34 protein-coding genes are annotated in these 42,547 nt (G+C 74.6%); 12 read left to right on the top strand and 22 right to left on the bottom strand.

Annotated features, from left to right (window positions below; translation table 11 throughout):
* The 3 genes from AB0D10_RS41210 to AB0D10_RS41200 form a co-directional block, all read left to right on the top strand.
* Positions 1-1,005, top strand: a 1,005-nt coding sequence (locus AB0D10_RS41210) for an HAD-IC family P-type ATPase (protein WP_360266563.1), incomplete at its 5' end; no start/stop codon positions are given.
* Positions 1,006-1,168: 163 nt separating this feature from the next.
* A complete protein-coding gene (locus AB0D10_RS41205; protein WP_360266560.1) occupies positions 1,169-1,654 on the top strand; it encodes a universal stress protein in 486 nt (161 codons plus the stop codon).
* A gap of 533 nt (positions 1,655-2,187) precedes the next feature.
* Positions 2,188-2,652, top strand: a complete 465-nt coding sequence (locus AB0D10_RS41200) for a hypothetical protein (protein ID WP_360266557.1) — start codon at positions 2,188-2,190, stop codon at positions 2,650-2,652.
* Here AB0D10_RS41200 and AB0D10_RS41195 read toward each other — a convergent pair.
* From AB0D10_RS41195 to AB0D10_RS41165, 7 genes are all read right to left on the bottom strand, one after another.
* A complete protein-coding gene (locus AB0D10_RS41195) occupies positions 2,640-3,263 on the bottom strand; it encodes a hypothetical protein (protein WP_360266554.1) in 624 nt (207 codons plus the stop codon). The genes AB0D10_RS41200 and AB0D10_RS41195 overlap by 13 nt on opposite strands.
* Positions 3,264-3,477: 214 nt before the next feature.
* Positions 3,478-3,954, bottom strand: a complete 477-nt coding sequence (locus AB0D10_RS41190; RefSeq protein WP_360266552.1) for a hypothetical protein — start codon at positions 3,952-3,954, stop codon at positions 3,478-3,480.
* Positions 3,955-4,110: 156 nt separating this feature from the next.
* A complete protein-coding gene (locus tag AB0D10_RS41185) occupies positions 4,111-5,451 on the bottom strand; it encodes a nitrate/nitrite transporter (RefSeq protein ID WP_360266549.1) in 1,341 nt (446 codons plus the stop codon).
* On the bottom strand, positions 5,448-5,807 hold the full coding sequence (gene nirD, locus AB0D10_RS41180; RefSeq protein ID WP_360266546.1) for a nitrite reductase small subunit NirD: 360 nt from the start codon (positions 5,805-5,807) through the stop codon (positions 5,448-5,450). The genes AB0D10_RS41185 and nirD overlap by 4 nt, the downstream gene beginning before the upstream one ends.
* Positions 5,804-8,413, bottom strand: a complete 2,610-nt coding sequence (gene nirB / locus AB0D10_RS41175; protein WP_360266543.1) for a nitrite reductase large subunit NirB — start codon at positions 8,411-8,413, stop codon at positions 5,804-5,806. The genes nirD and nirB overlap by 4 nt, the downstream gene beginning before the upstream one ends.
* Positions 8,410-9,660, bottom strand: coding sequence for an FAD-dependent oxidoreductase (locus tag AB0D10_RS41170; RefSeq protein ID WP_360266540.1), 1,251 nt, complete (start codon positions 9,658-9,660; stop codon positions 8,410-8,412). The genes nirB and AB0D10_RS41170 overlap by 4 nt, the downstream gene beginning before the upstream one ends.
* Entirely contained in the window at positions 9,657-11,858 is a 2,202-nt protein-coding gene (locus AB0D10_RS41165) for a molybdopterin oxidoreductase family protein (RefSeq protein WP_360266571.1), read from the bottom strand. Before AB0D10_RS41165 ends, AB0D10_RS41170 begins: the two co-directional genes overlap by 4 nt.
* A 192-nt stretch (positions 11,859-12,050) precedes the next feature.
* Here AB0D10_RS41165 and AB0D10_RS41160 point away from each other — a divergent pair, with 192 nt between their 5' ends.
* Complete coding sequence (locus AB0D10_RS41160; protein WP_360266537.1) at positions 12,051-13,172, top strand: uroporphyrinogen-III synthase; 1,122 nt, start codon at positions 12,051-12,053, stop codon at positions 13,170-13,172.
* Positions 13,172-13,876 (top strand): sirohydrochlorin chelatase, encoded by a 705-nt coding sequence (locus AB0D10_RS41155; protein ID WP_360266535.1) that lies wholly within the window; start codon positions 13,172-13,174, stop codon positions 13,874-13,876. The genes AB0D10_RS41160 and AB0D10_RS41155 overlap by 1 nt, the downstream gene beginning before the upstream one ends.
* Here AB0D10_RS41155 and AB0D10_RS41150 read toward each other — a convergent pair.
* The gene (locus tag AB0D10_RS41150; protein WP_360266532.1) at positions 13,853-14,755 is read right to left on the bottom strand and encodes an alpha/beta fold hydrolase; all 903 of its coding nucleotides are present in this window, start codon (positions 14,753-14,755) and stop codon (positions 13,853-13,855) included. The two genes, AB0D10_RS41155 and AB0D10_RS41150, sit on opposite strands and share 24 nt — an antisense overlap.
* A gap of 57 nt (positions 14,756-14,812) precedes the next feature.
* Between AB0D10_RS41150 and AB0D10_RS41145 the strand changes: the two genes are divergently transcribed.
* The 3 genes from AB0D10_RS41145 (at position 14,813) to AB0D10_RS41135 (ending at position 16,671) form a co-directional block, all read left to right on the top strand.
* Positions 14,813-15,421, top strand: coding sequence for a TetR/AcrR family transcriptional regulator (locus AB0D10_RS41145; protein ID WP_360266529.1), 609 nt, complete (start codon positions 14,813-14,815; stop codon positions 15,419-15,421).
* Between the two features lie 12 nt (positions 15,422-15,433).
* A complete protein-coding gene (locus AB0D10_RS41140; RefSeq protein WP_360266526.1) occupies positions 15,434-15,595 on the top strand; it encodes a hypothetical protein in 162 nt (53 codons plus the stop codon).
* A gap of 410 nt (positions 15,596-16,005) precedes the next feature.
* On the top strand, positions 16,006-16,671 hold the full coding sequence (locus AB0D10_RS41135; protein WP_360266523.1) for a transglycosylase family protein: 666 nt from the start codon (positions 16,006-16,008) through the stop codon (positions 16,669-16,671).
* A 201-nt stretch (positions 16,672-16,872) separates the two neighbouring features.
* Here the strand turns inward: AB0D10_RS41135 and AB0D10_RS41130 are convergent, their stop codons facing one another.
* From AB0D10_RS41130 to AB0D10_RS41120, 3 genes are all read right to left on the bottom strand, one after another.
* Positions 16,873-18,684, bottom strand: a complete 1,812-nt coding sequence (locus AB0D10_RS41130; RefSeq protein ID WP_360266568.1) for an amino acid transporter — start codon at positions 18,682-18,684, stop codon at positions 16,873-16,875.
* A 474-nt stretch (positions 18,685-19,158) separates the two neighbouring features.
* On the bottom strand, positions 19,159-20,799 hold the full coding sequence (locus tag AB0D10_RS41125; RefSeq protein WP_360266520.1) for a multicopper oxidase family protein: 1,641 nt from the start codon (positions 20,797-20,799) through the stop codon (positions 19,159-19,161).
* A 107-nt stretch (positions 20,800-20,906) separates the two neighbouring features.
* Positions 20,907-21,461, bottom strand: a complete 555-nt coding sequence (locus tag AB0D10_RS41120; RefSeq protein ID WP_360266517.1) for a hypothetical protein — start codon at positions 21,459-21,461, stop codon at positions 20,907-20,909.
* A 248-nt stretch (positions 21,462-21,709) separates the two neighbouring features.
* On the opposite strand from AB0D10_RS41120, the gene AB0D10_RS41115 reads away from it, so the two are divergent.
* Positions 21,710-24,106: a collagenase gene (locus AB0D10_RS41115; protein WP_360266514.1), complete on the top strand. Its 2,397-nt coding sequence runs from the start codon at positions 21,710-21,712 to the stop codon at positions 24,104-24,106.
* Between the two features lie 73 nt (positions 24,107-24,179).
* Here the strand turns inward: AB0D10_RS41115 and AB0D10_RS41110 are convergent, their stop codons facing one another.
* Complete coding sequence (locus AB0D10_RS41110; protein ID WP_360266566.1) at positions 24,180-25,079, bottom strand: LysR family transcriptional regulator; 900 nt, start codon at positions 25,077-25,079, stop codon at positions 24,180-24,182.
* Positions 25,080-25,206: 127 nt separating this feature from the next.
* Between AB0D10_RS41110 and AB0D10_RS41105 the strand changes: the two genes are divergently transcribed.
* Positions 25,207-26,265: a YncE family protein gene (locus AB0D10_RS41105; protein WP_360266512.1), complete on the top strand. Its 1,059-nt coding sequence runs from the start codon at positions 25,207-25,209 to the stop codon at positions 26,263-26,265.
* A 156-nt stretch (positions 26,266-26,421) separates the two neighbouring features.
* Entirely contained in the window at positions 26,422-26,823 is a 402-nt protein-coding gene (locus AB0D10_RS41100; protein ID WP_360266510.1) for a YccF domain-containing protein, read from the top strand.
* Between the two features lie 132 nt (positions 26,824-26,955).
* Here AB0D10_RS41100 and AB0D10_RS41095 read toward each other — a convergent pair whose 3' ends face one another.
* The 9 genes from AB0D10_RS41095 to AB0D10_RS41055 all read right to left on the bottom strand — a co-directional run bounded on the left by AB0D10_RS41095 (position 26,956) and on the right by AB0D10_RS41055 (position 40,071).
* Positions 26,956-28,221, bottom strand: coding sequence for an APC family permease (locus AB0D10_RS41095; RefSeq protein WP_360266507.1), 1,266 nt, complete (start codon positions 28,219-28,221; stop codon positions 26,956-26,958).
* A gap of 140 nt (positions 28,222-28,361) precedes the next feature.
* Complete coding sequence (locus AB0D10_RS41090) at positions 28,362-28,802, bottom strand: SRPBCC family protein (RefSeq protein ID WP_360266504.1); 441 nt, start codon at positions 28,800-28,802, stop codon at positions 28,362-28,364.
* A 540-nt stretch (positions 28,803-29,342) separates the two neighbouring features.
* The gene (locus AB0D10_RS41085; protein WP_360266501.1) at positions 29,343-31,028 is read right to left on the bottom strand and encodes an AMP-binding protein; all 1,686 of its coding nucleotides are present in this window, start codon (positions 31,026-31,028) and stop codon (positions 29,343-29,345) included.
* Between the two features lie 119 nt (positions 31,029-31,147).
* Positions 31,148-31,387, bottom strand: coding sequence for a chaplin (locus tag AB0D10_RS41080; RefSeq protein WP_360266498.1), 240 nt, complete (start codon positions 31,385-31,387; stop codon positions 31,148-31,150).
* A gap of 95 nt (positions 31,388-31,482) precedes the next feature.
* The gene (locus tag AB0D10_RS41075) at positions 31,483-31,803 is read right to left on the bottom strand and encodes a hypothetical protein (protein WP_360266495.1); all 321 of its coding nucleotides are present in this window, start codon (positions 31,801-31,803) and stop codon (positions 31,483-31,485) included.
* Positions 31,800-34,370, bottom strand: coding sequence for an Hsp70 family protein (locus AB0D10_RS41070; protein ID WP_360266492.1), 2,571 nt, complete (start codon positions 34,368-34,370; stop codon positions 31,800-31,802). The genes AB0D10_RS41075 and AB0D10_RS41070 overlap by 4 nt, the downstream gene beginning before the upstream one ends.
* Positions 34,371-34,401: 31 nt before the next feature.
* The gene (gene grpE, locus AB0D10_RS41065; RefSeq protein ID WP_360266490.1) at positions 34,402-35,247 is read right to left on the bottom strand and encodes a nucleotide exchange factor GrpE; all 846 of its coding nucleotides are present in this window, start codon (positions 35,245-35,247) and stop codon (positions 34,402-34,404) included.
* Positions 35,244-35,669 carry a hypothetical protein gene (locus AB0D10_RS41060; RefSeq protein WP_360266488.1) on the bottom strand — a complete coding sequence of 142 codons (426 nt, stop codon included), beginning with the start codon at positions 35,667-35,669 and terminating at the stop codon, positions 35,244-35,246. The genes grpE and AB0D10_RS41060 overlap by 4 nt, the downstream gene beginning before the upstream one ends.
* A 223-nt stretch (positions 35,670-35,892) precedes the next feature.
* Positions 35,893-40,071 (bottom strand): hypothetical protein, encoded by a 4,179-nt coding sequence (locus AB0D10_RS41055; protein ID WP_360266486.1) that lies wholly within the window; start codon positions 40,069-40,071, stop codon positions 35,893-35,895.
* 226 nt (positions 40,072-40,297) lie between these two features.
* On the opposite strand from AB0D10_RS41055, the gene AB0D10_RS41050 reads away from it, so the two are divergent.
* Positions 40,298-42,088, top strand: a complete 1,791-nt coding sequence (locus tag AB0D10_RS41050) for a hypothetical protein (RefSeq protein ID WP_360266484.1) — start codon at positions 40,298-40,300, stop codon at positions 42,086-42,088.
* Between the two features lie 258 nt (positions 42,089-42,346).
* Here AB0D10_RS41050 and AB0D10_RS41045 read toward each other — a convergent pair.
* On the bottom strand, positions 42,347-42,547 hold a 201-nt coding region (locus AB0D10_RS41045; protein ID WP_360266481.1), incomplete at its 5' end, for a hypothetical protein.

Below are 42,547 nucleotides of genomic sequence, written 5' to 3'. Positions count from 1 at the left end.
TACTGGGTGCCACCGCGCTCCCCCGGCGAACTCGGCGAACAGCAGCCCGTCCCGTTCACCGCCCACAGCCGGATGAGCGGCGTCGACCTCACCTGGCCCGACGGCACCACCTGCCTGATCCGCAAGGGCGCCGCGAGCGCCGTCGCCCGCTGGGTGACCGACTCCGGCGGGCATCTGCCCGTGGAGGCCGAGCCGCTGGTCGACCGGATCGCCGAAGCCGGCGGCACCCCCCTCCTCGTCGCCGTCCACGACCGGCACGGCGCCCGCGCCCTCGGCGTCGTCGAACTCAAGGACGTGGTCAAGGAGGGCATCGCCGAACGCTTCGCCGAACTGCGCCGGATGGGCATCCGCACCGTCATGGTCACCGGCGACAACCCGCTCACCGCCAAGGCCATCGCCACCGAAGCCGGCGTCGACGACTTCCTCGCCGAAGCCACCCCCGAGGACAAACTCGCCCACCTGCGCCGCGAACAGGCCGCCGGGAACATGGTCGCGATGACCGGCGACGGCACCAACGACGCCCCCGCACTCGCCCAGGCCGACGTCGGCGTCGCGATGAACTCCGGCACCCCCGCCGCCAAGGAAGCCGGCAACATGGTCGACCTCGACTCCAACCCCGCCAAACTCATCGACATCGTCCGGGTCGGCAAACAACTCCTCATCACCCGGGGCGCGTTGACCACTTTCTCGATCACCAACGACGTGGCCAAGTTCTTCGCGATCATCCCCGCCATGTTCGCGAACGCCTACCCAGGACTGCACCACCTCAACATCATGGAACTGCACAGCCCCACCTCCGCCATCGCCTCCGCGATCATCTTCAACGCCCTGATCATCGTCGCCCTGATCCCGCTCGCCCTGCGCGGCGTCCGCTACCAACCCGCCTCCGCCACCGACCTGCTCCGCCGCAACCTACGCATCTACGGACTCGGCGGACTGATCCTGCCCTTCCTCGGCATCAAGGCCATCGACCTGCTCATCCAGTTCGTCCCCGGCCTCGGATAGCAGACCGGCCCGTCCGTCAGGAGCCCGTCAAGATGGACGTGACCCGCGTCATGGTGGTGTCAGCGCCGGTACAGAGGAGGCCGTTCCGGGGTTCACTGGAGTCATCCGAAGCGAGGAGCACCCGACCGGAGAACCCCCACCGGAGAGACGGAGGCGAACGGCCATGACCGGGACCACCCGAGTGATCGTCGGCCTGAGCGGATCACTGAGCAGCCTGGCCGCCCTGTACCACGCCGTCGGCGAGGCGGCCCGGAACGAAGCGGTTCTGGTGCCCGTCGCCGCGTGGACCGCCGGCGAGCGGGAGGGGCTGCGCCCGAACTCCGAACCGGAACACGCCGCCCGGCGCCGCCTCGACATCGCCTTCGAACAGGCCTACGGCGGCTATCCGTCCGGCCTGGTCATCCACCCGGTGGTGATCAACACCGAGCCCGGGGCCGCCCTGGTCGGCGCCGTCACCGGCCCGGACGACCTGCTCGTCCTCGGTGCCGCCACGCGCCGCCGCTTCAACCGGCTGCGCCACGGCTCGGTCGCCCGCCACTGCCGCCACCGGGCCGGTTGCCGCGTGGTCGAGGTCTCGCCCTCCGCCCTGCTCACCCGCCTCGAACTCCCCGCCCGCACCGGCGCACCGCTGCCACTGCTGGCCCGCTGACCCGGGTACCGGCGGGCGGCCGAACGGTCCGCTCCTCCTTCTGCCCCGATCCCGCCGCCCCTGCCGGGCCGGGCCGCCCGGACGGGCGCCCGACCAGGACGGAGCCGGCGGGATCGGCCGTTCCCGGGTGGTGACGCCGCCCGATGGCCGCGGAACCGGTGACCCGCACTCGCGGCCACCGGGACGACACCGGGCGGCACCTTGCCGTACGGCCGGATTCCACAACTTCGACACCGCTGTCGAATTTGGCATGGCCAGGCTATCCTGACCCGAGGTCCGAAGAAGAGCTCCCTGCCCCGTCGATGAACGCGCCCCGCGGCGCGCCCGACCGGAAGGAGGCGTGACCCATGAGTCCGGGATGACATCCAACCCGCTTCACGCACAAGCATTCTGACGGAACGTCAACACCGATACCGCGCTTCACCGCCGAGCCCGTCAGGGCGTGCCCCGGGCCGCCCGCCGCCGTTGTACGGAAGGTGAATCGCCGCGCCCGCCCGAAAGCCCCGGTCACCCTGCCGAGGAAGAGGTTCCGCATGTCGACGTCCCGGCTCCACCCGCGCCCCGGCGAGGCCGCGGCCCTGCTCACCGTGCTCGGCCTGCTCGTCCTGGAGGAGATCGCCCTCGGCATGGCCGAGGAGGAGGACCGCCCCGTCATCGGCGGCATCCTGATCGGCGCCTCCGGCGCCGGCCTCCTCGTCGTCGGCGCCGTTCTCCTCACCCGCTGGCTCGACGCCCGCCGCCCGCTCCCCCTGCCGCCGCTCGGCCCCAACGGCCGCGAGTACAGCGCCCGCGCCCTCGAAGGCTTCCCGATGGAAGCCGTCCGCCCCCTGCTGCTCGGCGAGGACGCGCCCCAGCTCGGCCAGCTCTACTCCGCCTGGATGCTCGCCCGCACCGGCCGCCCCGCCGCCTGGATCGCCCGCCGCCTCGACATCCCCCTCGACGCCGCCCACCTCCTGGTCGACGCCGCCCGCTCCTCGCAGCTCCGTCAACGCCGCTGACCGGCCGCGGCGTTCGCCTGCGCCACCAGGTACGGGACCAGCCCGCGCTCCGCCAACGCCGCCCGCCAGGCGTCCCGCGCCAGGACCAACTCCCCCGGCCCGTCCGCCTCCTCGCCCGGCGCCTGCGCCGACCGGGCCGCCGTACCCAGCAGCCCCAGCCCGCCGATCAGCAGGCTCACCGCCGCCACCCCGACCGCCACCCACCCGGCACTCACCAGGGCGTGCGCCAGCACGTCCAAGTCCTCCACCAGGCCCAACAGCCAGCCCAGCAGCAGGAAGACCGCCGCCGCCACCCCGGCGACGATCGGCACGATCACCCCCAGCACCCCCCACCAGCCCGACCCGCGCCCCCGTGGCGGCGCCTCCACCGGTAGCCGCGCCACCGCGTCCGCGTCCGCCCGCAGCGTCGCGTACCGCTCGTACTCCGGCGCCGCCGCGGCGAGCACGAACTCCGCGTTCTCCCGCGCCACCCGCCGCAACCACTCCACCCCGCGCGCCTCGGCCCCGCCCTCGCGCAACGCCTCCCGCACCTGCGGAGCTGCGAGCGCCCGCCCGAGCTCCGTCTCGAAGTCCGCCCGATCCTGCTGCGGCAGCCGTAGCGGCCTGTCCATGCGCGTCCCCGTCCTCCGGTCATGTAGTTCTACAGCACTGTAGAACAAGGGGGCGCATCGTAGCAGCCCTGCTCACCGGCGGACTCACCCCTACGTGGGGCCGGGGAGGAACTCCCCCGCCCCACGCGACGGGACGCCCTCCGGCTGATCGCCGCAGGGCGTCCCGGTCCCGAACTCCCCGGGCGCGGCACGGGCGCGGGGCGATCAGGCTCCCTCAGCTCGCGGGCACGGGGGCCGGCGCGGATTCCGGCTCAGGGGCGGCGGCGAGGGGGACGCGTTTGGCGTCGGCCACCGCGGGCGGGGTGGCGCCGATGTCGGAGACGGTGGCGGTGAGGACGGCGTCGACGTCGGGGATCCAGTTGAAGGTCTTGGACTGGACGACGATCTGGCGCTGCTGCTGCGTCCCGTCGCAGATGACGTCCGCCTCGGCCGTCCGGCTGGAGCCGAAGGCGATCGAGGAGGAGTCCTGCGGGTCCTTCTGCTCGACGGAGACGGTGAGCGACCGGGCCTCGGCGCCGACGGAGCAGAGGTATCCGACGTCGACCCGGACCCTCCCGGGCAGTTTCGCGTCGATGGTGGCGTCACCGAGGGTGACGGTGGTGGTGGCGGGTGCCGGGTCGGCGGCCTGGGCGGGGGCGGCGAGGCCGCTGAGGGCCGCGGTCACGGCCGTCAGGATGATCCAGCGTTGCACTGCAACCTCCCTGTGCTGAGGACGGGTTGCGGCCGACGCTAACCGCCCGGCCGGACCACCGCGCGCCGAGACCGTCCGGTCGTCATACCAACAGCCCAGCGCCTCTGCCGCAGGCACCGCACCGCACCGCCGCGCCGCCACACCGCCGCAGCCACCTCACCGCCGCCGGAGCCACACCGCCCAGGTCAGCACCGAGCAGAGCACGTACGCCCCGAGGAACCCGAAGTACGCCGCGTCCCCGTTGTGGCTGGCGAGGAAGGACTGCCGGAACGCCAGGTTCACCAGCACCCCGCCGAAGGCCCCGATCGCCCCGGCGAGCCCGATCAGGGCGGCGGATCGGCGCCGGGCCTCGGTCTCGGCGGCCGTCGGGTCGGCGCCGGCCGCGACCGCCGTGCGGGCGACGGCCCGGTAGTGCGCCGGGATCATCTTGTACGTCGAACCGTTGCCGATCCCGCTGAGCATGAACAGCGCGATGAACCCGGCCAGGAACAGCGGCAGCGAGCCAGCCCGCGACGCGGCCAGCACCACCCCCGTCCCGGCCCCCATGGCGAGGAAGGTGCACAGCGTGACGACCGCCCCGCCGTACCGGTCCGCGAGCCGCCCGCCGACGGGCCGCAGCAGCGAGCCGAGCAGCGGCCCGAGGAAGGTGAGCGCGGCCGCCTTGACCGGGGTGTCGAAGCGCTCGTGGAACTGCACCTGCAGCACCTGCCCGAAGGCGAAGCCGAAGCCGATGAACGAGCCGAAGGTCCCGATGTACAGCGTGGAGACGGCCCAGCCGTACGGGTCGCGGGCGACCTCGCGCAGCGCCCGGCCCTCACCGGACGAACCGGCCTGCGCCGGCGCCAGGTTGTCCATCCGCCACCACGCCCCGGCCGCCGCGAGCACGATCAGCGGGAGGTAGATCAGCGGCAGCAGCCGGGGGTGGGCCGCGCCGGCGGTGGCCAGGACGAGCAGCCCGAGCAGTTGCACGGCCGGCACCCCGAGGTTGCCGCCGCCCGCGTTGACGCCGAGTGCCCAGCCCTTCAGCCGGTGCGGGTAGAAGGCGTTGATGTTGGCCATCGAGGAGGCGAAGTTGCCGCCGCCGACCCCGGCGACGCAGGCGACGGCGAGCAGTGTGCCGTACCGGACGCCCGGTTCCAGCACCAGGGCGGCGAGCGTGGTGGGAATGAGCAGCAGCAGGGCGCTGATCACCGTCCAGGTGCGTCCGCCGAAGCGTGCGACGGCAAAGGTGTACGGCAGCCGCAGCAGCGCGCCGAGCGCGGTGGGGAGGGCGGTGAGGGTGAACTTCCCAGCAGTGTCGATGTGGTACTCGGGTCCGAGGAAGAGGACGAGGACCGACCAGAGGCTCCACACCGAGAAGCCGATGTGTTCGGAGAGCACCGAGAACACCAGGTTGCGGCGGGCGATCCGGGCGCCGGCGCGCTCCCAGAACTCCTCGTCCTCCGGGTCCCAGTCGGCCGGCGGGGCGGGCTTTCTCGCGTCCAGGACGGTGGTCATCGCGCACCCCCGGTCGCGGCCACCCGCACCGGCCAGCGCCGCAGGACGGCGGGCGTGCCGTCGGGGGCGGTGTCCTCGTCCAGGCAGCGCCCGTCGATGAGGTCGTACACCTGCTTGTACATCGGCGAGATGAGCGTGGGCCGGTCGCCGCGGCTGCCGAGCAGGCCCCGGGAGAGGACCGGGGCGCCGCTGAACGGGTCGAGGTTGTCGACGGCGTAGAGCGTTCCGGCGCGGTCACGGAAGAGGGCGAGCTGACCGGCCTCCGGGAGCAGTACGGCGACGCCGCGGCCGGGTTGCAGGTCGGCGAGGGCGCAGACGGTCCGCCAGCCGGTCCCGTCGTGGATCTGTACGGTCACGGGGTGAGCACCTCCAGTCGGGCCCCGGCGACGAGCACCGGGGAGTCGAGGGTGTGGCCGGCCTCGCCGGGGCGGGCGGGCCGGATCTGGCCGCGTTCGGGGACGAAGGTCACGGCGGGGTCGGGGGTGCCGGGGGCGTTGACGAAGGAGGCGAAGCGCCGCATCCGCTCGGGGTCGGCCAGGGTCTCGGCCCATTCGTCCCGGTAGCCGCCGATGTGACGGCTCATCAGTTCGTCCAGCTCGGCGGCGATGCCGAGCGCGTCGTCGAGCACGACGGCCCGCAGGTGGTCCAGGCCGCCTTCCAGCCGTTCCAGCCAGGCCGAGGTGCGTTCCAGCCGGTCAGCGGTACGGATGTAGAACATCAGGTAGCGGTCGATGGTGCGGATGAGCGTGTCGCGGTCGAGGTCGGCGGCGAGGAGGTCGGCGTGGCGCGGGGTCATGCCGCCGTTGCCGCCGACGTAGAGGTTCCAGCCGGCCGAGGTGGCGATGACGCCGAAGTCCTTGCTCTGCGCCTCCGCACATTCGCGGGCGCAGCCGGAGACCGCGGCCTTGAGCTTGTGCGGGGAGCGCAGGCCCCGGTAGCGCAGTTCGAGTTCGATGGCGAGGGTGGTGGAGTCCTGGACGCCGAAGCGGCACCAGGTCTCGCCGACGCAGGACTTCACGGTGCGCAGCGACTTGCCGTAGGCGTGTCCGGACTCGAAGCCGGCGTCGACCAGCCTGCGCCAGATGACCGGGAGCTGGTCGACGGTGGCGCCGAACATGTCGATCCGCTGACCACCGGTGATCTTGGTGTAGAGGCCGTGGTCGCGGGCGATCTCGCCGATCGTGATCAGGCCCTCGGGGGTGATCTCGCCGCCGGGCACCCGGGGGACGACCGAGTACGAGCCGTTGCGCTGCAGGTTGGCGAGGAAGTGGTCGTTGGAGTCCTGGAGGGTGCCCTGCTCGCCGTCCAGGATGTGGCCGTTGCCGAGGCTGGCGAGGATGGAGGCGACGGTGGGCTTGCAGATCTCGCAGCCTTCGCCGCCGCTGCCGTGCCCGGCGAGCAGTTCGGAGAAGCCGGCCACCCCGGTGACCCGGACGATCTCGTACAACTCTGCCCGGGTGTGGGCGAAGTGCTCGCACAGGCCCTTGACGGTGCTGACCCCGGCGGCCTCCAGCTCCTCGGTGACGACGGTGCCGAGCTGCTTGAGGCAGCTGCCGCAGCCGGTGCCGGCCCGGGTGCACTTCTTGACGGCGGCGACGCTGTCGGCGCCCTGCTCGCGGACGGCGGCGCGCACTGCGCCCTGGGTGACGTTGTGGCAGGAGCAGAGCACCGCGTCGTCGGGCAGCGCGACCGCTGCGGCGGAGGCGAACCCGGCGGGCAGGACGAGCTGTTCGGGGGCGACGGTGAGCGGTTTGCCGGCGACGGCGAGCGGGCGCAGGGCGCCGTAGCCCTCGGTGTCGCCGACCAGGACGCCGCCGAGCAGTGCGCCGTCGGTGCCGATGACGAGCTTGCGGTAGACGCCGCTGCGGCTGTCGCTGTAGAGCACGTCGAGGGCGCCCTCGGCGGTGCCGTGCGGGTCCCCGAAGCTGGCGACGTCCACGCCGAGCAGCTTGAGCTTGGTGGAGGTGTCGGCGCCGACGAAGCCCTCGCCCGCGGGGCCGCCACCCTCGCGGTCGAACGCGGCGAGGGTGCGCGCCGCCGTCTCGGCCATCTGGTAGCCGGGCGCGACCAGACCGTAGACCCGGCCGTCGACGGCCTGGGCGCACTCGCCGACGGCGAGGATCGCCGGGTCCTCGGTGCGGCAGTGCGCGTCGACCACGACGCCGCCGCGCGGGCCGACCGGCAGTCCGCAGTCCCGGGCGAGCTGGTCGCGGGCGCGCACGCCGGCCGAGAACACCACCAGTTCGGCGGGCAGTTCGCGGCCGTCGGAGAGGGCGAGGCCGCGGACCCGGCCGTCCGGGCCGGTGAGGACTCCGGCGGCGCCGGCGCCGGTGTGGACGGTGACGCCGAGGTCCTCGATCTTTCGGCGCAGTGCGGCGCCGCCGCCGTCGTCCACCTGGACGGCCATCAGCCGGGGCGCGAACTCGACGACGTGGGTGTCCAGTCCGCCGGCCCGCAGCGCGCCGGCCGCCTCCAGCCCGAGCAGGCCGCCGCCGACGACGACGCCCGTACCGGCGGCCACGGCCCCGGCGCGGATCGCGTCGACGTCCTCGATGGTGCGGTAGACGTGGCAGCCGGGGGCGTCGGTGCCGGGCACCGGCGGCACGAAGGGCACCGAGCCGGTGGCCAGCACCAGGGCGTCGTAGCGGACGTCGGCGCCGGAGCGGGTGCGCACCAGCCGCCGTTCGCGGTCGACCGCGGTGGCCGGGTCGCCCAGCCGCAGGTCGATGCCGTGCTCGGTGAGGAAGCCGGCCGGGCAGAGCCCGAGGTCGTCGGCGGTGCTGCCGGTGAACAGCGCGCTGAGGTGGACGCGGTCGTAGGCGGGCCGGGGCTCCTCGGCGAGCACGGTGACCCGCCAGCCGCGCGCGGCCGGCTGCTCGGTCCAGGCCTCCAGGAAACGCTGGCCGACCATGCCGTGGCCGACCAGGACGAGGTCCCGGACAGGGCGGTCGTCAAGGGTCATCGCGCTACTCCAGTCATGGCGGTTCCTCGGGTGAGCAGGTGCAGAGGGTGGCCGGCGAGTGCGCCGTCGTCGGCGAAGGCGCCGGCCAGCGCGTCCACGGTGGCCAGGTCGCCGAGCAGGATGGCGCCGACCAGGCGGTCGCCGCGCAGGACGAGCTTCTTGTAGCTGCCGCGGGTCGCGTCGGTGAGCCGTAGGACGTCGAGGCCCGGGTCGAGGGTCTCGTCCACGGTGCCGAACGCCGCGTACTCCAGGCCGCCGGTACTGAGCCGGGCGCGCGGGCGGGTGCCGGGGTAGCGGGCGTCCGGTTCGGCGCCGGAGAGCCGGCGGGCGAGCACGTCGGCCTGTTCCCAGGCGGGGCCGGCCAGGCCGTGGACGGTGCCGCGGTGCTCGGCGCAGTCCCCGATCGCGGACACTCCGGGGGCGACCGCCAGGCCGTCGTCGACCAGGACGCCGGTGGCGACGGGCAGTCCGGCGGCGTGGGCGAGCGCGGTGCGCGGCCGGGTGCCGCAGGCCAGGACGACCAGGTCGCAGCCGAGCCGGTAGCCGTTGGCGAGTTCGACGGCGCCGACCCTCCCCGGGCCTTCGGCCGGGGGGACCTGCGTGCCGCCGTGCACGGCGCGGGCACGGTTGCCGGTGTAGCACTCGACCCCGAGCGTCCGCAGCCGCTCGCGCAGCACGTCGGCCGCCTCCGGATCCAGCTGACGTTCGATCAGATGCGGTCCCTGGTGGACGATTTCGGTCCGGACGCCGAGCGCGGCCAGCGCCCGGGCGGCGCTCACCCCGAGGACGCCGCCGCCGATCACCACGGCCCGCCCGGCGCCGACGGCCTCCTCGGCGAGCCGGGTGCAGTCCTCCAGGGTGCGCAGCGTGTGCACGCCCTCGACCAGCCCGTGCCCGTCGGCGCGGCGCAGTCCGCGGACGGGCGGCAGTACGGGGTTGGCGCCGGTGGCGAGGACCAGTTCGTCCCAGCCCTCGACACCCCCGCCGGCGAGCCGCAGCGTCCGGGCCGGCAGGTCGAGCGCGACGACCTCGCAGCCGGGCCTGGCCGTCGCCCCGCCCAGCGGCAGCGCGATCGACTCCGCGTCGTAGCGACCGCTCAGCACCTCGGCGAGCAGCACCCGGTTGTACGGGCCGCGCGGCTCGGCGCCGTACACGGTGACCGTGCCGGGCCCGCCGAGCGCCCCGTACCGCTCGGCGAAGCGGGCGGCCGCCATGCCGCCGCCGACCACGGCGATCCTGGGGGTCATGACGTCACCTCCGGGTGCGCGCGCTCCACCCGGACGGCGCAGATCTTGAACTCCGGCATCCTCGACACCGGGTCGAGCGCCGGGTTGGTGAGGCTGTTGGCCCGGCCGGCGCCCGCCCAGTGGAAGGGCATGAAGACGGTGTCAGGCCGGATCGTGTCGGTGACCCGCGCCGGGGCGACGGCCCGGCCGCGCCGGCTGGTGACCGCGACCGGCTCGCCGTCCGCGATCCCGAGCCCTTCGGCGAGCCGCGGGTGCAGTTCGACGTACGGGCCGGGCGCGGCCGCATTGAGCTCGGCGACCCGCCGGGTCTGCGCGCCGCTCTGGTACTGGGAGAGCACCCGGCCGGTGGTCAGGTACAGCGGGTACGCCTCGTCCGGTTCCTCGGCGGCGGGGCGGTGGGTGACGGCGGCGAAGCGGGCCCGGCCGTCCGGGGTGGCGAAGCGGTCCAGGAAGAGCCGGGGCGTGCCGGGGTGGTCCTCGGACGGGCAGGGCCAGAACACCCCGTCCTCGGCGGCGATCCGGGCGTAGCTGACACCCGCGTAGTCGGCGTCGCCGCCGGCCGAGGCCCGGCGCAGCTCGTCGAAGGCCCGCTCGGCCTCGGCCGGGAAGCCGTCCGGCACGCCGAGCCGGGCGGCCAGTTCGCGCAGCACCCACAGTTCGCTGCGCACACCCTCCGGCGGGTCGACGGCGCGCCGGCGCAGGATCACCCGGCCCTCCAGGTTGGTGGTGGTGCCGTCCTCCTCGGCCCACTGGGTGACCGGCAGCACGACGTCCGCGAGCCGGGCGGTCTCGGAGAGCACCAGGTCGGCGACGACCAGCAGGTCCAGCGCGCGCAGCCGCTCGGTGACGTGCCCGGCGTCGGGCGCGGAGACCGCCGGGTTGGAGCCGGCCAGCAGCAGGGCCCGCACGCCGTCGGGGCGGCCGAGGCCGTCCAGCAGCTCGTAGGCGGACTTGCCGGGGCCGGGCAGCGCGGCCGCTTCGACGCCCCAGACCGTCGCGACGTGCGCCCGCGCCGCCGGGTCCTCGATCGAGCGGTAGCCGGGCAGCTGGTCGGCCTTCTGGCCGTGCTCGCGCCCGCCCTGGCCGTTGCCCTGGCCGGTCAGGCAGCCGTAGCCGCTGTACGGGCGGCCGGCCTTGCCGGTGGCCAGGCAGAGGTCGATCCAGGCGCCGACGGTGTCGGTGCCCTTGCTCTGCTGCTCCGGGCCGCGGGCGGTGAGCACCATGCCGGTCCGCGCCTCGCCGAACAGCCGGGCGGCCTCGCGCAGCCGGTGGGCGGGGACGCCGGTGATCCGTTCCACCCGGTCCGGCCAGTGGGCCATCGCCGACTCGCGGGCCCGGTCGAAGCCGGTGGTGCGCCGCGCCACGAAGTCGTGGTCCACCCGGCCGTCCGCGATCACCAGGTGGAGCAGGCCGAGGGCGAGCGCCAGGTCCCCGCCGGGGCGCGGCTGCAGGTGCAGGTCGGCGAGTTCGGCGGTGCGGGTGCGGCGCGGGTCGACCACGATCAACGTGCCGCCGTTCTCCCGCAGTTCGCGGAAGTAGCGGACGGCGGGCGGCATCGTCTCGGCCGGGTTGGCGCCGACCAGGATCAGGCAGTCGGTGTGCGGGATGTCGGCGAGCGGGAACGGCAGTCCGCGGTCCAGGCCGAAGGCCCGCCGGTGCGCGGCCGCCGCCGAGGACATGCAGAACCGGCCGTTGTAGTCGATGTTGGCGGTGCCCAGCACCACCCGGGCGAACTTGCCCAGCAGGTAGGCCTTCTCGTTGGTCAGGCCACCGCCGCCGAAGACGCCCACCGCGTCCGGCCCGTGCTCGGCCCGGGTCCGGGCCAGCCCGGCCGCGACCCGGTCCAGCGCCTCCGGCCAGCCCGCCGAACGCAGCGGCCCGCCCGGCCGGTCCCGCAGCAGCGGGCCGGTCAGCCGGACGCCCCGGGCCAGCAGCGCGGGCGCCGAACGGCCCTTGCCGCAGAGCGCACCGCGGTTCACCGGGAAGTCCGGGCGCTCCAGCACCTCGACCGGAAGCGCCTGGGCCGGAAGCACGTCCGCCGGACGCGCCCCGGCCGGGAGCGCCGCCCCCGGAGCGGCTCCGCCGGGTGCGCCGACGCCCGGCGACAGCCGCATGCCGCACTGCAGCGAGCAGTACGGGCAGTGCGTGTCGATGGCGGCAGGCGGGGCCGCGGCGGCGTTCGGGCTGGTCAACGTCATGCCGAGAAAGCTCGCCGCCCGCTGTTTCGCGACCGGGTCGCGGATGTTGCGGGCGCGGTACACCTCGCTCACGGCCCCCGGGCGCCAGGGTGCACGGCCCGACATCTGCCGTAACCGCAGCGGCACTTTCGCTTACCGGCAGGTGACGGCCGGGCAATCCCGCCGTAACACGTGAAGCGGAGGCTGGCCGGCATGGCCCCCCTCACCCCGTCAGGACCGCTCACCGGCTTCACCGTCGGCGTCACCGCCGCACGCCGCCGCGAGGAGCTCACGGCCCTGCTCACCCGGCGCGGCGCCCAGGTGGTCGAGGCGCCGGTGCTGCGCATCCTCCCGCTCGCCGACGACCTCGCCCTGCGCGAGGCCACCGACCGCTGCCTCGCCGGCCCGCTCGACTACGTGGTGGCCACCACCGGGGTCGGCTGGCGCGGCTGGATGAGCGCGGCCGAGGGCTGGGGCCGGGGCGCGGCGCTCGCCGAGGCCTGCCGGGGCGCCGTGGTGCTCAGCCGCGGCCCCAAGGCCACCGGCGCGGTCCGGGCCAGCGGGCTGGACGAGGAGTACTCCCCCGGGACCGAGGCCACCGGCGAACTGCTCACCTGGCTGCTCGCCCGCCCGCTGACCGGGCGCCGGATCGCCGTCCAGGAACACGGGGTGCGGCTGGACGCCTTCGCGGCGGCGCTGCGCGAACGCGGCGCCGAGGTGATCTCCGTCCCGGTCTACCGCTGGGCGCCCCCGGAGGACCCGGGCGCGGTCCGACGCCTCCTCGACCAGACCATCCGGCGCCAACTGCACGCGCTCACCTTCACCAGCGCCCCCGCGATCACCGCCCTGCTCGCCGCCGCCGAAGCCGAGGGACTGCACGGCGCACTGGTCGACGCCCTGCGCGAGGACGTGCTGCCGGTCTGCGTCGGCACCCTGTGCGCCCGGCCGCTCACCGACCTCGGCCTGCCCGCCGTGCACCCCGAACGCGGCCGGCTCGGCTCGCTGGTCCGACTGCTCGCGGACGTCCTGCCGGGCCGCGGCAAGCGCGAAGTCGCGCTCGCGGGGCAGCTGTTGACCCTCCAGGGGAACGCCGCCATGGTCGACGGGGAGAGCCACTGGCTCAGCCCGCGCGGCGCCGCCGTCCTGCGCGCCCTCGCCGAACGCCCCGGCCGGGTGCTCAGCCGCGCCGAACTCCTGCGCGCCGCCTGGCCGGACGCCGGCGCCGACGAGCACGCCGTCGAAGCCGCCGTCGGCCGGCTCCGCGCTGCCCTCGGCCCGCACGCGACCCTGATCCGCACCGTTCCCAAGCGCGGCTACCGGCTGGCGGCAGGCTGATGGCACCGGCCCTGCTCGCCGTCGCGCATGGCAGCCGCGACCCGGCGGCGGTCACCGCGACCCGCGCCCTGCTGCGCCGAGTCCGCTCCCTACGGCCCGAACTGGCCGTCCACTGCTGCTTCCTGGACCTCGCCCGCCCCACCCTCCCGGAAGCGCTCGACCGACTCGCGGGCAGTCGGCCGATCCTGGTCCCGCTCCTGCTCGGCACCGGCTACCACGTCCGCGTCGACATCCCCGCCGCCCTCACCGCCGCCGGACTCCCCCACCCCCACCTCGCCCCCGCCCTCGGCCCGCACCCGCTGCTCGCCGAGGCCCTCGCCGACCGCCTCACCGAGGCCGGCGCCCCCGCAGACGCCCCGGTGGTCCTGGCCGGAGCCGGATCCTCCGACCCCGCCGCGCTCGCCGACACCGCCGGGACCGCCCGGCTGCTGGCCGCCCGCCTCGGCCGCCCGGTCACCCCCGCCCACCTGTCCGCCGCCGCACCCACCCCGCACCGGGCCGTCGCCGACCTGCGGGCCGCCGGCCACCCCCGGGTCGCCCTCGCCACCTACCTCCTCTCCCCCGGCTTCTTCGCCCGCCGCGCCGCCACCACCCCCGCCGGCTGGACCAGCGCCCCGCTGGGCGCCCACCCGGCCGTCGCCCGGCTGGTGCTGCGGCGCTACGACGAGGCGCGGGCCGCCTCAGTCCTGCCCGCCGCCGCCTGACACTCCCCCGACGAACGCCAGCAGCCGCTCGTTGACGAGCTCCGGCCGCTCCAGGTTCAGCCCGTGCCCGGCCCGGTCGACGATCTCGGCCCGCACCCCGGGGACCAGCCTCGTGACCCGCTCCACCACCTGCCGCGGCCGCAACAGGGCACTGCGCCTGCCCACCAGGACCAGCGCGGGCACCCCGACCGAAGCCAGTTCCTCGTCCGTGAACGGCCGGGCCGGCGGACGGGAGCCCGGCTTGTAGCTGCGCATGGCGAGCATCAGCGGCGCGATCATCTCGCGCGGCGCGCCGAGCGCCGGGTTCGCCAGCAGCCGCCCCAACGCGGGGCGCAAGCGCCGCGGGGCGAGCATCCCGAACAGGCCGGCGACCATGTGGACGTAGAACCGCGCCGGCACCTTCTCGATCCCGCCCGGATCCAGGGACGCGACCGAGGCCAGCCGCCCGGGCGCGTGGATCGCCTGGTTGAGCGCCAGCCACCCGCCGTACGAGACCCCGACCAGGTGCACCCGCTCCAGCCCGAGGCCCGCGAACACCTCACCGAGCCATGCGGCGTTCTCCTCCGATCCGGCCGCGACGACGCGCTGCACGCTGCGCCCGGGGTCGTCGAGGGTGTCGACCGCGTAGACGGGGTGCCGCTCGCCGAGGGCGGCGATCTGCGGGTACCAGTTGGACGGGTGTCCGGCGTGGCCGTGCAGCAGCACGATCGGCTCGCCGGTCGTCGCGCCGTAGCGGTGGACGTGGACGCTGCCGTACCCGGTGTCGACGTCGAACTCCTGGCGCGGGCCCGGCCACAGGGTCATCGCGCGGTCGTACGCCTCAAGGAACGTCGCGCGGGCCTGCTCGCTGACGAAGTGTCCGACGCTGGTCCTGGTCATGATCCCTCCCGATTTTGATGGTATGTTTGTACCATAAAAATATTCGAAGGGAACCCGATGCCGAAGCTGGTGGACCACGAGGAACGGCGCGCCCACATCATCGACGCCCTGCTCCGCTCCGCGGCGAGCAACGGCCTCCACTCCGTCACCATGCGCTCCGTGGCAGTCGAGGCCGACGTCTCGGTCCGGCTGGTCCAGTACTACTTCGACACCAAGGAGAAGCTGCTCCTCGCCGCCATGACCCGCCTCGCCACCCGCATGGGCGAACGGGTCCGACACCGGGTACGCGCCACCGGCGCCGGCACCGACCCCCGCACCATCGTCGAAGCGGTCCTCCTGGAAGCCGTCCCCACCGACGAGGAGAGCCGCGCCTTCCACCTCATCTACACCGAGTACGCGGTGCTCTCCGTCACTGACCCCGCCCTCGCCGGGCAGCCCTTCCTCGCCGCCCCCGACGAGATGGAGGCCTTCCTGGTCGCCCAGCTGACCGCCGCCCGCCGGACCGGCGACGCCGACCCGCACCTCGACCCCCACCAGGAGGCCGTCGTCCTCCTCGCCGTCTCCGCCGGCCTCGGCCTCAGCGTCCTCCTCGGCCAGCGCACCGCCCACCAGGCGACCACCGTCCTCCGCTACCACCTCGGCCGCGTCTTCCCCACCAGGACCTGAGAAGGCTCTGACGTGACAGAGGACCTGCGGGCCGCACTGCCGGGCGACGAGCCCGCCGAGGGCGCGCTGTTGCCGGAGGGGCGGGCCGGGCGACAGGTCTTCGTGGTGGAGCGGGCCTCCGACAGGCTCTCGCCGGGCGCGGCCGACGTCTACGTCCGGGCCACCGACACGTGAGGTGCCGGTCTCGCCGCTCGGCGCGACGGGCCCTGTCAGGGATCGGGCTACCGGCCGTCGGCGGCGTACCGGCGCGATTCGGCGCGGGTGGAAAGGCGGCCCGCACGCCGTCCTGATCGGCCGTCGTCGTTCGCACCCTTCTTCGAAGAACGTCCCGGACACTCCGGGGTCCGGGGTCGAACTCCTGGCCTCCCCCGGGCCTCCACATGCCGGGCTCCGGGGTCGGAGCCCGGGTGGGTGGGTGAACAGGGGTACGGCCGGATGGCCGCGGACCGGCCGGGTGGTCCGGGGCGGCCGTGCGGGTGACCTGTCGGACGTGTCGGCGGTGGGGCGGGCCACCTGCTGTGCGTCGGTGGGAGTGCGCCGTCTCCGAACGGCGCGTGTCCTGTCCCCGGATCTGAGAGCCGCCCATGCCTACCACCGCCCGTCTCCGCAGTCTGGTCCCCACCGCGCTCTGCGCCCTCGCCGTGGCCCTCGCCGCCCCCGCGGCCCACGCCGCACCCCCGGGCCGCGACACCGGGTCCGATCCCGGCCGACCGGGCGGCGGCCGGTACGACTGGGACAGCGTGGCGGCCTGCGAGAGCAGCGGGAACTGGCGCGTCAACACCGGCAACGGCTACTACGGCGGCCTCCAGTTCGACCAGGCCACCTGGCGCGGGAACGGCGGTCTCGCCTACGCCCCGCGCGCCGACCTGGCCACCCGCGACCAGCAGATCGCCGTCGCCCAGAACCTGGCGGGCCACCGCGGCCTCTCCCCCTGGCCGGTGTGCGGCGGCCGTGCCGCCCGCGGCCACGACCGCGACCGCGACGGCGCCCCGCCGCCCCCGGCGTCCGCCCCGTCGCGTCGGTCGCGCCCGTCGCACCCGTCGCACCCGTCGCACCCGGCCGCCCCCGCGGCCCCGGCAGCGGCCGCGGACGGCACCTGGACGGTCCGCGAGAACGACACCCTCGCCGACATCGCCGAGCACCTTCGCATCCCGGGCGGCTGGCCCGCCCTCTACGCCCTGAACCGCGCCGCCGTCGGCGAGGACCCGGACCTCATCCAGCCCGGTCTGGTCCTCGACCTCCCCTCCTGACCCTCCCGGGTCCTCTCCCCACCCCTGATCCGCCGCCCACGCCCTCCCCTCCCGGGCGTGGGCGGCGCCGTGTCCGGTCGGGGTTGCCGCCGGACGTGCCCCCGGGGACGCCGACGGCCCGCCCGCTCGGGTGAGCGGACGGGCCGTGCGGGCCGTGCGGGCCGGGTTACGGACCGGCGTAGCGGTGGTGGGGCGCCGGGGTCAGCCGACGTGCACGCGCGGGCGGCGCGAGCGGTCGGGCTCGGCTTCGCGCAGCACCTCGCGGGTGACCGGCGCGACCTCGCCCTGTCCGAACAGGAAGAACCGCAGGAACTGGGCGAAGGGGTTGCCCTCGGTCCACTCGAAGTAGAGGTGCGGCCGCTGCCCGGTGCGGTCCCGGACGGTGAGCGCCAGCGCCGCGATCGCGTTGGAAATGCTGGAGCTCTCCAGGGTGAGCACCCGGTAGCGCCCGTGCAGGACCTCGCCGCGGACGGTCAGCTCGGACTCGAAGTCGGAGGCGTCGCGCACGGTCACCTCGACGAAGACCAGGTCGTCCTCGCCGGGGATGTCGTTGTCGGCGCGGATCTGGCGGATCTTGTCGCGGTACTCGGCGTTGTCGCGGTGGCTCGGCTCGTTGGCGATGAGTCGCAGCGGACGGTGCGCGTAGTCCCTGATGAAACGTTCCGCCACCTCGTCCAGCTCGACGTTCGTGACCCGCAGCTCGAAGGCGCGGCGCAGCCGGGACAGCAGCGAGACCAGGATGATGCCGGCGATGAAGCAGGCGCCGATCTTGAGACCGTCCGGCCGCTCCATGCAGTTCAGCACGGTGGTGTAGAGGAAGATCGCCGAGATCGCCGCGAAGGCGACGGTCCAGCCCTTCTCGCGCTTGCGGTACGCGGCGATGGTCACCGCGATGGCCGCCGAGCTGATCAGCACCAGCACGCCCGTCGCGTACGCGCCGCCCTGGGCGTCCACGTTGGCGTCGAAGATCCAGGTGACCAGGAAGCCGATCAGGGTCAGCACGATCACCATCGGCCGCACCGCGCGCGCCCAGTGCGGAGCCATGCCGTAGCGCGGCAGGTAGCGGGGCAGCAGGTTGAGCATCCCCGCCATCGCCGAGGCGCCGGCGAACCAGAGGATCGCGATGGTGGAGAGGTCGTAGACGCTGCCGAAGGCGCCGCCCAGGTACTGGTGGGCCAGGTAGGCCAGGGCGCGGCCGTTGGCGTCGCCGCCGGGCTTGAACTGGTCGGCCGGGATGAGCAGGGTGGTGATGAAGCTGGTGGCGATCAGGAAGCAGCTCATGATCACGGCGGACGTGGTGAGCAGCTTGCGGGCGCCCCGGATCCGACCGGCCGGGTTCGCCTCGGTGTCGCCGGAAGCGCCCTCGATGTGCGGCATCACGGCGACGCCCGTCTCGAAGCCGGACAGGCCGAGCGCCAGCTTCGGGAAGGTCACCAGCGCCACGCCGACCATGATCACCGGGTTGCCGTGCTGGGCGGTCAGCGCGTCCGTCCAGTCGGTGACCACGTGCGGCGCCTCGATGATCTTCCAGATGCCGACGGCCACCACGACCACGTTCAGCGCCAGGTAGACGCCGACCAGCGCCACCGCGAGGCCGATCGCCTCGCTGAAGCCCTTGAGGAAGACCGCGCCGAGCATCGCCACCAGGACCAGGGTGATCAGCACCTGCTTGCCACCGAGCGCGCCGGTCAGGTGCGGGTTCTCCACCAGGTGGGCGCTCGCGTCGGCGGCCGACAGCGTGATGGTGATCAGGAAGTCCGTCGCCGCGAAGCCGAGCAGAGCGAGGACGAACAGCTTGCCCTTCCAGAACGACAGCAGCCGCTCCAGCATCGCGATCGAGCCCTCACCGCGCGGGCTCTCCTTCGCGACCCGCCGGTAGACCGGCAGCGCGCCCAGCAGGGTGACGATCACCAGCACGATGGTGGCGATCGGCGACAGCACGCCCGCGGCGAGGGCGGCGATGCCCGGCTGGTAGCCGAGCGTCGAGAAGTAGTCCAGGCCGGTCAGGCACATCACCCGCCACCAGCGCTGGCCGGCGTGCGCACCGTGCGCGGCGGAGTCCCCCGCCGCCGCGCCCTCGTGCGGCGCCTCCGGGCCGTCGGCCGGGCCGGACGGCTGCGCGGGTTTCTCCGCGCTCACGTCCGCCAGCAGCCAGCTCCGCAACCGTATTCGCGCCGACGGCGTACCCACCGCCGTCGTCCCCGTCGGACCCGACGAAACCACGTGACACCTCTTGTTTAAAGACCCCGTAAAAGCGCCGTCGGGCGACGGCAGTGCGCCAGGCTATGCGACCTCCGTTAAGGGGACGTCATCGGCCCGCGTTAAGAAAACGTCATGAAGGCGCAGGTCGGCGCCGGTGGCACGGTGCCGCGGTCCGGGTCCGCGGCGGGCGGGGGCCCGGCGGTGCCGCGCGGCCCGCCCGGACGATCATGAGCCGCCGGAGCGGAACCGGGGTCCCGCCGCCGCGGCTCGTGATCGTCCGGAGGGTCAGGCCCGGTAGCCGAGGACGGTCATCATGCCCGTCTCCGCGTGGTAGACGTTGTGGCAGTGGATCATCCACAGTCCCGGGTTGTCGGCGTCGAAGTCGACGGCCAGCGTCGAGCCCGGCAGCACGATCGCGGTGTCCTTGCGCGGGCCGTCGCCGGGCAGCGCGAAACTGTGGCCGTGCAGGTGGACGGGGTGCCACATGCCCGTGCTGTTGCGGACCTCAAGCCGTACCCGCTCGCCCGCCGCCACCGGGTGGCGCTGCGCCGGGTCGTACCTCCGGCCGTCGAACGCCCAGTCGGCCTTCGCCATGCCGCCGGTTAGCTCCAACTGCACCGTGCGATCGGGGGACTTGGCGGGCAGTCGGACGCTCGGGTCGGCCTTGAGCGAACCGGCCGTGACCAGCCTGCCGTCCAGTTCGGCCGGACGCACCGAAGCGCCGGGCGCCGCGCCGCCGCCGGTGCGCAGCACGGCCAGCGCGGTGGCGCCCTTGCCCTCGGCGAGCGCGGTCAGCGGGAAGACCCCGTCCCCCGCGGTGACCAGGACGTCGTAGCGCTCGCCCATCCCGAGCAGCAGGGCCTGGGTGGTGGCCGGTTCGACCGGGAAGCCGTCGGTGTGGGTGACGGTCAGCTCGTGACCGCCGAGCGCGACCCGGTAGGCGGTGTCGCCGCCCGCGTTGATCAGCCGGATCCGGATCCGGTCGCCGGGCCTGGCGGTGAAGGTCTCGGGCGCGCCGGGGAGACGGCCGTTGACCAGGTGGAACGGGTGGGCGACGTCGCCGGCGTCGCCGCCGAGCAGGGGGCTGCGCGCTCCCATCAGCATCCGGGACGGCCCGGCGCCGCCGCCCGACGGGCTCCCGGCACCGGGCATCCCCGGCATCCCGGACATGTCGTGGCCGGAGCCGCCCGTGTGGTCCATGCCGCCCGCGCCACCCGTGCCGCCCATGCCCTTGGCGAGTTCGGCGAGGACGGCGTCCGGGGTGCTGCCGTCGACACCGTCCACCCAGTCGTCCAGGACGACGACCCATTCCTTGTCGTAGCGCAGCGGCTCCTTCGGGTCCTCCACGATCAGCGGCGCGTACAGCCCGCGGTCCTGCTGGACGCCGGAGTGCGGGTGGAACCAGTACGTGCCCGGGTGGCCGAGCGCGAAGCGGTAGTCGAACGAGGCGCCGGCCTTGACGGCGGCCTGGGTCAGACCGGGCACGCCGTCCATGTCGTTGCGCAGCGCGAGGCCGTGCCAGTGCAGCGAGGTGGGCTGCGGCAGGTGGTTGGCGAGGGTGAGGGCGAGCGTGTCACCGGCGGTGGCGCGGACCTCCCGGCCCGGCAGGCCGTCGCCGTACGCCCAAGTGCGGACGGCGCGTCCGCCGAGGTCGAGGGTGGTCTCGGCGGCGATGAGCGTGACCTTCCGCTCCGGACCGGGGTTGCGCCGGGCCTCGGCTGCGGCGACCTCCGGACCGTTCGGCAGGACGAAACCGGTGGGGGCGGCGGAGGGACCGGTGGGGGCGGCCGGGCCGCCCGTGGCGCCGCGGTTCACGGACGAGTGGTCCATGCCCTTCATCGAGTCGGACGAGCAGGCAGCGAGCAGGCCGGTCCCGGCGGCCGCGAGCGCGGCGCCGAGGACGGTACGACGGGTGGGTGTGCGCATGACGGAGTGCACCTCGTGCGGTGGTGTGGGCGTACAGGACGTCGCGTCGGCCGTTCCGCACGCGGGCGCTTCGCAGCGCGCGCGGGCGCGGGACGGCGGCCGCGCGCCTACTGACGCAGCACCGAGAGCCGGGCGAGGAGGATCCGTCCGCCCCCGGGCGGAGGCAGCGCGCGCACGGCCCGCAGCAGCCGGGCCCGCACCTCGGCGGCGGCGTCGCCGCTGCGACGCAGCAGCGGGCCGACGACGAGGAGCACCACGGTCCAGCCGGCGAGGACGGCGAGGCACACCGACATCGGGTCCATGCCGTCGGCGGCGGGGTCGACCCCTGGCGCATGCCGGACCGCCGGGTGACGGTCGTCGTCCGTCAACGGGTGCCCGGTGCCGACCGCAGGTCCAGCCGACGACTGACGGACCGCCGGGTGACGGGCCGCCGACTGACGGATCGCCGGGTGACGGGCCGCCGACTGACGGTCGTCGTCCATCAGCCGCTGCTCGCCTCCGGCCGCGGGCCGGGCCGCCGGGTGCCGGTCGTGTCCGCCGTGCGCCCCGGTCGGGTGTCCGAGCGTGTGCATCGTCACGATGCCCAGCAGGAGTGCGGCGAGGAGCAGCAGCCGCGGCCCCCACGGGACGCGGGGTCCGAACGACCGCAGTGGCTGCGCCATCGTTCGCCTCCCCACCACTTCCGCCGAACCGTACCCCCAGAGGGTATCCCGGAGGGGAGCGGCGAACCGGGCCGGGGTCAACCTCGTTCACCCTCTTGGCAGGTGCAATTTCACATTGCTATGTTACGGCTCACACCGAGGGCGGCCAGACCCCACAGCGTCCGCCCCCGCGTCCCCCGGCAGTCCCGGGCCGGAACCCACGGCTGCCGCCTCGCACCGCCCTGCCACTTCCCCCTCCAGGAGATCCGGTGTCAACTTCCCGCGTTGCCAGGCGAGTCCTGCTCGCCTCCGCGATGGCCGCCACGCTCACGCTGCCCACCCTGCAGACCGCCCAGGCCCTCACCCCGACACCACCGGCCGCCTCCGCGCCGAAGGCCACCACCGCCGCACCCGCCCCGGCCGACTCCGACCGGCGCACCGCCTACGACGACGTCGACCACCTCGGCACCGACACCGCCAAGCCCGGCGCCCCCGCCCCGGCCCCCGGCGGCGGCTCGCTCGGCACCACGCTCGTTCCCGGCCTCCTGCCCGACCATGTCGGGGCGCCCGCGCCCACCGCCGACCGGCTCACCGCGACCGCGGCCAGCACCCCCACCGCGCGCACCGCCGCCGGTGTGCCCTGCACCCTTGACGGCCTCACCGGCCTCGGCGCCGACCAGTTGGTCGCCTTCCTCACCGATCCGGCGGTCACCGCCGACGGCTGCCTCAACTCGATCCTGTGGACCTGGGACGCCCGTTTCACCACCACCATGGACAACGCGCACGTCCAAGCCGTCGCCAAGCGGATCACCCAACTGTCCGCCACCGACGACGGCACCGGCTCCTCGCACGTCTACGAGCTCTGGACGTACCTGCACGCGACCGTCTACCACGCCTTCGGCCACCACGAGTTGAACCTCGGCGACCAGGCCACCCTCGGCGCGGTCCAGCAGGCGATCACGGCGTACGCGGGCAGCGCGCACGCCTTCGACCGCACCGACCTCGCCGCGAACGTCCTGCGCGAGGCCGCCATCACCGCCGGCGCCGACGGCCTGCGCCAGAACAACCTCGGCCTCGCCCGGCGCATCCTCGGCGTGCTCGCCCCCGGTACCACGGTGGCCGACAGCACCGCCTGGGGCAAGGCCGTCCTCCAGGCGCTCAACCTCAACTACCTGGGCATATACAACCAGGACCCGTCCTTCCTCGCCGCCGTCGCCGCCGACTCCGACTACCGCGCCGCGTTCCGCGCGTACGCGTCCTGGGGTCACCTCAAGGGCACCAAGAACGCCTGGGCCGCCCGCGACGCCGTCGCCGAGGCCGGCCGCTTCGGCCAGATCGCGGCCCTGCACGACTCCACCGTCGCCGACCTCGGCTCGCTGATCGGCGCCACCAAGGCCGCCTTCGGCGAGTGGTCCGACCCGTGGGCCAAGGCCATCGGCTGGGCCGCCACCTACGGCGTCTGCAGTCAGTACGGCGTCTGCGTGTCCGACCTGGAAGCCAGGATCTTCCCCCACACGTACACCTACGACAACGGCGCCATCGAGGTCCACACCGCCCTCGACAGGGCCACCGTCGACCAGATGTACTACGCGAGCAAGCAGGTCAAGACCCAGTACTTCCGTGTGCTCGGCACCGACCAGCCGCTCACCGGCGACGTCAACACCACCCTGCACATCCACCTGTACGCCTCGCGCGCCGACTACGAGGTCTACCAGCCGATCCTGACCGGCTACAGCACCAGCAACGGCGGCATGTACATCGAGCGCGGCGCCACCTTCTACACCTACCAGCGGCGCGTCCCGCAGGACTCCCAGCTCACCCTTGAGGAACTGTTCCGCCACGAGTACGTGCACTACCTCAACGGCCGCTGGGCGGTGCCCGGTTACTTCGGTGACCCGCGCTGGTACGCGGACGACAAGACCACCGCGATGGACGAGGGCACCGCGGAGTTCTTCGACGGCTCCACCCGCGACCAGGGCATCCTGGTCCGCAAGTCGCTGGTCCGCAAGCTCGCCGCCGACGAGGCCGCCGGCATCCCCCGGATGACCGTCGCCCAACTCCTGCACGCCCGCTACACCGACACCCCGGCGTTCCACTTCTACAACTACGCCGGCACCTTCTTCGAGTTCCTCTGGCAGCAGCACCCCTCGCTGCTGCGCGAGATGTACGGCTACGAGCGCGCCGACGACCCGGCCGGCTTCGACGCCTGGCGCGACCGCGTCGGCACCGACGCCGCCCTGCAGAAGGAGTACTCGGCCTTCCTCGACGCGCAGATCAAGAACGTCGACAACCTGTACGTCCCGTCGACCACCTTCGTCCCCGACGGCTCCCTCGACCTCGCCTGGGCCGACGACGTACAGGAGGAGTTCGCCGCCGCCACGTCCTCCACGCCGAACTGCAAGGACAACGGCGACTGGGCCAACAAGCCGATGCGCTTCGTCTGCACCGGCAGGATCACCGCCAACCTCTCCGACTCCACCAGCCCGGACAAGGTCTTCAAGGACATGTCCGACACCGTGGACTACTTCATCCTCACCCGCACCAAGAACGTCGAGGGGGCCAACAACCTCAACGACATGAACTGCAGCTTCGGCAAGGTCGACGTCTGGACCGGCGGCAAGGCCGGCACCGCCGACTACACCTGCGAGGGGCCGCTCCGCCGCTAGCCCCGAACGGCCGGGCCCGGTACGGACGGTGGGATCCGTACCGGGCCCGCGCGGTCGCGCGGCCGCTCCCCGGTCACGGCGCCGCCGCGCCCAGAACGGCGGCCGCGACGTGCTCACGGAACCAACGGTGCGCCGGATCGGCCGAGTTGCGCGGGTGCCAGGCCATCCCCAGCTCCATCGGGGCGAGTTCGAGCGGAATCGGGAAGGTCCGCAGCCCCAGCGCGTCGACGGCGCCCGGCAGCCAGTCCGCCAGGCCCAGCGCCACCAGGTCGGTGTCCCGGGCCAGCAGCATCGCGCTCGTGTGGCTCGGCACGACGACCGCCACCCGCCGCCGCAACCCCAGCTCCGCCAGCGCGCCGTCGATCGGCCCGAGGCGCTTGCCGCGCCGCGAGATGCCGATATGGTCGGCCTCCGCGAAGCGGCGGGCGGTGATCCGGCGGCCGTCGAACAGCGGGTGGCCGCCGCGGGCCACGCCGACCAGCGGAGCCCGGAGCAACTGCCGGGTGCGGACCTCCGGATCCACGTGCCCGAGCACACCCAGCTCGACGTCGACCAGCCCCTGCCGCAGCGCCGGTCCGCCCTCCAGCGCCTCCGGCAGGAACACCACGTCCACCTGCGGGGCCTCCGCCCGGATCCGCTCCGTGAGCACGCCGGCCATCCGCACCAGCATCAGCTCACCGGCCTGCACGGTGAACGTGCGGTCCAGGTGCACGGCGTCGAACCCGGCCCCGGGCCGTAGCACGTTGTCGCAGCCGCGCAGCAACGCGCCGACCTCCTCCCGCAGTTCGAGCGCCCGCGGGGTCGGCACCATCCCCTGCCCGGCCCGCACCAGCAACGGGTCCCCGACCGCGCGGCGCAGCCGGGCCAGCGTCCGGCTCACCGCCGCCAGCGAGCTGCCGAGACGCTCGGCCGCCCGGGTCACACTGTTCTCCTGGAGCAGGGCGTCCAACGCCCGCAGGAGGTTGAGGTCCATCATGCATGGCTCCTGAACTGCGTTTTTACGCCTGGGACAACTATTCGATGCTCATCCTTGCATTGTTCCGACGTCCCCGGGCGGACGAGAGTGGAGCCGTCCACGAACCCCGTTTCACGGAGACCCCATGTCACAGCACCCGTCCCCCGTCGACCGTTCCGGCCTCGCCGGTGACGTCCTCGCCGTCGTCAGCCAGAGCGGCCCGACCGTCTCCTTCTTCGACGCCGCCACCGACCGGCTCCTCGACACCGTCGAAGTCCTGGCCGAGCCGCACGAGTTGTGCTTCGACCCGACCCGGCGGCTGCTCTGGTGCGCCACCGCCTACGACTCGGGCTACTACCACGCCCACAGCGGCAAGCGCACCGAACTGACCGTCATCGACGCCGACACCCGGCGCATCGTCGAGGTGGTCGACCTCGCCCCCGAACACGGCCCGCACGGACTGGCCCTGGACGCCGCCCGGAACCGGCTCTACGTCAGCGTGGAGGGCGGACCGGACCGCCCGGGCGGCGTCGTGGTCATCGACACCGGGACCCGCCGCCCGATCGGCCGGATCGACACCGACGCCCCCGGGCCGCACTGGTTCGCCGTCTCCCCGGACGGGCGCACCGGCTTCGCCACCAACAAGGAGGCCCCGTTCGTCTCCGTGGTCGACCTGGAGCGTGGCGTCCTGACCGCCAAGGTCGAGGTCCCGGGCAGCGAGGGCGTCGCCGTCTCCGCCGACGGCAGCCGGGCGTACGTCGCCGGGCCCTACCTCGGCTTCGCCGGGGCACCCGGCGCCACCCCCGGCATCCGCGTCATCGACGCCGGATCGGCCTCGGTCGTCGACACCCTCCCGACCGGGTCCGCCGCGCTCCCGGTCCACCTCACCTCCACCGGCAGGCTGCTGGCCGGCGAGATCCGCTCGACCCCCGGCGAGGAGACCGGGCTGGGCCACCAACTCCCCGGCCGGCTCACCGTCTTCTCCGCCGACGACCACCGACACCTCGGTTCCGTCGAGGTCGGCCTCTTCCCCCTGACCATCACGTCCTCCCCCGACGGCCGCTTCGCCTACGTCTCCGGCGTCGTCTCCTCCACCGTCGACGTCGTCGCCCTCGACACCCTCACCCGCGTCTCCCGCCTCACCGTCCCCAAGCGCGCCGAACCCGGCGCCCACGGCCTCGCCTACATCCCTCGCCCCGCCTGAACCAGCCCGTCCCGGGCCCGATCCGGCCTCGGCTACCACCCCCGGCGGCACCCTGATCTCCCCCTGGGAAGCGTCCCCCAGGGGCGTGGACACGCCCGCGGGCGGGCAAGGGCCAGTCGTGGCAGCAAGCACGCGCGACGTGAGAAGGTACGACCCATGAAGCCGATCAAGTTCATCCTCAATGTCATCTGGCTCATTTTCTGCGGCATTTGGATGGCACTTGCCTACGTGGTCGCCGGCATCATCTGTTGCATCCTGATCATCACGATCCCGTTCGGAATCGCTTCGTTCCGGATCGCCGGCTTCATCCTGTGGCCGTTCGGGCGGACCGCGGTCGAGCGGTCCGACGCCGGGGCGGCCTCCTGCGTCGGCAACGTCATCTGGCTGGTGTTCGCCGGGTGGTGGCTGGCGTTGGCGCACCTGATCACCAGCATTCCGCTGTTCCTGTCGATCATCGGGATCCCCTTCGGCTGGGCCAACCTCAAGATGATCCCGGTCTCCCTCACGCCGCTGGGCCGCGAGATCGTCCCCACCGACCAGGAATGGGGCGCCCGGTAGCATCCGCGCCCATCGACGGCCGGCGAGGCGATGAGCCTCGCCGGCCGTCGGCGTTCCCGAACCCGTCGGTGTCCTGCTTCCCGTCGGCGTTCCGGCCGGCCCGTGGGGAGCGGACCGAGAACGTCCGCCCGGTCAGCGGCGGGCTGCCGTCCTGCGCACGCCGTACGCGGCGGCGCCGAGGGCGAGGACGGCGGCTCCCCACAGGACCGATTCCGCCGGGAGGGCGAGGGCCAGCGCGAGGCAGCCGGCCGTGCCGACGACGGGGACGGCTCTCGGCGGGCGGCCCTCGGCGGCGGTGAGGGTCCAGGCGGAGGCGTTGGCGACGGCGTAGTAGGCGAGCACGCCGAAGGAGGAGAAGCCGATCGCACCGCGGACGTCGCCGACGGCCGCGAGGACGGCGACGACCGCGCCGACCGTCAGTTCCGCGCGGTGCGGCACGCCGAAGCGCGGGTGGACGGCGGCGAGGGCGTGGGGCAGGTGGTGGTCGCGGGCCATCGCGAGGGTGGTGCGGGAGACGCCGAGGATCAGGGCGAGCAGCGAGCCGAGGGCGGCGACCGCGGCCCCGGCGCGCACCACCGGGACCAGCGCGGGCGCCCCGGCCGCCCGGACCGCGTCGGCCAGCGGCGCCCCGGCGTGGGCGAGCCGGTCCGGGCCGAGGACGGCCAGGACGGCGAGCGCGACGGCGGCGTAGACGACCAGGGTGATGCCGAGGGCGAGCGGGATAGCCCGGGGGATGGTGCGCCGAGGGTCGCGCACCTCCTCGCCGAGGGTGGCGATGCGGGCGTACCCGGCGAAGGCGAAGAACAACAGGCCGGCGGCCTGCAGCACGCCGTGGAACCCGGCGTCCGCTCCGACCGCCCAGCGGCCGGGGTCCGCCTCGCCGCCTGCCAGGCAGGCGGTGACCACGGCGGCGAGCACGCCCAGGACGAGGGCGACGATCGCCCGCGTCAGCCGGGCGGCCTTCTGCACGCCGACGTAGTCGACGGCGGTCAGCACGACGACGGCGGCGACCGCGACCGCGTGGGCCTGCCCGGGCCAGACGTAGGTGCCGACAGTGAGCGCCATCGCCGCGCAGGACGCGGTCTTGCCGACCACGAAGCCCCACCCCGCGAGGTACCCCCAGAACTCGCCGAGCCGCTCCCGGCCGTACACGTAGGTGCCGCCGGACTGCGGGTAGCGGGCGGCGAGCCGGGCGGAGGAGGTCGCGTTGCAGTACGCCACCACGCCGGCCAGTGCCAGCCCGATCAGCAGCCCGGACCCGGCGGCGGCGGCCGCGGGCGCCAGCGCGGCGAAGACACCGGCGCCGACCATCGACCCCAGCCCGATCACCACGGCGTCGAACACACCCAGGTGCCGCCGCAGTTCCCCCGGCCCGGCCACCGACGCCACACCGCTCATCGACCTGCACCTCTCCTCGTCGGACTCGGACGGCGACGCACGATACCGGAGGCAGGGAAACGCCCGGGGCGGCGCGGGGCGGGCGGGCGGCGGGTGACCGGTCGCGCGGTCGGTGGGTGGCCGGTCGCGCGGGCGGGCGGTCAGCGGGTGAGGCGGGCTTCGAGGGCGCGGAGGTCCGCAGCGAGGGAGGTGCGGACCGGGCGGGACAGCAGTGCGGTGAGGCGGTGGACGCCGGTGGAGTCGCCACGCACGCGGATGCGGGCGAAGGTGCCGCCCTGGGTGGGCTCGAAGGTGTAGGTGACGTGCATGGGCGTCGGCCCGGCCGAGGAGACCATGTCGAGCACCACCGGCGGGTGGTGGCCCGCGACCCGCAGGACGTAGTCGAAGCGCCGACCGAGGAAGTACGCGGTGCGGGTGACCTCGGCGCCCACGCCGAAGCCGCCTCCGTCGGCTTCGCGGGTGAGGGCGGCGTGGCGGATGCCCCGGGTCCACTCGTGGTCGTGGCGCCAGTCCATGGCGTAGGCGGCGACCGTGGCGGGCGGGAGGGGGATCAGGCGTTCCACCGTGACGTCGAGGCGCATGATCACACTCTCCCGCCGGGAGGCCGGGTCCGCCTTCCGGCGTGGCCGGTCAGCGGCCGCGGGAGTCAGGAGCCGTGGGGCCGGTGGCCGTGGGGCCGGTGGCCGTGGGGCCGGTGGCCGTGGGGCCGGTGGCCGTGGGGTCAGTGGCCGTGGGGCCGGTGGCGCGGGGCCGGTGGCGCGGGGCCGGTGACCGCAAAGGCCAGTGGCCGCAGGGGTCGGCGGTGTCCCCGTGGGGGTCGGCGGGCCGGCCCGCGCAGGCGGCCGCCGGCCCTGCCGGCCCTGCCGGGTCGGCGAGGGCGGGCGCGGCGGGGTAGGCGAGGGCCAGGGCGAGGACGGCGGCGAGGGCGGCGTCCGCCGGCAGGGAACGGACCTGGGGGTGAGCAGTCCTGCCGGGACTGTGCGCACACAAACGGTGCGGCATTCCCGGGCGGCCGCCCGTCCACTCGCCCGGGCGAGCGCGCAGCACCGGCACGCGCCGCCCCCGCGGCCTCCGCCCCGCGGTCGCCGTCCCCGCGGTCGCCGTCCCCGCGGCCCGGAGCACTACAGCCCCAGGATCCGCAGCGCCGCCTCCCGCATCTCGACCTTGCGGATCTTCCCGGTGACCGTCATCGGGAACTCCTCCACCACGTGCACATAGCGAGGGATCTTGACGTGTGCGAGCCGGCCGGTGCAGTACTCCCGGACGGCCTCGGCGGTGAGCGGCTCGGCGCCCTCACGCATCCGGACCCACGCCATCAGCTCCTCGCCGTACTTCGGGTCGGGAACGCCGATGACCTGGACGTCGAGGACGTCCGGGTGGGTGTACAGGAACTCCTCGATCTCGCGCGGGTAGAGGTTCTCGCCGCCGCGGATGACCATGTCCTTGATCCGCCCGGTGATGGCGACGTAGCCGTCCCCGTCCATCACCGCGAGGTCCCCGGTGTGCATCCAGCCGGCGGCGTCGACGGCCTCGGCGGTGCGCTCGGGCTCGTTCCAGTAGCCGAGCATGACGGAGTAGCCGCGGGTGCACAGCTCCCCGGGCTCGCCGCGCGGGACGGTGCGGCCGGTGGCCGGGTCGACGACCTTGACCTCCAGGTGCGGGCCGACCCGGCCGACGGTGGAGACCCGACGCTCGACCGGGTCGTCGACCCGGGTCTGGGTGGAGACCGGCGACGTCTCGGTCATGCCGTAGCAGATGGAGACCTCGGCCATGCCCATCCGTTCGATGACCGCCTTCATCACCTCGCTCGGGCAGGGCGAGCCGGCCATGATGCCGGTGCGCAGGCTGCCCAGGTCGTACTGCTCGAAGTCGGGGTCGGCGAGTTCGGCGATGAACATGGTCGGCACGCCGTACAGCGAGGTGCAGCGCTCGGCGGCGACGGCGGCCAGCGTGGCACCGGGCTCGAACGAGGGGGCCGGGATGACCGTGCAGGCACCGTGGGAGGTGGCGGCCAGGTTCCCCATCACCATGCCGAAGCAGTGGTAGAAGGGCACCGGGACGCAGATCCGGTCCTGCTCGGTGTAGTCGAGCAGCTCGCCGACGAAGTACCCGTTGTTGAGGATGTTGCGGTGGGACAGGGTCGCACCCTTGGGGAACCCGGTGGTCCCCGAGGTGTACTGGATGTTGATCGGGTCATCCGGGGTCAACTCGCCCTGGCGTTCGGCGAATTCGGCGAGCAGTGCCGGCGTGGCCCGTCGGCCGGCGGCGAGCACGGCGTCCCAGGCCGGACCTCCGGTCAGCAGCACGCGCTCCAGCTCCGGGCAGCGGGGCCGCCCGTCCTCGATCATCGCGGCGTAGTCGGAGGTCTTGAACCGCTCGGCGGCGACCAGCAGCCGGATGCCCGCCTGGTTCAGCACGTACTCCAACTCGTGCGCGCGGTAGGCGGGGTTGACGGTGACCAGGACCGCGCCGAGCTTGGCGGTGGCGTACTGGGTGAGCGTCCACTCGGCGCAGTTGGGCGCCCAGATGCCGACCCGGTCGCCCTTGGCGATGCCGAGTTCCAGCAGGCCGAGGGCCAGGGCGTCGACGTCGGCGGCCAGTTCGGCGTACGTCCAGCGGCGGGCGGTGGGGCGGTCCACCAGGGCGTCGCGGTCGGGGAAGGCGCGCACGGCGCGGTCGAGGTTCTCCCCGATGGTGTCGCCGAGCAGCGGGACGTCCGAGGTGCCGGAGGCGTGGCTGCGCTGGGCGGGCGTGGTCGGCACGTGCGGGCTCCAGGGTCCGGCGGGGCGGGTCGGGTCGGGGACCATGGTCCCGGTCGCGGGGCCGCCCCGCCACCCCCGAACGGGGGTGCCGGGCGGTCCTGGGCCGGACACGACACCGGGGCCGCCCGTCGGGTTCGACGGACGGCCCCGGGCCCGGAGCGCGGTCAGGCGTTGATGCAGGTGTTGCCGAAGGTCGGGTTCAGGATCGAGATGAAGCCGATCGAGTTGCCGCAGAAGTTGTTCTCGACGTTGATCGGGATCTGGATCTGGTTGCCGGACAGGACGCCCGGCGAGCCGAAGGCGACACCGTTGGCGGTGGCATCGCCGGCGGCGGCGGTCCCGGCTCCGGCGAGGACGCACACCGCGGCGACGGCCGTGGCGGCGAGGTAGGTGCGAATACGCATTCTTGCGTCACTCCTTGTGAGGGTGGCGAACATCCTTGTGACGGTCACACTCGCACCGATGGAACGCGACGGCAGTCCGGGAACGTCCGAATTGGTCAGTCGGAGGGCGTGTCGCCCTCCCGCTCCACCGCGGCGGGACCGGCGGATCCGGCCACGCTCAGCGATTCCAGCAGCTCACGCGCCGGGTCCAGGTCGGGCTCGGCCGCCAGCGCGGCACGCAGCAGGACCACCGCGGCGGCCGGGTCACCCGCGCGCAGGGCGTCCAGCGCCCGGTTGTAGTCGATCCGACCGGCGTAACGCAGCCGGAACAGCGCGGACAGGTCCTCCCGGCAGGAGGGGCAGCACAGGCTCTGCCGGTCCGCCGTGACCCTGCACAGCGGGCAGGACACGTCGAGGTCGGCCACGGCACTGCTCATCGCGGCCCCGCCTCCTCCGGGCGCACCGGGCCGAGCGACTCGGCGGCCGGCTCGCTGCCCAGTTCCCGCTGCGCCTGCGCGTACAGGGCCAGCAGGTTCGACATGTGCGTGTTGACCTCCTCCATGTTGGGCGCCTCCACCGCGGCGTCCAGCCCCCGCAGCTCCGCCATGATCAGCTGGCCGAGGGCGGGCGAGACCATGTTCTGGGTCACGTAGACGTTGCACATGGTGAGCATCCGCATGGTGTGGCCGAGCGCGTCGCACAGCTCGTCCGCCCGCTGCGCCGCGCGCATCGCGCCCTCCCAGTCCGCCGCCTCGCGGCGCAGCCGCAGCTCCGCGGAGACCGACCGGAGCCGGTCCAGGTCGCTCGGGTCGAGGTGCTTCTCGCAGTAGTGGATGAACAGGCTCAGGTACGCCTCCGAGCCGCGCACCCAGCGCTGGGCCTTGAGCTGGCGCTGGGCCCGCTCCAGCGCCTCGTCCACCGAGCGGCCTCGGGTCTGGCCGGCCGCCAGGTCGTCCAGGGTGTCCATCAGCTGCTGGGCCTCGCGCATCTCGGCCTCGGTCAGCTCGCCGCCCCAGCGGTCGGTGAAGGTCTCGATCTGCCGCTGCTGCTCCTCGACCTGGACCTTCAGCTCCGGGTCCAGGGTGACCCGCTCCAGCTTGACGGTCTTCTCCGCGCCGCCCTGGATCCGGACCGACAGGGTGATGGTGCGGTCCCGGTCGAGGCCGAAGGCGACCTCCACCGGGGTGCGGCCGCCGAGGCCCTCGGGCAGCCGCAGGGTGAGATGGCCGATCAGCTCGTTCTGCTGGGCGATCTCGTGCTCGCCCTCGTAGACCGCCACCTCCAGCCGCTGGCGGCCGCTGCCCGAGACCACGAACTCCCGGCTGACCGGCGAACTCGTCGGGTAGCTGGTGTTCTTGGGGATGATGACGGCGAGGCGGCCGTCGTTCAGCTCGATGCCGAGGTTCTTCGGGGTGATGTCGAACGGGTTGGTGACCTGCATCAACTCGCCGCAGCCCGGGCAGACCTCGCTGCCGGGCGGGTTGACCACACCGCAGGAGGCGCAGCGCAGGCCGACGTCCTCGGCGGCGGTGGAGATCACCTTGGTCAGCCCGGGGGCCGCCGAGTTGAGCAGCTCGCCGCACAGTTCGCAGGCGGTGACGCCGGGGGCGGCCGGGGTGCCGCAGCGCGAGCAGTTGTCGCTGCGCACCACGGTGGTGGCCTGCGTCTGCTTCGGGACGGCCACCCCTCCGGTGCCCGGGCCGTTCATGTCCTGACCGCACTTGGGGCAGTCGGCGGCCTCGGAGTCGACCGGGACGTGGCAGGTCGGGCAGGGGACCCGGGGCGCACCGAGCAGGGAGGTCGCGCAGTTGGCGCAGTTGGAGGCGGAGAGGTCGCCGGGGGCCCGGCACTCCGGGCACTCCACCTCGCCGACCAGCGCGGACTGCACGGCCGCACCGAGCGCCACGCACTGCATCGGGTTGACGCCCCGCCGGATCCGGCGGGGACCGAACACCTCGCCGAGCCGCCGGGCGACCAACGGGATCGCGGTCGAACCGCCGACCAGCACCACCTCGTCGATGTCCCCGACGGTCAGGTTGGCCTGCATGATGGCCTTGTGCGTCAGCTCGATCGTGCGCTCGATCCGGGCCTCGATCAGCTCCTCGAAGCGGGCCCGCTCGAACTCCGCCTCCAGCACCAGCTGTCCGGCGCCGAGGCCGGGCAGGATGACCTCGGACGCCTCCTGGTTGGAGAGTTCGATCTTGATGGTCTCGGCGGTCGAGGCGATCTTGGGGCGGTCGCGCAGGTCGGGCTGGTAGTCCGAGCCGTACTCCTCGCGGATGTCCTCCAGCAGCGCGGTGGTGATCGCGCGGTCGAAGTCGTCGCCGCCGAGCAGGTTGTCGCCCTCGATGCCGAGCACCGAGACCGAGCCGGGCACCAACAGCAGGATGGAGATGTCGAAGGTGCCGCCGCCGAGGTCGTAGACGAGCACGGTCTTGCCCTCGTCGCCCGCCTCGGAGGTGATCCCGTACGCCAGCGCGGCGGCCGTCGGCTCGTTGATGATCCGCAGCACGTGCAGGCCGGCCATCCGGCCCGCCTCCTGGGTGGCCGCGACCTGCCGCTCACCGAAGTACGCCGGGACGGTGATGACGGCCCGCGGGAAGGGCTCGCCGAAGCGCTGCTCGGCGTCCTCCTTGAGCCGGTGCAGGATGATCGCGGAGATCTCGATCGGCGTGTACGAGCGGCCGTTGAACCAGACGTTGACGTCCCCGTCGGTGCCCGCGGTGACCTTGTAGTCGACCTCCTTGAGGGCCGCCTGGACCTGCGGGTCCTTGAACTTGCGGCCCATGAAGCGCTTCACCGAGCGGATCACGTTGGCGCCGTCGATGGCGATCCGGCCGCGCGCGGTGGAGCCCACCAGCAGTTCGCCCTTGCGGCCGCTGCCGACCACGGAGGGCGTGGCCTCCTGGTTCTGCCGGTTGAAGATGATCTCCGGCTCGCCCCGGCGCAGGTGGGCGACCACGGAGTTGGTGGTGCCCAGGTCGATGCCGAGTGTGCGGTACATGTCGTTCCCCTCTTGCCCCTCGTGGTCCTGGCTACTTCTTGCGCTTGGCCCGCTTGGCCCCGGCCGTGGCCTTGCGGCGGGCCCGGGGCGGGACCGCCCTGGGCTGGGCGCGGGCGGCAGGCACGGCGGCGGCCCCGGTCGCCACGGTCACGGCGGCCTCGGTCACGGCGGCCTCGGTCACGGCTGCCTCGGTCACGGCCCCGGGCTCCTGCGGGTGCTCTGGGTCCTGCGGGTTCGCCGCCCGCCCCGGGTGTTCCGGCTGCTCCGGCTGCGGGCCCTGGAGCACGTCCTCGACCTCGGCCGAGGTCAGCACCGGGTCGGCCGCCGCGTCCGCCTGCTGCTCGGGCACCGGCTCGGCCACTGGCTCGGGCTCGGGCTCGGGCACCGGCTCCGGCTCGGGTGCGGCAACCACCACCTGGGCCCGCCGCAGCACCTCGTCCCCCCAGAAGAATCCCGTCACCACCGTGCGCACCACCGTCTCCGGCGCCACCCCCGACCGGGCCTCCACCCCGACGATCTCGGCCAGGTCCGGGTCCGCCGTCAGGCCCTCCAGCCGCATCGGGCGGACCTTGGCCTTGGCCAGCCGGCCCAGCAACCGCCGCCGGGTCGCCTCGATGCCCTCGCCGCGCCCGAGCGCCACCAGCTCCCGGTCGAGGCCGAGGGCGGCCAGCGCGTCGTCCACCTCGACCAGGATGCCGAGCAGTTCGCGCTGCTCGGCCCGGGCGGCCTGCTGCTGCTCCGTCAGCTTGTTCCCCAGCAGGGATGCCCGGAACAGCAGTTGACCGAACTTCCGCTCCAGGTCGACGTCCTCGACGCCCGGCGGGATCTCCAGCCTCCGGGGGCCGTCGAACGGGTCTGCGGTCGGTGTGTCGGTCACTCGGGTACCTCGATCTGCGGCAGTACGGACAGGTCGGCCGCGTAGCGGGCGGGGACGGCCGGTTCGGGATCGGCGCCGCCCGGGGCGGGCTCGGCGAAGTCGGCGGCCAGCTCGGCGCGGTGCAGCACCAGCAGGGCGGGGACGGGCGGCAGCGGCGGGCGCTCGATCACCAGCAGCGGTTCGGCGAGCGCGGGCGCGAGCAGCTCCGCGGCCTGGTCGACGGGCTCCGGCGGGAGGGGCTGCTGGAGGTCCGACTCCAGTCGCCGGTCCGGGTTCCGCAGCAGTGCGGCGGCCTCCTGGATCTGCTGACGGGTGTGGCGGCCCGCCCGCATCGCCGGTCCGACGGCGAGGTTGATCTCGCGTACACCGGCCGTGAGCGGGATGCCCAGGACCTCGTACGGCGACGGTTCAGGCAGTGGCATGGCGGGCTGTCTCTCTCCTCACGACTCACGACTCACGACTCACGACTCACGACTCACGGCTCGGGGCCCGGAATTCACGGCTCGGGGCTCGGGACTCGGGACGGCTGCGACGGCGGACGGGCTGGCGGGCTGACTTACCGGGCTGACGAGCGGGACGGGCCGGCCGGCGGGCGGGGGCGGTTGCGTACGGTCTAGGACGACCGCAACTGCCGTGCGGTTGCCGTCAGTAGAGCGCGTTGATCCGCCGCTGCGTGGCACGCAGGTCCGCGTCCTCCGGGCTGTGCTCGACGGCCTTCCGGGCCAGCTCGCGGGCCTCCCGCAGCTGTCGGGCGTTGGCCCGCTGGACGGCGTACGAGCCGTAGACGATGCCGAGTTCGCGGTGCAGTTTGCCGACGTCCTCCGGGGTGCGGGACAGGCCGAGCGCCTCCTCCAGCAGTCGGATCGCCTCGACGTAGCGGCGGGCCTCGTAGTGGCCGATGGCCTCGCCGCGCCAGACGCTGACCATCAGCTGCCGGATGTCGGCCGAGTCGTCGTAGGACTTGGCCTTCTGCAGCATCGCGGCCTGGGCGGTGAACGGCTTGTCCTGCATGTCGTCGAGGACGTGGTTGGCGAGCATCACCCCGACCCGTCGCGGGGCCTCGTGCTCGGCGTCGCCGTCCCACTCCGGGTCCGCGTCCAGGGCCTCCGCCATCCGCCGGACGGCGCGGACGCGGTCGTCGGCGAAGGCGGCGGAGCGGGCGAGGTGGCGCAGGACGAAGGCGAGTCCGAGCCGGTGGTCCGGGTCGGGGTTGAGGGCGATCAGCGCCCGCCAGGCCTCGGCGGCCTCCTCCAGCTCGGCCACGGAGGCGTCGGTGCGGCTGAGCTGGCCGGCCCGGTTGCCGAGGGCGGCCTCCAGGAAGTGCCGGGCGGTCGGGTCGCCGGGGGCGAGCTCCATGCTCTTCTGCAGCAGGTCCAGGGCGCGGGTGTAGTCCTTGTCCTCGTTGTTGATCTTGCGGGCCCACTGGGCGTACGTGGCGCCGAGGTCGCCGCGCACCTCGGGGTCGTCGGGGGCCAGCGCGTACGCCTTCTCCAGCAGTTCGGCCGCGCCGGCCTGGTCGTCGACGGTGCTCTTGAGCAGCGCGCGGGCGGCTCGGACGCCGGACTCGGCGGCGATCGTGGCGGCGTCGGCCGGCAGTGCGGCGCCGGGGACGGCACGGGCGCGGGTGAGGCAGTCCAGGGCCTCGCGCCAGTCCTGGTTGCGGTGGTGCGCACGGGCCTGGCTGACCAGGGACACGCCGAGAAGTTCCTGCCAGTCCTTGCCGCGCTCGCCCTCGGCCACCCCGTCCAGGGCGGCGACGGCAGCGGCCTGACGGCCCTGCAACTGCAGGTAGTGCTGCGGGCCGAGCGCGCCGAACAGGCTGAGGGCCCGGGCGATCGGCGGTGCGTCCGGCCCGGCGGCGGCGCGCCGCCGGTCCCCGACGGCCCGTTCGAAGGCCTCGGCCCAGGCTGCGGGTCCGGGCTGGGCGCGGAGCAGCCGGTCGAGCGTGGGGCCGACCGTCAGCCGGCGGGCGGGGCGGCCGGGCAGGGATATCCGGACGTCCTCCTGGGCGAAGGCGTCGGCGCTGTGGGCCTCCATGCCGAGGAGCAGCGTCCAGGCGGTGACCTCGTCGCCGCTGCGGCCGACGGCGCGGTCGAGGACGCGCAGGTCGTCCCGGAGGCGGTCGATGAGCCCGGTGCGGGCGGCGGCCAGCCGCTGCGGTTCGGCGGTGCGGCCGGTGATCCGGGCCGACTCGGCCCACAGGTCGGGTTGGTGCAGGGCCGCGACCAGGCAGCCGAGCGTCCAGGCCCAGACCTCCTCCTCGGCCGTACCGGAGCCGGACGTACCCGAGCCGGCGGCACCCGAGTCGGCGGCACCGGAGCCGGCCTCACCGGGGGCCGGGGCGGCGGCCGCCGCGAGCCGGTACCCGGCCAGGCCGAGGGCGTGCAGCAGCCGGGGGTGCGCCGGGTCCTTCAGCAGCAGCTCGCGGTAGGCCTCCCAGGCCTCGCGGTGGCGGCCCTCGGCCGCGTACTGGTGCGCCTCGTGCTCGGCGAGCACGACGAGCGTGCCCGCTGCCTGCGGGTGTTCGGGGGCGAGGGTGAGGGCCTGGCGCAGGTCACCGGCGGCGCGGCCGGGCTGCCCGGCGGCGAGGGCGGCACCGGCGCGGCGGACCAGGACGGCGGCGCGGACGGCGGTGGCGTCGGCCGGCAGGTCGGCCAGCGCCTCGTCGTGGCGGCCGAGTTCGGCGCGCAGCAGGGCGAGGTCGAGCCGCACCGGTGCGGCCGCGGCGCTGTCGCCGAGCGCCGCGGCCCAGGCGGCCAGGACGGGTTCGGCCTGCTCGGGTGCGCCGACGCGGCGGGCGCAGTCCAGGACGGCGCGCAGCGCGGGGCCGGCGCAGCGGACGCATCGGGGCGCGCCGGTGCCCTCGGGCGCGTGCAGGTGGTCGGCGCAGGTCTCGCGGCCGCAGCCGCCGCAGGCGCCGGTGGCGGCCGAGGTCCGGTCGCAGACCGCGCAGTCGCCGGCGTGGCCGGCCGCGGAGGACCGGTCGGCCCGGGTGGCCGCGGTCAGGAAGTGCCGGTACCAGTCCAGCGCGGCGGCCCAGTTGCCGGCCCGTTCGGCGAGCAGGGCGCGCAGTCGGGCGACCGCCGGGTCGCCGGCCGGGTCGGGCGGGCCGAGCAGGGCGATCGTCTGGGCCGGGCGGCCGGCCAGCAGGGCGACGGCGGCGAGGTGGTAGCGGTCGCGCAGGCCGCCGCCTGCGTCCAGCAGGGTGGCGGCCGTCTCCGGCGCGCCCTCGGCGAGGGCGAGGGCGGCGCGCAGCCGGGCCTGCCGGTGGGTGAGGGCGCCGGGCAGGGTGTCGGCGAGGGCGAGCGCGGCGGTGACGCGTTGCCGTGCCTCGGGGCGGTCGCGGCCGGTGACCAGCAGGTGGGCGGCCTCGCGCAGGGCGGCCTCGCGCAGCGCCGCGCGGTAGCCGGGGGCGGCCGGGTGCTCGGCGGTGGCCCGCTGCCAGAGCTCGCGGGCGGCGACCGGGTCGGCGGCCAGGCGGGTGCGGGCGAGCCGGTCGCGGGCCAGGGCCCGGCGCTCGCTCAGTTCGTCGTCGTCGAGGGGCTCCCAGCGTGCGAGGGCGCCGGCCGGGTCGTCGGTGCGGGCGAGGGCGAGGCCGTGGTGGAAGGCGGCGATCCGGGTCCAGCGGGAGCCCGGGTCGGTGTCGGACTCGGCGCGCAGCAGCGGCTCGGCCTCGGTGGTCCGTCCGGCGGCGAGCAGGGCGGCGCCGAGCCGGACCCGGGCGGGACGCCAGTCGGGTGCCTGGTCGAGGCCCGCGCGGTAGTCGGCGACGGCCTCGGCGGGGCGCTGGGCCCGTTCGTGGACCAGGGCGAGGCCGAACCGGGCCGGGGCGTGGGCGGGTTGGAGGGTCAGGGCGGCGGCGAACTGTTCCCGGGCCTGGTCGTCGGCGCCGAGCAGCAGGGCGAGCCGGCCGAGGGCGTAGCGGGGCCGGGGGTCGGTCGGGCCCTCGACGGCGGCGGAGGCGAGGTCGGTCCAGGCGGCCTCGGTGCTGCCGAGCCGCTGCCGGGCCAGGCCGCGGAAGAGCAGGCTGTCGGTGCGCAGCGCCGGGCCCCGGCCCCAGGGGGAGGGTTCGCCGGGCTCGCGCCGCAGGGCCTCGTCGAAGGCGGCGACGGCGGGTTCGTCCCGGTGCAGGGTGTACAGCTGGGCGCCCCAGCGGAACCAGAGTTCGCCGCTGCCGCCGGGGGCCGCGGCGGCGAGCAGCGCCTCGGCCTCGTCGGCCCGGTCGGTGTCGCGGAGCAGGGCGGCGCGGGCGAGCACCGGCCAGTCGCGGCCGGGCAGGGCGGCGAGGGTGCGGGCGGTGGTGTCCTCGCGCTGGCCGGGGTCGCCCTCGCGGCAGCGGCGTTGCAGCCAGGCGACGGTCCGGGCGGCGGTCTCGGCCTCCTCGCCGGGTTCGGCGCCGGCGGCCCGCAGCAGGGCGAGCAGCGGTCCGAGGTCGCCGTCCGGGGCCTGCATCCGGTCCTCGGCGAGGCGGCGCAGGGCCCACCGGGGCAGTTGGGCGGCCGGGTCGGCGAGCAGCGGGAAGGCCTCGCGGTAGAGGGCGAGGGCGGCCTGCCGGTCGCCGGTGGGGAGGGTGGCCTCGGCCTGGCCGATCAGTGCGAGGCCGCGCTGCGGGCCGAGTTCGGCGGGCCCGGTGGCGAGGTTCCCGGCCAGTCTGGCGTAGCGGCGGCGGGCCTGGGCGGCCTTGCCGGCGGCGAGCCGTTCGGCGGCCGCGGCCAGGGCCTTCGCCACCGTGTCGGCGTCCAGGGCCCGTCGGCGGCGGGCCAGTACGGCGACGACCGCACCGGTCAGTGCCACCACGATCAGCAGCACCGCTAGCAGCGCCATGCACCGTCCCCCTGTGTCAGGATGTCGCCCGCCCATGATCAACGAGGTTCGGGCGGTCGTGAGTTGACGTCGTGTCGTGATGTTGCTCGGGCGCCATCAGAATAGGCCCTCGATCGGACAGACGAACAGGAAAGAGCACTATCCTGGGCAACGCATCAACAGGGCGTGAACAAGCGCGTCAACAGCGGTCATAAGCGTCGAGCGGTTCAGAAGCGTCGGGGGTCGTGTGTCCGAGTCGCGTTGGGTGCCCGGCCTCCGGTTCGGGCCGGAGTTCGACCCCGAGCAGTACGAACTCCTGGAATTCCACCACCGGGGCGGCGAAGCCGAGGTGTGGCGGGCCGTGCGGACCGGCCACAACGGCCGCAAGGAACTGGTCGCCGCGAAGATCATGCTGGAGCGCGACCCGTCCGAGGTCCGGCGCTGGCTGGGGCGCTGGGACGACGTCTCGCACAACGCCCACCGACTGGGCGTCACCGACCTGGTGGTGCCCAGCTTCCTGCTCGGCCCCTCCCCGCACCGGCCCGGCGCGGTGCCCTCCGGCGGGCTGCTCGGCTACCAGATCTCGCCGTGGGTCGAGGGCGTGCCGCTGCACACCTGGGCCCGCGCCCAGCGCGGCGGTCCGGCGGCGGTGGCCGAGGTGCTGTCCCGGCTCTGCCGGATCGTCGACGAACTGCACCGCAAGCGCTGGGTGCACCGCGACATCTCCCCCGCCAACGTCCTGGTGGACGGCCAGGGCCAGGTCAAGCTGATCGACCTGACCTTCCTCGCCCCACTCGACCACACCCTGACCGTCGCGGTGTTCACCCCCGGGCACGTCCCGCCGGAGGCCGAGCAGGTCGGCGGCTTCCCGACCACCGCCAAGGACCTGTTCGCGGTCGGCACCCTCGCCCGCACCCTGCTGCTGCCCGACCACGGCCGGCTCGACCACCGGCTCGCCGCCGAACAGGCCCGCGCCGAACTGCTCGCGGCCGGCTACGCCGACGAGCTGGCGCGCTGGGCGTGCGAACCACTGGCACGCGACCCGGAACGCCGCCCCGCACCGCTCGGCCCGTGGGTCGCCCGCGGCCGCGAACTGCTGCGCTCCCACCGGCCGGTGGCCCGCACCGCGGGCCTGGCCGTGCTGCCCGACCGGGCCGGGCGCCCACTGGTGGTCACCGGCGGCTCCGAGGGCACCGCACTGACCGGCCCCGGCCAACCCGGACAGCGCCTTCCGGCCGGCCAGGGCCCCGGAGCCGTACGGGAGTTGACGGCCGGCTGGGCCGGGCGCCAGGGCGAGCTGGTGGTCTGCGCCGAGGACCGCGGCAACACCCTCTGGATCGGCACCTCGGCCGGCTGGTGGGAGGCGGCGCGCGGGGTCAACGGGCTCGCGGGGGCGGTCGGTCCGGGCGGGGAGATGACGGCGTGGACGGCCGTCGGCGGCGCGCTGCGCTCCTACCGCTGGGCACCCGGCCTCACCCTCACCGGCCAGGAGCTGCCCGGCTGCCCCGCCGACCGGGTGCTCGCGGCCATCGAGGAACGGCCCGGCTGCTGGCTGGTCCTGGTCGAGCACCGCGGCCGGATCCTGAGCTGGCGGCCCGGATCCGCCGAACCGCCCGCCCCGCTCGGCCCCGACGGCGCCCTGCGCGCCGGGGCGCTGGCCCGCGCCTCCGCCGGACCGCAGGCAGCCACCCTGCGGCCGGACGGCTCCGTCCAGCTGCACGCCCTCGGCTCCACCGGGCCCGGCACCGAGATCGGCGACGGCGAACCCACCCTCGACATCGCCATGGTGGGCCACCGCGGCGGCCCCACCGTCGCCCTGGCCGGCGCCGGCGGCGTCCGGCTGCGACTGCCCGCCGGCGGCGCCTCCCGCCGCCCGCGCTGGTGGCGCCCGACCCTGCGCCCGGCCACCCGGGTCGCGCTGGCGATGGGCGACGACTGGCGGCTCTGCCTGGCCGCGGTGGTCGAGGGCGAGCTTCAGGTCTGGCAGGAGGACGCGGCGTACCGCTGGCAGGCGGTGGAGCTGCCGGAGGGGCCCTGAGGCCGTGAGCCGGCCGGCCCGGGGACGCGGCCCGGCCCGGCCGGCGTCGACTGCGGGAGCCCTGCGACGGCCGGCCCCGCGGGAGCGCGGCGGCCGTCGGCCCGTGACGAGACACCGAGGCCCCGGGACCCCGAGCGGGGTTCCGGGGCCTCGGCCCGGCGGTGGAGAGTGGTCAGGTGCCCCCGCGGTTCAGCGGACGCGAGGTGGTGGAAGGGCTCCGGTGGACGCCGGCCGACGGACGCGGGCGGTGGAGCCGGGTCAGCGGAAGCGCCGCAGCCGCAGGCTGTTACCGACCACGAAGACCGAGGAGAAGGCCATGGCGGCGCCGGCGATCATCGGGTTGAGGAGTCCGGCGGCGGCCAGGGGCAGGGCGGCGATGTTGTAGCCGAAGGCCCAGAAGAGGTTGCTCCTGATGGTGGCGAGGGTGCGGCGGGAGAGTCGGATGGCGTCGGCGGCGGC

This window comes from Kitasatospora sp. NPDC048545, assembly GCF_040651155.1.
GTDB lineage: Bacteria > Actinomycetota > Actinomycetes > Streptomycetales > Streptomycetaceae > Kitasatospora.
The sequence above is the reverse complement of the archived record's forward strand: the minus strand, read 5'-3'. Positions and strand labels throughout refer to the sequence as shown.

Bases quoted from the DNA above. Each gene is read 5' to 3' on its own strand.
- AB0D10_RS41205 (WP_360266560.1), top strand. From the start codon at position 1,169: ATGACCGGGACCACCCGAGTGATCGTCGGCCTGAGCGGATCACTGAGC.
- AB0D10_RS41200 (WP_360266557.1), top strand. From the start codon at position 2,188: ATGTCGACGTCCCGGCTCCACCCGCGCCCCGGCGAGGCCGCGGCCCTG.
- AB0D10_RS41195 (WP_360266554.1), bottom strand. From the start codon at position 3,263: ATGGACAGGCCGCTACGGCTGCCGCAGCAGGATCGGGCGGACTTCGAG.
- AB0D10_RS41185 (WP_360266549.1), bottom strand. From the start codon at position 5,451: ATGACCACCGTCCTGGACGCGAGAAAGCCCGCCCCGCCGGCCGACTGG.
- nirB (WP_360266543.1), bottom strand. From the start codon at position 8,413: ATGACCCTTGACGACCGCCCTGTCCGGGACCTCGTCCTGGTCGGCCAC.
- AB0D10_RS41170 (WP_360266540.1), bottom strand. From the start codon at position 9,660: ATGACCCCCAGGATCGCCGTGGTCGGCGGCGGCATGGCGGCCGCCCGC.
- AB0D10_RS41165 (WP_360266571.1), bottom strand. From the start codon at position 11,858: ATGACGTTGACCAGCCCGAACGCCGCCGCGGCCCCGCCTGCCGCCATC.
- AB0D10_RS41160 (WP_360266537.1), top strand. From the start codon at position 12,051: ATGGCCCCCCTCACCCCGTCAGGACCGCTCACCGGCTTCACCGTCGGC.
- AB0D10_RS41155 (WP_360266535.1), top strand. From the start codon at position 13,172: ATGGCACCGGCCCTGCTCGCCGTCGCGCATGGCAGCCGCGACCCGGCG.
- AB0D10_RS41150 (WP_360266532.1), bottom strand. From the start codon at position 14,755: ATGACCAGGACCAGCGTCGGACACTTCGTCAGCGAGCAGGCCCGCGCG.
- AB0D10_RS41145 (WP_360266529.1), top strand. From the start codon at position 14,813: ATGCCGAAGCTGGTGGACCACGAGGAACGGCGCGCCCACATCATCGAC.
- AB0D10_RS41135 (WP_360266523.1), top strand. From the start codon at position 16,006: ATGCCTACCACCGCCCGTCTCCGCAGTCTGGTCCCCACCGCGCTCTGC.
- AB0D10_RS41130 (WP_360266568.1), bottom strand. From the start codon at position 18,684: ATGTGCCTGACCGGCCTGGACTACTTCTCGACGCTCGGCTACCAGCCG.
- AB0D10_RS41125 (WP_360266520.1), bottom strand. From the start codon at position 20,799: ATGCGCACACCCACCCGTCGTACCGTCCTCGGCGCCGCGCTCGCGGCC.
- AB0D10_RS41120 (WP_360266517.1), bottom strand. From the start codon at position 21,461: ATGGCGCAGCCACTGCGGTCGTTCGGACCCCGCGTCCCGTGGGGGCCG.
- AB0D10_RS41110 (WP_360266566.1), bottom strand. From the start codon at position 25,079: ATGGACCTCAACCTCCTGCGGGCGTTGGACGCCCTGCTCCAGGAGAAC.
- AB0D10_RS41105 (WP_360266512.1), top strand. From the start codon at position 25,207: ATGTCACAGCACCCGTCCCCCGTCGACCGTTCCGGCCTCGCCGGTGAC.
- AB0D10_RS41100 (WP_360266510.1), top strand. From the start codon at position 26,422: ATGAAGCCGATCAAGTTCATCCTCAATGTCATCTGGCTCATTTTCTGC.
- AB0D10_RS41095 (WP_360266507.1), bottom strand. From the start codon at position 28,221: ATGAGCGGTGTGGCGTCGGTGGCCGGGCCGGGGGAACTGCGGCGGCAC.
- AB0D10_RS41090 (WP_360266504.1), bottom strand. From the start codon at position 28,802: ATGCGCCTCGACGTCACGGTGGAACGCCTGATCCCCCTCCCGCCCGCC.
- AB0D10_RS41085 (WP_360266501.1), bottom strand. From the start codon at position 31,028: ATGGTCCCCGACCCGACCCGCCCCGCCGGACCCTGGAGCCCGCACGTG.
- AB0D10_RS41080 (WP_360266498.1), bottom strand. From the start codon at position 31,387: ATGCGTATTCGCACCTACCTCGCCGCCACGGCCGTCGCCGCGGTGTGC.
- AB0D10_RS41075 (WP_360266495.1), bottom strand. From the start codon at position 31,803: ATGAGCAGTGCCGTGGCCGACCTCGACGTGTCCTGCCCGCTGTGCAGG.
- AB0D10_RS41070 (WP_360266492.1), bottom strand. From the start codon at position 34,370: ATGTACCGCACACTCGGCATCGACCTGGGCACCACCAACTCCGTGGTC.
- AB0D10_RS41060 (WP_360266488.1), bottom strand. From the start codon at position 35,669: ATGCCACTGCCTGAACCGTCGCCGTACGAGGTCCTGGGCATCCCGCTC.
- AB0D10_RS41055 (WP_360266486.1), bottom strand. From the start codon at position 40,071: ATGGCGCTGCTAGCGGTGCTGCTGATCGTGGTGGCACTGACCGGTGCG.